The organism is Alsobacter sp. SYSU BS001988 (genome assembly GCF_054796215.1).
In genome coordinates, this window is sequence record NZ_JBTAMK010000004.1 from 162,971 (window position 1) to 218,423 (window position 55,453).

At 70.5% G+C, this 55,453-nt stretch carries 51 protein-coding genes and 1 tRNA gene (2 of these 52 cut by a window edge); 24 read left to right on the top strand and 28 right to left on the bottom strand.

What is annotated here, in order from left to right:
* Together ACYVO7_RS10320 and ACYVO7_RS10325 are read right to left on the bottom strand one after the other, a co-directional pair.
* A protein-coding gene (locus tag ACYVO7_RS10320; RefSeq protein ID WP_460449745.1) for an MBL fold metallo-hydrolase crosses the window boundary here: on the bottom strand, positions 1-452 show its beginning. Its footprint begins 514 nt before the window's first position; 452 of the gene's 966 nt are visible here — the first part of the coding sequence; it begins with the start codon at positions 450-452; the stop codon falls past the left edge of the window.
* Positions 453-612: 160 nt separating this feature from the next.
* A complete protein-coding gene (locus ACYVO7_RS10325) occupies positions 613-1,368 on the bottom strand; it encodes an SDR family oxidoreductase (protein WP_460449746.1) in 756 nt (251 codons plus the stop codon).
* Positions 1,369-1,552: 184 nt separating this feature from the next.
* Here ACYVO7_RS10325 and ACYVO7_RS10330 point away from each other — a divergent pair, with 184 nt between their 5' ends.
* The 7 genes from ACYVO7_RS10330 (at position 1,553) to ACYVO7_RS10360 (ending at position 6,007) form a co-directional block, all read left to right on the top strand.
* On the top strand, positions 1,553-1,930 hold the full coding sequence (locus ACYVO7_RS10330; RefSeq protein ID WP_460449747.1) for a hypothetical protein: 378 nt from the start codon (positions 1,553-1,555) through the stop codon (positions 1,928-1,930).
* Positions 1,931-1,968: 38 nt separating this feature from the next.
* Complete coding sequence (locus tag ACYVO7_RS10335) at positions 1,969-2,364, top strand: PRC-barrel domain-containing protein (protein WP_460449748.1); 396 nt, start codon at positions 1,969-1,971, stop codon at positions 2,362-2,364.
* Between the two features lie 223 nt (positions 2,365-2,587).
* Positions 2,588-3,250: a transglutaminase-like cysteine peptidase gene (locus tag ACYVO7_RS10340; RefSeq protein WP_460449749.1), complete on the top strand. Its 663-nt coding sequence runs from the start codon at positions 2,588-2,590 to the stop codon at positions 3,248-3,250.
* Positions 3,251-3,357: 107 nt separating this feature from the next.
* Complete coding sequence (locus tag ACYVO7_RS10345) at positions 3,358-4,116, top strand: heme ABC transporter permease (protein ID WP_460449750.1); 759 nt, start codon at positions 3,358-3,360, stop codon at positions 4,114-4,116.
* Positions 4,116-4,286, top strand: coding sequence for a heme exporter protein CcmD (gene ccmD, locus ACYVO7_RS10350; protein WP_460449751.1), 171 nt, complete (start codon positions 4,116-4,118; stop codon positions 4,284-4,286). The genes ACYVO7_RS10345 and ccmD overlap by 1 nt, the downstream gene beginning before the upstream one ends.
* 1 nt (position 4,287) lies before the next feature.
* Positions 4,288-4,917 carry a DsbE family thiol:disulfide interchange protein gene (locus ACYVO7_RS10355; RefSeq protein ID WP_460449752.1) on the top strand — a complete coding sequence of 210 codons (630 nt, stop codon included), beginning with the start codon at positions 4,288-4,290 and terminating at the stop codon, positions 4,915-4,917.
* Between the two features lie 31 nt (positions 4,918-4,948).
* Complete coding sequence (locus ACYVO7_RS10360) at positions 4,949-6,007, top strand: DUF2332 domain-containing protein (protein WP_460449753.1); 1,059 nt, start codon at positions 4,949-4,951, stop codon at positions 6,005-6,007.
* A gap of 92 nt (positions 6,008-6,099) precedes the next feature.
* Here the strand turns inward: ACYVO7_RS10360 and ACYVO7_RS10365 are convergent, their stop codons facing one another.
* From ACYVO7_RS10365 to tsaD, 3 genes are all read right to left on the bottom strand, one after another.
* Complete coding sequence (locus tag ACYVO7_RS10365; protein ID WP_460449969.1) at positions 6,100-6,663, bottom strand: septation protein A; 564 nt, start codon at positions 6,661-6,663, stop codon at positions 6,100-6,102.
* A 169-nt stretch (positions 6,664-6,832) separates the two neighbouring features.
* Entirely contained in the window at positions 6,833-7,840 is a 1,008-nt protein-coding gene (locus ACYVO7_RS10370) for an NAD(P)H-dependent glycerol-3-phosphate dehydrogenase (RefSeq protein WP_460449754.1), read from the bottom strand.
* Positions 7,837-8,874, bottom strand: coding sequence for a tRNA (adenosine(37)-N6)-threonylcarbamoyltransferase complex transferase subunit TsaD (gene tsaD / locus ACYVO7_RS10375; RefSeq protein WP_460449755.1), 1,038 nt, complete (start codon positions 8,872-8,874; stop codon positions 7,837-7,839). The genes ACYVO7_RS10370 and tsaD overlap by 4 nt, the downstream gene beginning before the upstream one ends.
* A 117-nt stretch (positions 8,875-8,991) precedes the next feature.
* Between tsaD and hemC the strand changes: the two genes are divergently transcribed.
* From hemC to ACYVO7_RS10405, 6 genes are all read left to right on the top strand, one after another.
* Entirely contained in the window at positions 8,992-9,936 is a 945-nt protein-coding gene (hemC, locus tag ACYVO7_RS10380; protein WP_460449756.1) for a hydroxymethylbilane synthase, read from the top strand.
* Positions 9,937-9,961: 25 nt separating this feature from the next.
* Positions 9,962-12,139: a uroporphyrinogen-III synthase gene (locus tag ACYVO7_RS10385; protein ID WP_460449757.1), complete on the top strand. Its 2,178-nt coding sequence runs from the start codon at positions 9,962-9,964 to the stop codon at positions 12,137-12,139.
* Complete coding sequence (locus tag ACYVO7_RS10390) at positions 12,136-14,193, top strand: heme biosynthesis HemY N-terminal domain-containing protein (protein ID WP_460449758.1); 2,058 nt, start codon at positions 12,136-12,138, stop codon at positions 14,191-14,193. Before ACYVO7_RS10385 ends, ACYVO7_RS10390 begins: the two co-directional genes overlap by 4 nt.
* A 63-nt stretch (positions 14,194-14,256) precedes the next feature.
* Positions 14,257-14,332: transfer RNA gene (locus ACYVO7_RS10395), tRNA-Thr, on the top strand.
* Between the two features lie 419 nt (positions 14,333-14,751).
* Entirely contained in the window at positions 14,752-15,192 is a 441-nt protein-coding gene (locus ACYVO7_RS10400; RefSeq protein ID WP_460449759.1) for a hypothetical protein, read from the top strand.
* A 142-nt stretch (positions 15,193-15,334) separates the two neighbouring features.
* A complete protein-coding gene (locus ACYVO7_RS10405) occupies positions 15,335-16,222 on the top strand; it encodes a PhzF family phenazine biosynthesis protein (protein ID WP_460449760.1) in 888 nt (295 codons plus the stop codon).
* A gap of 42 nt (positions 16,223-16,264) precedes the next feature.
* Here ACYVO7_RS10405 and ACYVO7_RS10410 read toward each other — a convergent pair whose 3' ends face one another.
* Genes ACYVO7_RS10410 through ACYVO7_RS10430 form a run of 5 tightly spaced genes read right to left on the bottom strand, consistent with a single transcriptional unit; the run spans position 16,265 to position 21,071 of the window.
* Entirely contained in the window at positions 16,265-17,467 is a 1,203-nt protein-coding gene (locus tag ACYVO7_RS10410) for a M20 aminoacylase family protein (protein ID WP_460449761.1), read from the bottom strand.
* Complete coding sequence (locus ACYVO7_RS10415) at positions 17,464-18,258, bottom strand: amino acid ABC transporter ATP-binding protein (RefSeq protein ID WP_460449762.1); 795 nt, start codon at positions 18,256-18,258, stop codon at positions 17,464-17,466. The genes ACYVO7_RS10410 and ACYVO7_RS10415 overlap by 4 nt, the downstream gene beginning before the upstream one ends.
* Positions 18,255-19,163, bottom strand: coding sequence for an amino acid ABC transporter permease (locus ACYVO7_RS10420; protein WP_460449763.1), 909 nt, complete (start codon positions 19,161-19,163; stop codon positions 18,255-18,257). Before ACYVO7_RS10420 ends, ACYVO7_RS10415 begins: the two co-directional genes overlap by 4 nt.
* 22 nt (positions 19,164-19,185) lie before the next feature.
* Entirely contained in the window at positions 19,186-20,055 is an 870-nt protein-coding gene (locus ACYVO7_RS10425) for an ABC transporter substrate-binding protein (protein WP_460449764.1), read from the bottom strand.
* A gap of 59 nt (positions 20,056-20,114) precedes the next feature.
* Positions 20,115-21,071, bottom strand: coding sequence for a substrate-binding domain-containing protein (locus ACYVO7_RS10430; RefSeq protein ID WP_460449765.1), 957 nt, complete (start codon positions 21,069-21,071; stop codon positions 20,115-20,117).
* Between the two features lie 103 nt (positions 21,072-21,174).
* Between ACYVO7_RS10430 and ACYVO7_RS10435 the strand changes: the two genes are divergently transcribed.
* On the top strand, positions 21,175-22,560 hold the full coding sequence (locus ACYVO7_RS10435) for an aminotransferase-like domain-containing protein (RefSeq protein WP_460449766.1): 1,386 nt from the start codon (positions 21,175-21,177) through the stop codon (positions 22,558-22,560).
* A 52-nt stretch (positions 22,561-22,612) separates the two neighbouring features.
* Here ACYVO7_RS10435 and ACYVO7_RS10440 read toward each other — a convergent pair whose 3' ends face one another.
* From ACYVO7_RS10440 to ACYVO7_RS10455, 4 genes are all read right to left on the bottom strand, one after another.
* On the bottom strand, positions 22,613-25,009 hold the full coding sequence (locus tag ACYVO7_RS10440; RefSeq protein ID WP_460449767.1) for a HEAT repeat domain-containing protein: 2,397 nt from the start codon (positions 25,007-25,009) through the stop codon (positions 22,613-22,615).
* A gap of 45 nt (positions 25,010-25,054) precedes the next feature.
* Complete coding sequence (locus ACYVO7_RS10445) at positions 25,055-25,846, bottom strand: hypothetical protein (protein WP_460449768.1); 792 nt, start codon at positions 25,844-25,846, stop codon at positions 25,055-25,057.
* 163 nt (positions 25,847-26,009) lie between these two features.
* Positions 26,010-26,486: a DUF992 domain-containing protein gene (locus tag ACYVO7_RS10450; RefSeq protein WP_460449769.1), complete on the bottom strand. Its 477-nt coding sequence runs from the start codon at positions 26,484-26,486 to the stop codon at positions 26,010-26,012.
* Positions 26,487-26,521: 35 nt separating this feature from the next.
* Positions 26,522-27,508 carry an HAD family hydrolase gene (locus ACYVO7_RS10455; RefSeq protein ID WP_460449770.1) on the bottom strand — a complete coding sequence of 329 codons (987 nt, stop codon included), beginning with the start codon at positions 27,506-27,508 and terminating at the stop codon, positions 26,522-26,524.
* A 206-nt stretch (positions 27,509-27,714) separates the two neighbouring features.
* Between ACYVO7_RS10455 and ACYVO7_RS10460 the strand changes: the two genes are divergently transcribed.
* Positions 27,715-29,358: an arylsulfatase gene (locus ACYVO7_RS10460; RefSeq protein WP_460449970.1), complete on the top strand. Its 1,644-nt coding sequence runs from the start codon at positions 27,715-27,717 to the stop codon at positions 29,356-29,358.
* Positions 29,359-29,430: 72 nt separating this feature from the next.
* On the opposite strand, the gene ACYVO7_RS10465 is transcribed toward ACYVO7_RS10460, so the two are convergent.
* Positions 29,431-31,980: an arylsulfatase gene (locus ACYVO7_RS10465; protein WP_460449771.1), complete on the bottom strand. Its 2,550-nt coding sequence runs from the start codon at positions 31,978-31,980 to the stop codon at positions 29,431-29,433.
* Positions 31,981-32,571: 591 nt separating this feature from the next.
* Here ACYVO7_RS10465 and ACYVO7_RS10470 point away from each other — a divergent pair.
* Together ACYVO7_RS10470 and ACYVO7_RS10475 are read left to right on the top strand one after the other, a co-directional pair.
* Positions 32,572-33,726, top strand: coding sequence for a TAXI family TRAP transporter solute-binding subunit (locus tag ACYVO7_RS10470; RefSeq protein ID WP_460449772.1), 1,155 nt, complete (start codon positions 32,572-32,574; stop codon positions 33,724-33,726).
* Between the two features lie 61 nt (positions 33,727-33,787).
* Positions 33,788-34,462 carry a response regulator transcription factor gene (locus ACYVO7_RS10475; protein ID WP_460449773.1) on the top strand — a complete coding sequence of 225 codons (675 nt, stop codon included), beginning with the start codon at positions 33,788-33,790 and terminating at the stop codon, positions 34,460-34,462.
* Here the strand turns inward: ACYVO7_RS10475 and ACYVO7_RS10480 are convergent.
* The 3 genes from ACYVO7_RS10480 to ACYVO7_RS10490 all read right to left on the bottom strand — a co-directional run bounded on the left by ACYVO7_RS10480 (position 34,459) and on the right by ACYVO7_RS10490 (position 38,236).
* Positions 34,459-35,796 (bottom strand): HlyD family type I secretion periplasmic adaptor subunit, encoded by a 1,338-nt coding sequence (locus ACYVO7_RS10480; protein WP_460449971.1) that lies wholly within the window; start codon positions 35,794-35,796, stop codon positions 34,459-34,461. The genes ACYVO7_RS10475 and ACYVO7_RS10480 overlap by 4 nt on opposite strands.
* Positions 35,797-35,804: 8 nt before the next feature.
* Positions 35,805-37,655, bottom strand: a complete 1,851-nt coding sequence (locus ACYVO7_RS10485) for a type I secretion system permease/ATPase (protein WP_460449774.1) — start codon at positions 37,653-37,655, stop codon at positions 35,805-35,807.
* A 74-nt stretch (positions 37,656-37,729) separates the two neighbouring features.
* Entirely contained in the window at positions 37,730-38,236 is a 507-nt protein-coding gene (locus tag ACYVO7_RS10490) for a hypothetical protein (RefSeq protein ID WP_460449775.1), read from the bottom strand.
* Positions 38,237-38,587: 351 nt separating this feature from the next.
* On the opposite strand from ACYVO7_RS10490, the gene ACYVO7_RS10495 reads away from it, so the two are divergent.
* The 3 genes from ACYVO7_RS10495 to ACYVO7_RS10505 all read left to right on the top strand — a co-directional run bounded on the left by ACYVO7_RS10495 (position 38,588) and on the right by ACYVO7_RS10505 (position 40,126).
* Positions 38,588-39,445 (top strand): hypothetical protein, encoded by an 858-nt coding sequence (locus tag ACYVO7_RS10495; protein ID WP_460449776.1) that lies wholly within the window; start codon positions 38,588-38,590, stop codon positions 39,443-39,445.
* A 111-nt stretch (positions 39,446-39,556) separates the two neighbouring features.
* The gene (locus ACYVO7_RS10500) at positions 39,557-39,751 is read left to right on the top strand and encodes a hypothetical protein (RefSeq protein ID WP_460449777.1); all 195 of its coding nucleotides are present in this window, start codon (positions 39,557-39,559) and stop codon (positions 39,749-39,751) included.
* A gap of 72 nt (positions 39,752-39,823) precedes the next feature.
* Positions 39,824-40,126, top strand: a complete 303-nt coding sequence (locus ACYVO7_RS10505; RefSeq protein WP_460449778.1) for a SemiSWEET family sugar transporter — start codon at positions 39,824-39,826, stop codon at positions 40,124-40,126.
* Between the two features lie 20 nt (positions 40,127-40,146).
* Here ACYVO7_RS10505 and ACYVO7_RS10510 read toward each other — a convergent pair whose 3' ends face one another.
* Positions 40,147-40,362: a hypothetical protein gene (locus ACYVO7_RS10510; RefSeq protein WP_460449779.1), complete on the bottom strand. Its 216-nt coding sequence runs from the start codon at positions 40,360-40,362 to the stop codon at positions 40,147-40,149.
* Between the two features lie 271 nt (positions 40,363-40,633).
* Between ACYVO7_RS10510 and ACYVO7_RS10515 the strand changes: the two genes are divergently transcribed.
* On the top strand, positions 40,634-40,843 hold the full coding sequence (locus ACYVO7_RS10515; RefSeq protein ID WP_460449780.1) for a hypothetical protein: 210 nt from the start codon (positions 40,634-40,636) through the stop codon (positions 40,841-40,843).
* Positions 40,844-40,849: 6 nt separating this feature from the next.
* On the opposite strand, the gene ACYVO7_RS10520 is transcribed toward ACYVO7_RS10515, so the two are convergent.
* The 7 genes from ACYVO7_RS10520 to ACYVO7_RS10550 form a co-directional block, all read right to left on the bottom strand.
* Positions 40,850-42,052 (bottom strand): mandelate racemase/muconate lactonizing enzyme family protein, encoded by a 1,203-nt coding sequence (locus ACYVO7_RS10520; protein ID WP_460449781.1) that lies wholly within the window; start codon positions 42,050-42,052, stop codon positions 40,850-40,852.
* Positions 42,053-42,085: 33 nt separating this feature from the next.
* The gene (locus ACYVO7_RS10525) at positions 42,086-43,309 is read right to left on the bottom strand and encodes a mandelate racemase/muconate lactonizing enzyme family protein (RefSeq protein ID WP_460449782.1); all 1,224 of its coding nucleotides are present in this window, start codon (positions 43,307-43,309) and stop codon (positions 42,086-42,088) included.
* Positions 43,310-43,523: 214 nt separating this feature from the next.
* Positions 43,524-45,251, bottom strand: a complete 1,728-nt coding sequence (locus tag ACYVO7_RS10530) for an ABC transporter ATP-binding protein (RefSeq protein ID WP_460449783.1) — start codon at positions 45,249-45,251, stop codon at positions 43,524-43,526.
* Positions 45,248-46,375 (bottom strand): ABC transporter permease, encoded by a 1,128-nt coding sequence (locus tag ACYVO7_RS10535; RefSeq protein ID WP_460449784.1) that lies wholly within the window; start codon positions 46,373-46,375, stop codon positions 45,248-45,250. The genes ACYVO7_RS10530 and ACYVO7_RS10535 overlap by 4 nt, the downstream gene beginning before the upstream one ends.
* Before the next feature lie 4 nt (positions 46,376-46,379).
* On the bottom strand, positions 46,380-47,366 hold the full coding sequence (locus ACYVO7_RS10540) for an ABC transporter permease (RefSeq protein WP_460449785.1): 987 nt from the start codon (positions 47,364-47,366) through the stop codon (positions 46,380-46,382).
* A gap of 151 nt (positions 47,367-47,517) precedes the next feature.
* On the bottom strand, positions 47,518-49,473 hold the full coding sequence (locus tag ACYVO7_RS10545) for an ABC transporter substrate-binding protein (RefSeq protein WP_460449786.1): 1,956 nt from the start codon (positions 49,471-49,473) through the stop codon (positions 47,518-47,520).
* A gap of 69 nt (positions 49,474-49,542) precedes the next feature.
* Positions 49,543-50,397, bottom strand: a complete 855-nt coding sequence (locus ACYVO7_RS10550) for an aldose 1-epimerase (protein WP_460449787.1) — start codon at positions 50,395-50,397, stop codon at positions 49,543-49,545.
* 195 nt (positions 50,398-50,592) lie between these two features.
* Here ACYVO7_RS10550 and ACYVO7_RS10555 point away from each other — a divergent pair, with 195 nt between their 5' ends.
* Positions 50,593-51,861, top strand: coding sequence for a glucarate dehydratase family protein (locus ACYVO7_RS10555; protein WP_460449788.1), 1,269 nt, complete (start codon positions 50,593-50,595; stop codon positions 51,859-51,861).
* A gap of 25 nt (positions 51,862-51,886) precedes the next feature.
* Here the strand turns inward: ACYVO7_RS10555 and ACYVO7_RS10560 are convergent, their stop codons facing one another.
* Positions 51,887-52,195 (bottom strand): hypothetical protein, encoded by a 309-nt coding sequence (locus ACYVO7_RS10560; protein ID WP_406855516.1) that lies wholly within the window; start codon positions 52,193-52,195, stop codon positions 51,887-51,889.
* A gap of 496 nt (positions 52,196-52,691) precedes the next feature.
* Here ACYVO7_RS10560 and ACYVO7_RS10565 point away from each other — a divergent pair, with 496 nt between their 5' ends.
* Complete coding sequence (locus ACYVO7_RS10565; RefSeq protein WP_460449789.1) at positions 52,692-52,847, top strand: hypothetical protein; 156 nt, start codon at positions 52,692-52,694, stop codon at positions 52,845-52,847.
* Here the strand turns inward: ACYVO7_RS10565 and ACYVO7_RS10570 are convergent.
* On the bottom strand, positions 52,837-54,624 hold the full coding sequence (locus ACYVO7_RS10570; protein ID WP_460449790.1) for a glucan ABC transporter ATP-binding protein/ permease: 1,788 nt from the start codon (positions 54,622-54,624) through the stop codon (positions 52,837-52,839). The genes ACYVO7_RS10565 and ACYVO7_RS10570 overlap by 11 nt on opposite strands.
* A 177-nt stretch (positions 54,625-54,801) precedes the next feature.
* Between ACYVO7_RS10570 and ACYVO7_RS10575 the strand changes: the two genes are divergently transcribed.
* Positions 54,802-55,453, top strand: the 5' portion of a protein-coding gene (locus tag ACYVO7_RS10575) for a motility protein A (protein WP_460449791.1). 116 nt of this gene lie beyond the right edge of the window; the window shows 652 of its 768 coding nt (coding positions 1-652); it begins with the start codon at positions 54,802-54,804; the stop codon falls past the right edge of the window.

Sequence of the window (55,453 nt, forward strand, 5' to 3'; positions counted from 1 at the left end):
CGGACGCCGTTGATGTGGTCGCCATGGAAATGGCTGATCACGACGGTGTCGATCGCCGCGGGATCGATGCCGGCGGCCTTCATGTTGGCGATCATCATGCCGTTGGTCGGCCCGCCGAAGCCGCCGAGGCCGGTGTCGAACAGGATCAGCTTGGAGCCCGTGTTGACGACCAGCACCGTAAAGGTGATCGGCAGCTCCTCGGGCGACATATAGGCCTGCTTGAGGGCGTCCTGGACGTCCGGCAGCTTGGCGTTGCGCACGAAGCCTTCGGTCAGCTTCAGGCGATTGATTCCGTCATGGATCGCGGTGATCTCGTAGTCGCCGACCTTGTAGCGGTAGGCGCCGGCGGTCTGCTGGCCGAGCTTGGGGGCGGCGGCCCGGGCGGAGGGCGCGACGGCGGCGGCGGCGAGGCCGGCGCCGGCGGCCATGAATGTGCGGCGGTCGATCGACATGCTGGGGACGTCTCCTCGTCTCGTCGCGGCCGGAGGCGGCCGCGACACGCGTCAAGTTAGGGCGCGCGGCCGAAACTTAACGGTCGAGAGGACGATGAACGTTCAACTTCACGTGAGAGGGTCGTCGCCGGACGGCGGGCGGCTCCCCGCCGGACCAGCCTCAGCCCCGTCCCACGAACGGCATCTTGGTCGCCATCACGGTCATGTTCAGCACATTCGCGTCGAGCGGCAGGTTGGCCATGTAGACCACCGCGCGGGCGACGTGATCGGCGTCGATGCGCGGCTCGGGCGCCATGGTCCCGTTCGCCTGCATGACGCCGCCCGTCATCCGCTCGGTCATGTCGGTGGCGGCGTTGCCGATGTCGATCTGCCCCACCGCGATGTCGTATTTGCGCCCGTCGAGCGCCGCCGACCGGGTCAGGCCCAGCACGCCGTGCTTGGTCGCCGTGTAGGGGGCGGAGTTGGGCCGCGGCGCATAGGCCGAGACCGAGCCGTTGTTGATGATGCGCCCGCCCCGGGGGTTCTGGTCCTTCATCACCCGGAAGGCGTTCTGGATGCCCAGGAACACGCCCGTCAGATTGGCGTCCACCACCATGCGCCACTGCTCGAAGCTGAGCTCCTCGAGCGGGATCGCCGGCGCGCCCGTGCCGGCGTTGTTGAACACGACGTCGACGCGGCCGAAAGCCTCGACCGTGGCGTCGAACAGCGCCCGCACGGAGTCCGGATCGGCCACGTCGGCAGGCTGGACGAGGGTGCGCGCGCCGGCGGGAGCCATCGCGGCCGACGCCTCGAGCGGCTCGCGGCGGCGGCCCGCCAGGACGACCGCATAGCCGTCCTTGAGAAGCGCGAGCGCCGTCGCGCGGCCGACCCCGGTCCCCGCCCCCGTCACGATGGCGACTTTGCTGCCTGCGCTCATGCCCGATCTCCCGATGCTCTTTCTTGCGATGCGCGCTCCCCGCGCAGCCGGCACATTGGCCGGGGCCTCGGCGGCGGGCAACCGCTTTGTCGCGGTCCGGCCGCCCGACCGCGAGCGCGGCCGGGAACCGCGCATGCGCTGATCGGTTGACTCGCCACAAGGACAACATCAGCAGGAGAATCGCATGCTTTCGAGACGGATCTCGACGTTCCGAAGCCTGGGCTTCGCCGTCCTGGCGTCCCTCGCATGCGCCGCCGCGACCGGCGCCCTCGCGCAGGCGCAGGTCAAGGACCCGAACATGCCGGATCCGAAGACCACCGTCCCGGAGAAGATCGACCCCCCGCTGAACCAGAGCCAGTCCGGCTCCGGCGCGGACACGACCGGGACGATCCGCGGCCGAACCCTCAGCGATCAGCTGAACAAGTCCGACGGCGTGATCAAGCCGCCGCCCGGCACGGATCCGGGCATCGCCGCGCCCGCGCCCGTTCCCAATCCCGGAACGACGCCGGTCATTCCGCCTCCCGGCTCGCCGGGCGGAAACCCCTCGGTCGATCCGAAGTGACCGGCGGCCTGGCGAGCGAACCGAGGCAGGAGGATGTCATGAGCGACGCGCATCCAGGCCCGACGCATCAGCGCGGGCTGCCCATCAACGAAACCGAGCGCCTGATCGGCTCCGACAAGGTCGAGGGCACGAGCGTGTATGACCGGCAGGGCAACAGCCTGGGGTCGGTCTACAACTTCATGGTCGACAAGGTGACCGGCAAGGTCGCCTACGCGGTCATGTCCTTCGGCGGCTTCCTCGGCATGGGAGAGCGCTACCATCCGATCCCGTGGAAGAAGCTCGACTACGACACCCGCATGGGCGGCTATGTGGTGGACACCACCAAGGAGGAGTTGGAGCGCGCCCCGAGCTATACGGCCGCCGAGACGCCCTGGAAGGACCCCGACTACGGACGCAGCGTCTACGACTTCTACCGCATCCCGTTCTACATGTGACCGGACCGGCGCCGGCGGACCCCACAGGGCTTCGCCGGCCGCCCTCGGCCAGCAGGGTTAACGAGCCCTCGCCGCAACCGCACAAACGCAACTCTTCAGATCTCGATTCAGAATACCATCCGACCGGATCATTCGGACAGTAATGGCCGGCTGATTCAAATTTGACGCATTTCCATCAGCGATCGATTGCAAGAGCCGGACAAGGATCATCCCGAACAAAGGGATGGTCATGTCTTTCTGGTCATTACTCCGCCGCACGCCTATACATGCCGCCGCCGCAGCCGTTCTTGCCCTTGCAGGCCTGGGTCAGACCGGGGCGGCCAGCGCCGGCGAGCGCCTGGCTTCGCTGCCCAACCCCGTGCCGCCCGCCAACGCCGCAGGCGCGGCCCGGCCCATCGCGGCCTGGCAGGAATTCTGCGCCAAGCGCCCGGCCGAATGCGCCATCGATGCGTCCGAGCCGGAGCGCGTCGCCCTGACGCCCACGGCGTGGAAGACGATCGTCGAGATCAACGCCCGGGTGAACCGGGTCGTGAAGCCGCTCACCGACATGGAGCACTGGGGCGTCGTCGACCGCTGGGACTTCGCCGAGGACGGCTATGGCGACTGCGAGGACTACCAGCTCCTGAAGCGCCGGCTGCTCGTCTCGGCCGGCTTCTCGCGCCGCGCCATGCCGATGACGGTGGTGCTGGACGAGAACAACGAGGGGCACGCGGTGCTGATGATCCGCACCGACCGGGGCGACTTCGTGCTCGACAACAAGCGCGACGACGTCCTGAGCTGGCAGGCCACCGGCTACGTCTTCGTCAAGCGCGAGAGCCAGCTGGAGACCGCGTGGGTCAGCCTGAACCACGTCTCCGGCGTGACCTCGACGGCCTCGCGGCGCTGACCGGGACCGCGCGGACGAGCTCCGCGCGGCGGGAGGGCGGAACGGGCGCGCCGCATGCGGGTTTCGTCGCATTGCGGCCCGGGTCTCCTGCCAGTAGAAGCAGAACCATGCTGCGCTACGCCAACCCGACCCTGTTCCTGGAGCTCGCCCGGAAGCTGATCCCCGGGTTCGCGACGCTGGGCGCCGTGCTGATCGCCGCCGCGCTCGCGCTGGTCGCGGCCTCGCCGGCCGACTACCAGCAGGGCGAGACGGTCAAGATCATGTATGTGCACGTGCCGGCCGCCTGGCTCGGGATGGCGTGCTACAGCCTGATGGCGCTCTCCGCCATCGGCACGCTCGTCTGGCGCCACCCGCTGGCCGACGTCTCGCAGAAGGCCGCCGCGCCGCTGGGCGCCGCCTTCACGCTGCTGTGCCTCGTCACCGGCTCGCTGTGGGGCAAGCCGATGTGGGGGACCTGGTGGGTGTGGGACGCCCGGCTGACCTCCGTGCTCGTGCTGTTCCTGATGTATTGCGGCGTCGTGGCGCTGTGGAACGCCATCGAGGATCCGGCCCGGGCCGCGCGCGCCGTCGCGGTGCTGACCCTCGTGGGCTTCATCAACATCCCGATCGTGAAGTTCTCCGTCGACTGGTGGAACACGCTGCACCAGCCGGCCAGCGTGCTGCGCATGGGCGGCTCGACCATCGACGCCAGCATGCTCTGGCCGCTGCTGGTGATGGCGGCCGGGTTCACCTGCGTCTTCGCCGCCCTCCACATGGCCGGGATGCGCAACGAGATTCTGCGCCGCCGCGTGCGGACGCTAGGGCTCCTGGCCGCCCAGCGCGAGCCGGACATCGGCGGCGCCGCGCCGGCCCTGGAGCATCCCTGATGGCCGCGCCTCACACCGGCTTCATCGTCGTCTCCTACGCGGCCGCCGCGGCGGTGTTCCTGGCTTTGGGGCTGCGCGCCTATCTGCAGCACCGGGCGCTGCGCGCCCAACTCGCCCGGCTGGAGGAGCGCGGCGCGCGCCGCCGGTCCGCCACGGCTTCGGGAGCCTAGGATGTCGCTCCAGCCCGAGACGCTCCCGTCGCCGTCGGAGCCGCAGGCCGACGCGCCCCGCCCGACCATGCGGCGCTGGGCCGTGCTGGCGCCGCTGGCGCTGTTCGCCGGGCTGGCCTTCCTGTTCCTGACCCGCCTCGACGGATCCGACACGTCGCGGATCCCCTCCGCGCTGATCGGCAAGCCCGCGCCGGCTTTCTCGCTGCCCCCGCTCGAGGGCCTCATGCGCGACGGACAGCCCGTCCCCGGCCTGTCGACCGCCGATCTCAAGGGCGGCGGCGTCACGCTGGTGAATGTCTGGGCCTCCTGGTGCGTGCCCTGCCGGGCCGAGCATCCCATGCTGGTCGAACTCGCCCGGACGCCCGGCGTGCGCCTGCTGGGCTTGAACTACAAGGACCAGGGCGAGAACGCCCGCCGGTTCCTCGGCGCGCTCGGCAACCCCTATGCGGCCGTCGGCGCCGACACGGCCGGGCGCGCCGCCATCGACTGGGGCGTCTACGGCGTCCCCGAGACCTTCGTGATCGCCCCGGACGGGACCATCGCCTACAAGCAGATCGGCCCGATCACGCCCGAGGCCATCGCCGGCCCGCTGGGCGAGGCGATCCGCAAGGCGGGCGCCGGCAAGTCCTGAGGCCGGCCGTCCGGCGAGCGCGGAGACCGCCATGGGGGAACAGACGATCCGTTCCAGCTTCGAGCGCCAGGCGGGGGCCTGCAGCGACCTCGGCTCCCCCTTCACGGCCGCCCTCTGCCGGCTGATGGCCGAGCGACTCGACCGGGGCAGCGCCTTCGGACGCCGCATCCTGGACTGGCCGGGACCGCCGGGCGCCGACGCCCTTCCGTTGCGCGCCGCCGGCGCGCTGCACGCCTTGGCGCGCCGCGGCTGCGAGCCGCTCGCCCGCCTGTACCCGCCAGCCCCGTTTCCCGGCCCTGACGCGCTCTGGGCCGGCGTTCAGGACGCGCTGGCGTCCCACGACCGGGAGCTCGCGGATTTCCTGGACAGCCCGCCCCAGACCAATGAGGTCGCCCGGTCCGGCGTGCTGCTCGGCGGCTTCCTGGTCCTCGCCCGGGAGACGCGAGCGCCGCTGGACGTCCTCGAGATCGGGGCCAGCGCCGGCCTGAACATGGGCTTCGACGGCTACGCCTATGAGTTGGGCCAAGCCGGGAGCCATGCGCCGGCGGGCGCCGGGGAGGACGCGCCGGTGCGGTTGGCCTGCGACTGGCGCGGCCTTCGCCTTCCGCCGCTCGACGCGCCCCTGCGGGTCCGCTCCCGCGCCGCATGCGACCAGAATCCGCTCGATCCAGCCGATCCGGCGGCCCGCGAGCGCCTCCTCGCCTATGTGTGGCCGGACCAGGCGCAGCGCCTCGCGCGTCTTGAGGCCGCGCTGGACGCCGCGGCGGCCGCGCCCTGGCGCGTCGAGAAGGCGGACGCCGCCGACTGGGTCGAACGGCGCCTCGCCGAGCCCCGCGAGCCGGGCGGATGTCGGGTCCTCTACCACTCCATCGTGTGGCAGTACCTGCCCCCGGCCGTCCAGGCGCGGATCCAGAACGCCATGGAGGAGGCCGGCGCCTCGGCTTCGAGCGAAGAGCCGCTGGCCTGGCTCCGGCTGGAGGCGGACGGCGACCCGCGCTCGGCGGGGCTGCGCCTGACGCTCTGGCCCGGCGGCGAGACGCGCCTGCTGGCGCGCGGGGACTTTCACGGCCGCTGGGCGGAGTGGCTGTAGAGCACGCTGCGAAAAGGTGGAAACCGGCTTTTCGCGCAAAAGCGTGCGACCACCAGGAAACGAGAGCATGCTCTCGGCGACGGGCGCCCGCCTCACTCCGCCGTCTTGGCCTCCTTCACCTCGTGGCGCAGGATCAGCGGCGTCTGCGACAGGGCGAAGGCCAGCGTCAGCGGCATGATGCCGAACACCTTGAAGTTCACCCAAAAGTCCGTCGTCTGCGTGCGCCAGACGATCTCGTTGATGGCCGCCAGCGCGAAGAAGAAGAGGCCCCACCGGAAGGTGAGCTTGCGCCATCCGGCGTCGTCGAGCTGGAACACCGTGTCGAGGACGACCGGCAGCAGGGGCCGGCCGAAGGCGAGGCCGCCCAGAAGCACGACGCCGAACAGCGAGTTCACGATGGTGGGCTTCAGCTTGATGAAGTGATCGTCCTGCAGCCAGAGCGTCAGCCCGCCGAAGACCAGCACCACCACGGCCGTCACCATCGGCATGATCGGCAAGTGGCGCGTCAGCGCGTAGGAGACCGCCAGCGAGACCAGCACCGCGGCCATGAACACGCCCGTCGCGATGAAAATGCCCGCCCGCTGGTTCGCCAGGAAGAAGATCACCAGCGGCCCCATCTCCAGCGCCAGCTTGAGGATGGGGTTGAGCTTGCGCATGCGCTTGCCTTCCAGCAGGCCAGGATCGTCGTTCGCCTGCGGGGTCGGAATGGGCTGCTCGGTCATGGTCTCGCTTTGCGTCGGGCAGGGACGGCGCCAGGCCGGGGCGGGGCCGCGCCGGGGCTTTTCGCGCCGACTTCTATCAGATCCTGCGGCGCCCGCGCCATCCTCACGCCTCGGCCTTCACCGGGCGCGTCATCAGCGCCTCGATGGCCTCGTCGATCCCGAGGTCGCCGGACAGCACCCGGTCCACGGCCGTCGCGATCGGCATCTCCACGCCGCGCGCCTGCGCCATGCCCACCAGCGCCCGCGCGGTGAACACGCCTTCGGCGAGCTTGCCGGCGCCCGCCTGGCCCGCCGCCATGCCGGCGCCGAGATCGAAGCCATGGGCGAAGTTGCGCGACTTCGCCGACCCGCAGGTCAGGATGAGGTCGCCCAGGCCCGACAGGCCCATCAGGGTCTCGGGCCTCCCCCCATAGGCCCTGGCGAAGCGCGACAGCTCGGCGAAGCCCCGCGCCGTCAGGGCGGCCTTGGCGCTCTCGCCCAGGCGCCGCCCGGCCACGATGCCGGCCGCGATGGCGAGCACGTTCTTGGCCGCGCCGCCGATCTCGACGCCCCTCATGTCGGTCCCGTGATAGACCCGGAACGTCGACGACGAGAGCGCCTTGGCCAGCGCCTCGGCGGCAGGCTCCAGCGGGGCGGCCAGGACGACGGCGGTCGGCAGGCCGCGCGCCACGTCCTCGGCGAAGCTGGGGCCGGACAGCACCGCCGGCATGGCGCCGCGCAGCAGGTCGGCCACGATCTCGGTCATGAACAGTCCGGTCGCGCGCTCGATGCCCTTGGCGCAGACCACCACCGGGACGCCCTGCTTGAGGACGAGCGCCAGCGCCTCCACGACCGACCGCAGCGCCTGGGCCGGAACGGCCAGCAGCACGGCGCGCGCCGCGCCCATCTCGGCCAGGTCCGCGGTGGGCTCGACCGTGGGGGCCAGCGGCGCGCCCGGCAGGCGCCGGGCGTTCTGGCGCGACGCCCGCATGGCCGCCGCGTCGTCCGGATTGCGCGCCCAGAGCAGCACCCGCCGGCCCTGCGCGGCGGCCGCGTTGGCGAGCGCGGTGCCCCATGCGCCGGCCCCCACCACCCCGATGGGGTCGAAAAGCGGCGGCGCGGCGGCGCTCACGCTCCGGCCTCCGCCAGGGGCCAGCGCGCCTTCGGGGCGACGCCCAGCCCGTCGATCATGCCCTTGCGGAACCGCTCCAGGCCGGCCCAGGCGATCATCGCGCCATTGTCGGTGCACAGCTCCATCGGCGGCGCGGCGAGCCGCAGCCCGGCTTCGTTGGCGAGGCGCTGCAGCGCCCGCCGGACCGCCTGGTTCGCGGCCACGCCGCCGGCCACGACCAGGGCGTTGGGCTTGCCGGCGCGTTCGCCGAAGAGCCGCAGCGCGACGCGGGTGCGGTCCACCACGACGTCGACGACCGCCGCCTGGAACGACGCGCAGAGATCCGCCACGTCGGTCGCGGTCAGCGGCGCGATGCGCTCGGCCTCGATGCGCACGGCGGTCTTCAGCCCCGAGAGCGAGAAATCGGCCGTCGGCCGCCCGGCGAGGGGCCGGGGCAGCGCGAAGCGCTCGGGATCGCCGCGCTCGGCCTCCCTCTCCACCTGCGGGCCGCCCGGATAGGGCAGGCCGAGCAGCTTGGCGGTCTTGTCGAAGGCCTCCCCGATGGAGTCGTCCATCGTGGTTCCGAGCCGCACATAGTCGCCCACGCCCCTGACCGCGAGCAGCTGCGTGTGGCCGCCCGAGACCAGCAGCAGCAGATACGGGAAGGCCACCTTGTCGGTCAGCCGCGCCGAGAGCGCGTGGGCCTCCAGATGGTTGACGGCGATCAGCGGCTTGCGGGCCACCAGCGCCAGCGCCTTGGCGGTCGTGAGCCCCACGATGACGCCGCCGATGAGGCCCGGCCCCGCGGCCGCCGCGACGGCGTCGACCTCGGACAGGCGCAGCCCGGCGCGCTCCAGCGCCCGCGCCACGATCCGGTCCAGCACCTCCACATGGGCCCGCGCCGCGATCTCGGGCACGACGCCCCCATAGGGCGCGTGCTCGGCGATCTGGCTCAGCACCTCGTTGGACAGGATTTCGGCGTCCCCGTCCTGGGTGGACCGCACCACGGCCGCGGCCGTCTCGTCGCAGGTGGTCTCGATGCCGAGAACGCGCATGTCGGGGTCCTTCGCCGGTTCCGGATCCGTGGAGGGCGCTGACTTTCGCGTCCCCGCACGACACCCTATAGTCCGCGCGGTCCGTGAAGGAAACGGCGGCTCACCGGAGACAATACGTTGGCGCAAGGCGATGTTCGGCTGCGGATCGGAACGCGTGGAAGCCCTCTGGCGCTCTGGCAGGCGCGCGAGGTGCGCGCCCGCATCCTGGCCGCCCATGGCTGGCCCGAAGAGGCGGTGGAGCTCGTCGTCATCAAGACGTCGGGCGACATGATCCAGGACCGCGCCCTGGCGCAGGCCGGCGGCAAGGGACTGTTCACCAAGGAGATCGACGCCGCCATGCTGGCCGGCGAGATCCATCTCGCGGTGCATTCCGCCAAGGACCTGCCGACCTTCTTTCCCGAGGGCGTCACGATCGCCGGCTACCTGCCGCGCGAGGACGTGCGCGACGCGCTGATCAGCGCCGGCGCCCGCTCCATCGAGGACCTGCCTCGCAACGCCGTCGTGGGCACCGCCAGCCTGCGGCGCGGGGCGCTGGTGAAGCGCCTGCGGCCCGACGTGAGCACGACGCTGCTGCGCGGCAATGTGGAGACGCGCCTGCGCAAGACCCAGGAGGGCGAGATCCACGCCACCCTGCTGGCCCTCGCGGGGCTGAAGCGCCTCGGCCTCGCCGACCGGGCCGCCGCCGTGCTCGACCTCGACGCCTTTCCGCCCGCCGTCGGGCAAGGCGCGATCGCGGTGACGGCCCGGGGCGGCGACGCCGCGGCGCTGGAGGCCTTCGCGGCCGTGAGCTGCGCCGAGACGGCCGTCGCCCTTTCCGCCGAGCGCGCCTTCCTGGCCGTGCTGGACGGGTCCTGCAAGACGCCCATCGCCGGCCACGCGGTCGTGGAGGGCGGGATGGTGCGCTTCCGCGGCATGCTGCTGCGGGAGGACGGCTCGGAGACCTTCGAGGCCGCCCGCGTGGGAGCCGTCGCCGACGCGGCGGGCCTCGGCGCGGAGGCCGCGCACGACATCATCGGGCGCGCCCCGGCCGACATCCTCGCCCGCGACGCCGGCCCGCGCTGATCCGCCCGCATCCCCAGGCACCGGCATGCACGTTCTCCTGACGCGCCCCGAACCCGACGCCCGGCGCACCGCCGAGCGGCTGGCCGCGGCCGGGCACCAGGCGACGCTCGCGCCCGTGATCTCCATCACGCCGACCGGGACGCCGCTGGCCGACCTCGACGTCGACGCCCTCGTGGCGACCTCCGCCAACGCCAGGCTGGCCTTCCCGGAGGGGCCGCCGGCGGCGCTGCGGGAGCTCCCCGTCTATGTGGTCGGCGACCGGACGGCCGACGCCATGGCGGCGCTCGGCTTTGTGGACCTGCGCGCCGGCGCGGGCGACGCCGCCTCGCTCGCCGCCCTGATCCGCGAGCGCCAGCCCGCCGGGGGGCGGCTGCTCTACGTCGCCGGGACCGACCGCAAGCCGACCCTGGAGTCGGCGCTCTGGCGGGCCGGCTTCGACCTCGTCGTCCACGAGGCCTACCGGGCCGAGGCCGTCCAGGACCTGCCGGCCGCCGCCGGGGAGGCCCTGCGCGAGGGACGCGTCGACGCCGTGCTGCATTTCTCCCGGCGCAGCGCCGAGATCCTGTTCGCCCTGGCGCATCACGACAGGCTGGACGACGCCCTGCGCGGCGTGGATCATCTGTGCCTGTCGGCCGATGTGGCGCGCGCGCCCCGCGCGGCCGGCATGCCCCGGGTGCGGGAGGCGGACGCTCCCACCGAGGCCGGCGTGCTGGCCCTGCTCGCGGACCGTCCGCCGGACGGAGGCGGAACCGGTGGGGCCCTTCCGGCGTCCTCGCCTGCGGATGGTGGCGGCTCCGCCGTCGAGGCTGTAAGCATGGATGACAGCGCCGCCGACGAAGCGGGCTCAGCCGAGCGGAGAACCATGACGGGCGATCGGGACACCCCCAGGGCGGATGGGCGCCGAAAAGGCGCTTCGCGGCGGGAGCCGCAGGTCATCGACCTCACCGCCCAGCAGGCCGCCGAGACGCCGTCCGGCGCCGCCGGACCCCTGCCGCCCGAGCCCGCGGCGTCCGCGCCGAATCCCGCGGAGTCGCCGCCGCCGGAGCCCACCCCCGTCGAGACCGCCGGGACGGCCGAGCCCGCCCCCGAGGCGATTCGCGCCGCGGGCGAGGGCGAGCCTCTCGACCCGACCCTGGCGGACGCCTCCGCGCGCGAGGAGGCCGAAATCGTCACGCCCAAGCCCGACGAGACGGAGGCGCCGCCGCGTCCCGTGGGTCCGAGCGTGCCCCCGGTCGGGCCGTCGCGCGCCGAGCCCCCGGCCCGGTCCGGCGCGGGCGGCGTCGGCTTCGTCGTCCCGGCCGCGGCGGGCCTCGTCGGCGGCCTGGCGGGCGCGGGCTTCGTGGCGCTCGCCCTGATGCTGTGGGGCGGCGCCGGAGACATCAACGACCGGCTCACCAATCTGGAGACCGGCGTCGGCGAGAAGGCGACGCGGCGCACCGTCGAAGCGCTCGAAAAGCGCGTGGCCGCCACGGAGGCCGACGCCAAGGCGGCCCGCTCCGATCTCGACGCCGCCCTGAAGCGGCTCCCGCCCGACCCGGCCGCGGCCCTCGCGCAGGTGACCGAGCGGCTGGACAAGGTGGAGACCGGCGTCGGCGCGCTGGAGGCCCGCCCGGCCCCCGCCGCGCCTCCGCCGCCCGCCCCGCCTCCGCCCGCGCCGGCGCTGGGCGCCCGCGAGAGCGCCGTCATGTCGGTCGCCTGGCTGACGCGCGACGCGCTGAACCGCGGCGCCCCCTTCGCCCGCGAGCTCGACGCCCTAAAGGCCGCGAAGGTCGACCCGGCCGCCCTGGCGCCCCTGGAGCCCTTCGCCCAGAAGGGGGCGCCGACGGTGGCCTCCCTCTCGGCCCAGTTCACGCCCCTGGCCGAACGCATCGCCAACCCGCCCGAGCCGCCTGCGCAGGGCGGCGTCCTGGAGCGCATGCAGGCGCGCATCGGCGGCCTCTACAAGGTGAGGCCGCTCGGCGAGGCGCAAGGCGACTCCCCCGCCGCCGTCGCGGCGCGCGCCGACCTCTCGCTCAAGCGCGGCGCGCTGGCCGACGCCGTCGCCGAGCTCGACAGGCTCCCCGCCGACGTCAAGCCGACGGTCGCCTCCTTCCTTGACGCCGCCAAGGCCCGCCTCGCCGCGGGCCGGGCGGCCGACGCCCTGGTGACCGCGTCGGTCGACCAGGTTCTCGCGGCCACGCAGTCCGGAGGCGCGGCCCGATGATCCGCACGCTCGTTTTCATCGCCATCCTGATCGCGCTCGCCTTCGGGGGGGCATGGCTGGTCGAACAGCCCGGCCAGGTCGTCGTCACGCTGCCGCGCTACGGCCAGGTCTCCACGACGCTGGTCGGCGCCGCGGCCGCCGTGCTGGGCTTCGTGATCGCGATCCTGGCGCTGTGGACCGTGCTGCGCTTCCTGCTGCGGCTCCCCTCCATCCTGAGCTTCACCGCGCGGGCGCGCAAACGCGCCCGCGGCTTCACGGCCGTCTCGCGCGGGATGATCGCGGTCGGCGCGGGAGATCCGCGCTCGGCCAAGCGCTACGCGGCCGACGCCGCCAAGCTGCTCGGCAAGGAGCCGCTGGCGCTGCTGCTGAAGGCCCAGGCCGCCCAGATGGCGGGCGACCGGACCCAGGCCGAAGGCGCGTTCCGCCAGATGCTGGACGAACCGGAGACGCGCGTGCTCGGCCTGCGCGGCCTTTTCGTGGAGGCCCGCCGCAAGGGCGATTCGGCCGCCGCCAAGGCCTATGCGGCCGAGGCCGCGCGGCTGTCGCCGTCCGTCGCCTGGGCGGGCGAGGCGCTGCTCGAGTTCCAATGCGCCGAGCAGGACTGGTCCGGCGCCATCGCGACCCTCGATCGCGGCGCGCGCGGCCTCGACAAGGCCGTGGTGAAGCGCCAGCGCGCCGTCCTCCTCACGGCCGACGCCCTGGCGCGGGCCGAACGCGAGCCCGAAGCCGCCCTCCTGCGGGCCCAGCAGGCCGTCAAGCTGGCGCCGGGGCTCGTGCCGGCCGCCACGCTCGCCGCCCGCCTGCACGCCCGCAGGGGCGAGCTCCGCCGCGCCTCGAAGGTCGTGGAGGCCGCCTGGGCCCAGGCGCCCCACCCCGATCTCGCCGCCGCCTACCTGAATGTCCGGCCGGGCGATTCGGCCCGCGACCGCCTCAACCGCGCCGAGAAGCTGCTGGCGCTCCGCCCCCACGAGGCGGAGGGCCGCATCGCGGTCGCCGAGGCGGCGCTGGGCGCCCGCGACTTCAGGCGCGCGCGCGCCGTCATCGCGCCCCTGCTGGAGGGGCGGCCCAGCACGCGCGTATGCCTGCTCATGGCCGACCTGGAGGAGGCCGACACCAGCTCCGCCGGCGCGGTCCGGGAGTGGCTGTCGCGCGCGTCGCGGGCGCCCCGCGACCCCGCCTGGATCGCCGACGGCGTCATCGCCGACCGCTGGTCGCCGGTGTCGCCCGTCACCGGGCGCCTCGACGCCTTCGTGTGGGGCGCGCCGGTGGAGCAGATCCAGGCGCCGGCCGCAGACGAGCCGCCGGAGACGATTCGCCCGCGGCCCGAGCTCGCCCCGCCGCCCTCCTCGGACGACGTCATCGCCGACGTCGACGAGGCCCCCGCGCCGGTGCTGACCGAAGCGCCTTCGCAAGCCGACGCGTCCGCCACCACCGAGGCCGCCCCGGCCGAAACGGCGGCGGCTGGCGACGAGCCGCCCCGGGAGGCCGCCGCGACGCCGGCCGGTCCCGACAGCGCCTTGGCGCCGGCCGCGGCGCCGGACCGGAACGTCGCGGCCCAGCCCTGGCCCGCGCCGTCCTCGTCCTCCGCCGACCGCACCGGCGCGCCGGCGACGGCGTCCGAGGTCCTCCCCGCGCCGGCCCCCGACCCGCGGCCCGAGCGCCGCCGTTTCGCCCCGATGAGCTTCGCCGAGCGGATCGGCCGGAACGGCGGGGCCGAGCCGGCTCCGCCGCCGGCAGAGACCCAGCCCGAACCCGCCGCCCCGGACCGCGCCGGGCCAGCCCCGGAGGCGCCGGCCGGCGGTCCCGCGCCCGCGGGCGGGCCGGCTGCGCTGGCCGGCCCCCTGCCGTCCGCGCCTCGGCCGGCCTCGCCCGGCGAGCCTTCCGCGCCGACCTCGTCGGCCGCCCTCATGGCGGCCGGCCCCGTCCCCGAAGCCCGTCCCCGTCGCGGCTCCCGGCCGTCCGAAGTGGTCTTCCCGCTCGCGTCGGCCCCGGACGACCCCGGCCCGGACCTGGGCGACGCCGCCGCGCGCGGCCGCGGCGGCTTCCTGCAATAAGGCGCCCGGATCGGCCGGCGCCGCTTGCCAAGCCGCCCCGATCCGTCTATGACCTCGCCCGTCGCCGCAATAGCTCAGCTGGTAGAGCACCTCATTCGTAATGAGGGGGTCGGGGGTTCGAATCCCTCTTGCGGCACCATCGCCCTTCACATGGGGCGAGAGGGGTTGATGGCGCCGATGAGCGGCGATCCATACGATCCCGCAGCATCGCACCCCCCTCCTCGACGATCCGAACGGCGCCCTTCATCGATTCGCGCCGCTCACGAGGGCTCGCGAAAGCCGCTCGGCGCCTTGCATGCTCGACGAACCCAGAGGTCCCGTCGCAAGCCGGCGAAGGCCGTCCGCCGGGCCCGAGGCGCGAGCGGGCGAACTGGCGCGTCGAGGCTGCGGCCGCGGAGGGGCGGCAGGCCAGGACCGGGCAAGTCTTCGCCATCGGCTTTGGCCGAGTCGCGCCGCGTCGTGCGCTCCTGGCCATGTGTAGTCCTGGGCGCCTAGGCGATCAGGTCCGGGCGAGTGATACAATGCGGCTTGCGTTCCCACTGCTGTTGGGAGGGCGTGATGAGACCGTCTCCGCTCACTTTGCTCGCTTGCTGCATTGCGACGTCGCCGTGCTGGGCGAACGAGCGGGTCTTTACCTTTCGCATGATCGATCTCTACGCCGTGAACGACCAGCGAGGCGCCGAGCACCTGGTCGGCGTCGCGATCGGCGACGGCGGCCGTCTGGTCCAGAGGGACCATCTGGTCCACCAGCTCCCGGACGGCCGTTACGCGGGCACATGCACCTATGTCTTCGACGACGGCTCGACCGTGACCTCCGAGTTCACGCTTGTCCAAGACGGCTTGGACTACAGCGGGGACTACAAGGTCCTCTCAGGCACGGGCGCGCTCGCCGGCGGCCAGGGCGTTGGGCGCCTCAGGACTATGAAGGGCTTCGAAGGGGCCTCGAGCTCCACCGGAGTGTACGAGGTGCAGTTCAAGGTCGCTGCGCCAGGGCTGTGACCCCTTGGCGCGCACGGCCGCGCTCAGTCCGACATCGCCGCCGCGCAAGGCATCAGCGCTGCTGATGCGTGGCATCTCGCTGCTGCGTTGGACCTGGGCCGCAGACGCTGGCACGACTGTGGTTCCACGTGGGGACCCCGCGATGCCGCGCTTTGCGTACGAGACCGTCGACGTTTTCACCGACCGCCCCTTCGGCGGCAATCCGCTCGCGGTCTTCACCGACGCGCGCGGGATGACGGACGCGCAGATGCAGGCCCTGGCCGCGGAGATGAACTACAGCGAGACCACCTTCGTGCTGCCCGCCGACGACCCGGCCCACGATGCTCGCGTCCGGATCTTTCATCGGACGGCCGAGATGCCGTTCGCGGGCCACCCCAATGTGGGGACCGCGTGGGTCCTGGCGCGCCAGGGCCGCGACCGGGGCGGCGCTCTCCGTTTCGAGCAGATGGCGGGGCTGGTGGAGATCGGGATCGAACGCGATCCGACCGGCCGGGTGACCGGCGCCGTGATCGCCGCGCCCCAGCCTCTGTCGCGGGGACTGGAGTTCACAGGCGAGGAGATCGCTCCCTGCGTCGGGTTGGAGGCCGCCGACGTCGTCACGGCCGCGCACCGGCCCGTGCAGGCCTCGGTGGGCGTGGCCTTTGTCCTGGCGCAGGTCGCGCCCGCCGCCCTGGCCAGGGCCACGCCGGACCTGGCGGCCTTCCGCGCGCTTGCGGCCAGGCGCCCCGGTCTCGCCGGCCGGCTTTCGCTGTTCCTCTATGTTCGCGACGGCGCCGCCATCAGGGCCCGCATGTTCGCCCCGCTTGCGGGGACCTGGGAGGATCCGGCCACCGGCAGCGCCAGCGCCACGCTGGGGGCGCTGCTGCTGTCGCTGGACGGCGGCGACGAGGCCGCCTTTCAGATCACGCAGGGCGTGGAGATGGGCCGCCCCAGCCAGCTGCGGGTTTGGGCGCGCCGAGCCCAGGACGGGCTGCGCGCCCGCGTCGGCGGCTCATGCGCGCCGATGTTTCAAGGCGAGGCGGTCCTCTGACCTCCAGCGCTCTCCCCACACGCCAGTTCCGGGCGCCCAGCCTCAGGGCGCCCGCGCCCGATCCTCGGCGAGAAAGCGCTCGGCGAGCCGCGCCCACAGGGCGGCGCCGGTGACGAGGCTGCCGTCGGCGAAGTCGTAGCCGGCGCTGTGCAGGATCGGCGAGCGTTCGCCGTTGCCGAGGCGCAGGAAGCTGCCGGGCCTATGCTGCAGGTAGTAGGCGAAGTCCTCGCTGCCCGGCAACATGGGGCATAAGTGAACGTTGTCGGCGCCGACCAGCTCCCGCGCCACCTCGGTCGCGAAGGCCGTCTCGGCCTCGCTGTTCACGACGACCGGATAGCCATGCTCCCACTCGATGTCGACCGCGGCGCCATGGGCCGCGGCCGTGTTGGCGGCGATCGCCCTGATGCGGGCTTCGAGGAGGCTCCGCGTTCCCGGGGTGAACGAGCGGACGCTGAGCCCGAGCTCGGCCGCCTCGGGAATGACGTTGGTCGCCGTTCCCCCATGGATCGTGCCGACGGTGACCACGGCGGCCTCGTTCGGATCGACATTGCGCGCCACGACCGTCTGCAAGGCCATCACCGTGGCGGCCGCCGCGACGACCGGGTCGACCGTGAGGTGCGGCCGCGAGGCGTGGCCGCCTTTCCCCCGGATGCGGAGGAAGACAGTGTCGCTCGCCGCCATCATGGGCCCGGACCGGGTCAGGATCGCGCCCTCTGGCGCGCCCGGGTGGTTGTGCAGGCCGAAGATCGCGTCGCAGGGAAAGCGCTCGAACAACCCGTCGGCGATCATCGCCTGAGCGCCGGAATTCTTGCCGGCCTCCTCCGCGGCCTGGAACACCAGGACGACGGTTCCGCGGAAGCGGCGGGTGCGGGCGAGGTGCTCGGCGGCTCCGAGCAGGACGGTGGTGTGCCCGTCATGCCCGCAGGCGTGCATCTTGCCGGGGTTCTTGCTGGCGTAAGGCAGCCCGGTGGCTTCGGTGATCGGCAGGGCGTCCATGTCGGCCCGGATGGCGACGCTGCGGCCGCCCTCTCCCTGGCGCAGCACGCCGACGACCCCATGGCCGCCGATGTTCCGCGTCACCTCGTAGCCCCAGCTTTCCAGCTTTTCGGCGACGAAGGCGGAGGTCCGCACTTCCTCGAAGGACAGCTCGGGGTCGGCGTGCAGGCGCCGGCGGAGGTCCGTGAGCTCGGCCTCCCGGGGAGCGAGATCCGAAACGGTGGAGTACTGGTTCGATCCAAGCGTCATGACAGTTCCGAAATCCGGTGGTCTCGCACGAAGCGGCTGAGGAATGCGCGGGTGCGCGGATGCGACGGGGCGCTCAGGATCTCGCCGGGCGGGCCCTGCTCGACGATGACGCCGCCGTCCATGAACACGACGCGGTCGGCCGCCTCGCGGGCGAAGCCGATCTCGTGGGTGACGACGATCATGGTGAGGCCCTGCCCGGCGAGCTCGCGCATGGTCGCCAGAACCTCGCCGACGAGCTCGGGGTCGAGCGCGGACGTCGGCTCGTCGAACAGCATCAGCGTGGGCCGAATGGCGAGGGCCCGGGCGATCGCGACCCGCTGCTGCTGACCGCCCGAGAGCTGACGCGGATAGGCGCTTTCCTTGTCGGACAACCCCACGCGGGCCAGCAGCTCCCGCCCGCGCCGCATCGCCTCCCCGGGCTCCTGGCGGTGCACCCCGATGGGCGCCTCGACCACGTTCTGCAGCGCCGTCATGTGGCCGTAGAGATTAAACTGCTGGAACACCATCCCGATCTTGCGGCGCTGGACCGCGATCTGGCGTTCCGGAAGACGCGTCAGCCGCTCGCCGTCGAGGCGGTAGCCGATCTGCTCGCCGTCGACCTCGATCGACCCCTGGTCGATGGTCTCCAGGTGATTGATGCAGCGAAGGAAGGTGGATTTGCCCGACCCTGAGGGGCCGAGGATGACGACGACCTCGCCGGGCGCGACGTCGAGATCGATCCCCTTCAGGACCTCGTTCGAACCGAAGGCTTTGTGGACGTCGCGGGCGCGTACGACAGGCTGCATGGTCATGACGCCGCGCGTCGGGCGGTCGTGACGGCGCGATCTCCGCGGTTGTAGTGGCGTTCGATGAAGCCCTGCATGACGTTCAGGACCGACGTCACCAGCAGGTACCAGAACACCGCGACCAGCAGCATGGGGATGACCTCGAAGGTGCGGTTGTAGATCGACTGGACCGAGTACAGCAGATCCGCCATGGCGATGACGCTGACGAGCGACGTCGCCTTGATCATGCTGATGAGCTGGTTGCCGGTGGGTGGGACGATCGCCTTCATGGCCTGGGGAATGACGATGCGCCGGAGGATGCGGGCGCGCGTCATCCCGAAGGCCTGGGCGGTCTCCGTCTGCCCCCGGTCGACCGACAACAGGCCGCCGCGGATGATCTCGGCCATCAGGGCCGCCTCGTTGAGCGACAGCCCGATGATCGCCGCCGTCAGCGGCGTGATCAGGCTGTTGGTGTCCCACGTGGCCAGCGTCGGCCCGAAGGGCACGACGATCGAGATCGTCGGGAACAGGATCGACAGATTGTACCAGAAGATCAGCTGCACCAGCAGCGGGGCGCCCCGGAAGAACCAGATGAACAGCCCGGCGAGCGACGAGGCCAAGCGGCCGCCCGAGACGCGGGCCACCGCGATCAGCAGGCCGAACCCGGTGCCCAGCGTCATCGCGACGGCGGTGAGGCCCAGCGACACGGACAGTCCCTTGAGGACGGTGGGATCCAGGAAGTACTGGGCGACCACCGGCCAGCCGAAATTCGGGTTGATCGCGCAAATGTAGAGGAAGCCGCCCAGGATGGCGGTGGCCAGGACCCATGCCGCCGCCCGCCCGAGCGGCAGGGGAGCATGCGCCCGCCGGACGTCACGAAGCGCGTCGGCCGGCATGCGGGCTGGCGAGGCTTGTGCGGTCGACGACGACATGGCGGGCTCCCCGGCTCTCGGCTTACTGGCCCTGGTTGATCCCGGCCTGCTTCACCATGTTGTTCTCGAGGCCCCATTTGTTCATCACGGCCGCGTAATCGCCGTTGGCGATCAGGATGTTGAAGGCGTCCCGCAGGACCTCGGCCAGAGGCGAGCCCTTGGCCACCACGGCGCCCTGGTAGATATCCTTGAACCCGTTGGCGAGCCCGACGCCGGAAAGCTCGAGCTGGCCGTTCGCCTGCTTGACGAAATAGGTCAGCGGAGCCTGGGAGGAAAAGAACGCGTCCGCGCGCTTGGAGCGGACAGCCATGATGGACGCGGGCTGGTCGGTGTAGGACTGCACTTCGACGGCGGGTTTGCCGAGTCCGGCGCACTTCTCCGAGAATTCCTTGACGACCTTTTCGGCCGACCCGCCCGCCATGACGGAGATCCGGGCGCCGCAGGTCGTCTCGAGCGAGACGATCTTCTTCGGGTTGCCCTTGTCGACGGCGAAGACGACGTATTCGCGCGCCCAGTCGACGAAGTCGTTGGACTTCTGCCGGTCGGGGTAGTCTCCGACAGGGCCGATGGCGAGTTGATAACGGCCGGAGTTGACGCCGCTCAGCAGTGCAGGAAGCCCGGCCACGGAGGCGTGTTCGATGGTGATTCCGAGCAGGCGCCCGATCGCGTCGGAAATGTCCTTCGTGGCGCCTGTGAGTTCGCTGCCGGTGACGATCTCGTAGGGCGGGAAGGAGCCGTTGTTGACGGCCGTCATCTTGCCGGCCTTGCGGATCTCTTCCGGAAGCCGGGCCCTCAGATTCTCGTCGACTTTCTGCGCCGGCGCGGTCTGGGCGAGCGCCGCGGGGGCGGCCAAGGCGACCAGCGCGGCCACGACGATTGCTTTCACGGTCATCGGCGTTCTCCTTCGGCGAATAGGGGGGAGCGGCGGCTGATCCTGTATTGGCTCCGCCTTCAGGGTTTCAGGCCTGGAAAGAGCGTCTCGACTCCGACGGGCTTCGGCAGGATGCCCTGCTGGTGCAGTTCAACGCCGAAATCGGCGATCATGCGCGCGTTCTGCTCCAGACCGCTGTCGTTCCAGTCGGGAGCCAGCGAGCGCCCGGCGAAGAGCAGCTCCTCGAGGACGAAGGGCGAGGTCTCGGCGTATTTCCGCCGCTTCGCCGTCCAGACCCGCTGGCTTTCGTCGACGAGGCGCGACAGTTCGTCGGCGATCCAGGGATTCTCGCGCAGGACCGCCGTCTTGACGCCGAGCAGGTGATGCGCCGGCACGTAGCCGACGTCATCGTAATAGGCGCACTCGGCGCCCCGGAAGTCGCGGAGCAGCTGCCGGAAACCCGACCCGCGGGCGAAGAAGCCGTCGGGCATGAATGGCGTGAAGACGGCGTCCAGATCGCCGTTCGCCAGCATCTCCATCATCGGGCGTTCCGCCGGATCGGCCTCGATCAGGCCCGGGCGGCCGAAGCCGTCGAGCCGGTCGACGATCGGATGCTGCGCGGTGAGGCGCCCGGCGATCCAGAACGCATCCTCGACCCCGACGCCTTCGCGTCGCAAGGCCGCGCGCGTCCAGGTGTTGCCGCTGTCGCGCCAACCCGTCACGCCGATGCGCTTGCCCTTGAGCTCGGACAGGCTTTCGAGCGGGCTCGCCTCGCGGGTGATGACGCAGCGATGGCGGAAGCCGCGCATGATGAAGCAGGGGACGCCGACATAGTTCGCCTCCCCCTGCGTCATGGCCGACGCATGGCGGCTGAACGACAGCTCGGCCGCGTCGAATTCGTCGGTGGTCGCGAAGTTCGCAAGCAGCGTCCCCACCCGGGTGATCCGCAGCTCGAGCCGGTCCGACACGACGTCTCGCAGCAAGAGCGGCGTCAGGTAGTCCCAATCGCGCGTGGCGATCCGCAATGTGACGGTCAAACCCGAACCCTCGTCATCAAGTCCGGACGAACCTAGCGGACGCGGTCATGGGCGCGCAAAAGTTATTGTGTTACTGAACATTCATTTCGGCGGGCGGGCAGCGATGGAAAAGACGTTCGACGCACGCTGGTTCGTGAGCCGCCTCGGCAACCCCACGCGACGCGGCATCGCGCAGGAGACGGCGGCCCTCGTGCGGACCGGCGCGCTGCCGGTCGGCGCCAAGCTGCCCACGGTGCGCGACCTGGCCTACGAGCTGCGCGTCAGTCCGGCGACCGTGTCGCAGGCCTGGGCGGATCTGCGCCGGCACAAGATCATCAGCGGCCGGGGACGCAACGGCTCTTGGGTCATCAGCGACAGTTTCACGCCTCGCCCTGAGCGGCTGATGAGCGGCGGACTCACGCCTCGGCCGGGCCTCGTCGACCTGGCCCGGGCGGTCCCGGATCCTGCGCTCCTGCCCGATTTGTCGGAGGCGCTGGCCTTCGGCGCCCGGGCCGAGGGATTGAACAGCTACGCCCGCGTCCGCATCCTTCCCGTCCTGGAGCGCGCCGTGCGAGCGTCATGGCCCTATGACGCCGCCGCCTTCCTGGCGACGGACGGGGGCTACAGCGCCATCTACACGCTGCTGCACGCCCTCGTTCCGCCGGGAGCCCCGGTCGCGGTCGAGGATCCGACGGGCCTGCGCATCCTCGACATCCTGGAGGACATGAACGTCCCGATCGTGCCCGTGGCCTGCGACCGCCTGGGGCCTCGGCCCGACGCCCTGGCCGAGGCGCTCGAGCGGCGCCCCGCGATGTTCATCTTCCAGCCGCGCGTGCACGCGGTCACCGGAAACCTGCTGTCGGCGCGCCGCCTGGACGAACTCGGCCGCCTGCTCCAGCGCAGCGACACGCTGGTGGTCGAGAACGACGGCATCGGCGATGTCGCGGACGCGCCGCGGATGTCGCTGGGAGGCAGGATGCCTGACCGCGTCATCCACGTCCTGTCCTACTCGAAGGCGCTCGGTCCCGACCTGCGCCTGGCGGTCATGTCGTCGTCCGCGGTCGTGGCCGAACAGATCCAGACCTTCCGCGGCTTCAGCGCAGGCTGGACGAGCCGGATCCTGCAGGCCGCCACGGCCTGGCTGCTCGACGACCCGGCGACCGCCGTCCGCGTCGCTCACGCCAGAAGCGCGTACCAGGCCCGGCGGGAGAAGCTCGCGGCCGAGTTCCGGAGCCTCGGCGTCGTGGTCGAGCCCGGACATGGCCTGTCGTTCCTGGTCCCGGTCGCCCCGGGACACGATGCGGCGTCGCTGCTTCTGGGCCAGGGGATCGCCGTCGCGCCGGGGCGAAATTTCTCGTTAGCGCCGCTCGACTTCATACGGGTCGCGGCCAGTTGCGTGCCGGAGAGCCAGGCGGCTGAAACCGCGCGGATCATCGCGCGCGCCCTGACGCCTGGAGCATTGGTCCCCTCGCCGGTCGTGACGCCGCCCAGGCTCGACCTGCCGGAGTAAGTGCGATCCCGCCTCGCCGGCGACGCGACGCGACTGGCGCTCGCGGTGGCGCTCAGGGCGCCGAAGGGCGCGCCAGGGCGGAGGCCAGGCGGGCGATTTCGGGGTCGTCGGGGCGCATTGATGCGAGGCGGGGCGCCAGGGCGGCGGCGGCGGCCCGGTCGCCGCGCCTGAGCGCGTCCGCCAGGACGGCGGACAGCAGGTCCACGTCCCAGGGATGGTCCGCCAAGGCTTTCGTCAGCAGCTCCCGTCCCTGCTGCGCCCGGCCGACGGACGTCAGCGCGACCGCATGCACATAGGCGAAGCGCGCGTCGTCCGGCTGCAGCGCGGTCGCGCGGGCGAACATGTCCAGGGCCTCGGGATAGCGCTTCTGGCGCACCAGCGACAGACCGAGCGCATGCGCGACGCCGGCCGAATCGGGCGATGCGCGGAGCGCGCTCCGCAAGGTCTGCTCGGCCTGCGCCTCGCGGCCCGAAACCCTGTAAAGATCGGCCAGGTTCACCGCCAGCTCGGCCGCCGAGGCGTCGTTGGTCAGCCCTTCCAGAAGCTCGCGCTCGGCCTCCGCGGCCCGGCCCCGCTGCTGCAGGAAGGCCGCCAGGGCGGAGCGGTGCTCGGACCGGTCGGCGTTCAGGCGATGCGACGCCTCGAATTCGGCGAAGGCCTTGTCCAGGGCGGCCTGTTCGGCCGGCGATGCGGAGCCCGGCGGGGCGCCGGCCAGGAGCCGGGCGGCCTCCACCCGGACGGCGAGCGCCGGGTCCGCCGCAAGCGGCAGGAGCATGCGCCACAGCTGGTCCGCGGGCCCGCGGGCGAGGCTTCGCATCGCCGCGATGCGCGCCAGAGGCGCGGGATCCGCGAGCCCCTTGCGGGCGGCGGCCTGGGCGGCGACGCTCGGGAAGCGGCCGAGTTCGTCCTGGGCCGTGGCCCGGGCGACCGCCGGGACGGCGGGGTCGACTGCGAGACGGATCAGGGCGTCGCGGGCGCCCGGATCTCCCCGGCGCGCGAGCGCGAAAGGCTCGCCCCAGGTCTGCAGCCCCTTGCGGTTGGGACCGCGCCAGCTCTTCACCGCATCAGCGGCCCATTGGGCCGAACGGTCCGCGTGGCAGGCGCCGCAGGCGTTGGGCGCGCCGGTCCGGTCGGACAGGTCCGGTCTCGGCGTGCGGAAGCCATGGTCGTGCCGGCGGTCCACGACCATGTAGGTCCGGGCAGGCATGTGGCAGGACACGCAGTCGGGCGCGTTCGGGCCGGGCGGATGGCCGGTATGGGACCGGGCGGCGAACCGCTCCGGCTGATGGCACTGTCCGCACACGGCCGCCCCCGCCGCCTTCAGGGCGCCGCTGTGGGGATCGTGGCAATCGCCGCAGACCACGCCCTTGGCGTACATGAGGCTCTGCTTGAACGCGTGGTCGTTGAAGACCTCGTCGCGCATCTGCCCGTCCGCCTCGAACAGCCCCTCCGAGAGCAGCACGGGCATGTGGGTGTCTTCCAGCGGCCGGCCGGGACGCCAGTCTTCCGAGAGCAGGCCCCGTCGCGAATGGCAGCGTGCGCAGGTCTCCACCTCGTCGCCGGCCGGCCGCGGCGCGCCGTGGGCCGGGCTTCCGGTCGCCGGATCGGGCGTCCAGTCCGGCTGGGGGCGCCGCGCCGCTGCGGCGGCGAAGCCCTTGAGCGGGTCGGGCGCGGTCGCGCCGGCGGCGGCCCAGGCGACATGCCCGGCGCCCGCGCCATGGCAGGCCTCGCAGCCCACGCTGATTTCCGAATAGGTGGTCCTGTAGGCGTTCCTGGCGGGGTCGTAGCCCTTGCGGAACGCCGTCGAGTGGCATTCGCCGCACATCAGGTTCCAGGTCTGGAGCGCCCGGGTCCAGTGCAACGGATCGGACGGCGGCGCCGGCTGGTGGCCGTAGACGTGGAACCAGCGCTGTCCCCCGCTCTCGCGCGGCCGGGCGTCCCAGGCCCAGGGCAGCGCCTGGAGGCGGCCGCCCGGGAACTCGACCAGATATTGCTGCAACGGGTCGACGCCGAAGGCGTAGCGCACCTCGTAGCTGGCGAGCGCGCCGTCCTGGCCCTCGGTCTCCACCATGAAGCGGTCGCCGTCGCGGAAGAACCGGCCATGCGCGCCGTGGTTCTCGACCCGCGCGCCGGAGAAGTCTCCCTTCACGGTGGCCGGCCCGGCGGGCGCCATGGCGGCGGCGTGCTGCGAGCCGGCCCAGGCCTTGGCCTCCCGTTCATGGCACGAGGCGCAGCGCTGCGACCCGACATGATCGGCCGGCGCGTCGGGCGTCAGGACGCCGGCCCATGACGACGGCGCGGGGGAGGGAGGGGCGGCGGACGTCCATGCCGAAAAGGACGCCAGGGCCGCGAAGGCCGCGAGCGAAGCCAGGACGGCTCCCAGGAGGCCCGCGAAGGGTCGCGGCCCCGCCGGCCGGCGATCCGGACGTCCCTCGTCGACAGGTCCCACCCGGGAAGCCCTCTCTGCGCGACCCGCGACGGGGCCGCGCGGCTTTCAGAAATGCACGCTGAGGCCGGTGAACACCCCGTGCAGCGTGGTGCGGTAGACGAAGCCGCTCTTCTCGTAGTCGGTGTACAGGGCGCGGTAGCCCAGCGAGGTGGACAGCGTCTCCGTCCATTTATAGCCCACGGCCAGGAAGCCCTGGCTGGTGATCCGCGACCCGACGCCGAAGCCGCCGATGTCCGCGATGGCGTTGACGTACCAGTGCTTGTCGAAGGCGTAGGTGGCCGAGAGGCCGACCAGCGGGTCGACCCACTCCTTGGACCCCGAGGCGGACAGGTCGAGCGCCGGGATCACGCCGGAATGGCGGAAGTCGGCGCTCAGCCGCTGCGCCCTGGCGCCGGCGAGCACGCGGACATCGAGGTCGGGCGAGCCGATCGGGACCCGGTAGCCGACATAGCCGGCCAGCAGGCCGAGGGTCTGCTCATAGTCGAGCTGGCCGCCGAAGCGGTTCGTCCGGTTCGCCCCGAGCTTCGACCACACGACGTCGCCGAGGAACATCCAGGTGTCGTTCCGGGCCTGGAACGCGCCCATGAAGACGCCCTCGAGATGGTCGAGGATCTGGTCGAACCCGACATTCACCCCGATCGGACGCCGGTAGCGCAGGCCCACGTCGCCATCCAGCGCGGTGGCCCATCCATAGAGGGTGGCCTGGAAGGCCCAGGACGGAAGCGGCGCGGCCGGCGCCGGAGCCGGTCCGACGCGGGACGGGAGGTCCGCCCCCAGCGCCGCCCCGCTCGCCGCCAGTCCCGCAGCCAGGCACGCGCCCAGTAACCGCATCTTCATGTCGAGCCCCCGCTCTGCTGCACCCCGGATCCGGAGTGTGCAGCTCAATTACACAACCGGAAAGCGTACATTCCTGCTGGCGCGGCCCACGGACGTCATTCTTCCGGACTGTCGAGCGGGGGCCACAGACGCCGAGCGTCGTCCCGATCAGGACCCCTTCGCATCACGGCGCGGCGGCCAGCGTCACCTGGGTCACGCCGCCGGCGATGTTCAGGCCCGTCATGCCCTCCACCGAGAGAGGCTGCAGGGAGAACGCCCGTCCGGTTCCGCCGACCAGCAGGTTGGCGCCCACGCCGACGCCGGCGGCGGCCTGCACGCCGACGCCCGCATAGGAGCCCGCCAGAGCGCCTGTCGGGAGTCCCCGCTCGGCCGCGATCACGCCCCAGATGAGATGGCCCGCCGCCACCTCGCCGATCGCGACCCCGTAATCGGTGATCTGCCCGGTATAGGCGTCGGCCGGGCCGCCGTTGTCCGGCCTGAACACGCATTGCAGGCGCTGCTTCTGCATGAGGATCATCCCGACGCCGGCCGAGACGTCGCAGGACAGCGTCCCGATCTTCGATCCCGACTGGGCCCAGGCGGGGGCCGCAAGGGCCAGCCCCGCGCCGATCGCGGCGATCCTGACGAACGGTTTCAACACAGCGCATTCTCCTGTCTGGCGAGAGGCGGGGCCGGTCATGGCTTCTCGGCGAAGATCCTGGCCCAGTCGTCCTTCATGCTGACGACCGCCCAGCCATTGGCCTTGGCCGCGTCCAGAGCCTTGTCGAGCCGTCCGAAGGGCGAGGCGCGGTCATAGGCGTATTCGCGCTCGCCGTCGTCGTGATGGATGATGACGCCGAGCCCGCGGCGGCCGCTCATGGTCGCCCATTGCAGCATCTGGAGATCGCCGTCCGAGTTGCCGAAGGCCGCGATGGGACGCGCGCCGACGGCGGCGTTGATGCCGACGGGCTTGCCCGGGCCGTCGTCGATGAAGTTGACCTCGGGCAGGCGGAACAGTTCGGGACGACCGTCCCGCATCTCGAACCGGGTCTTGATGCTGGAGCCCACCACCTGCTGGGGCGGCGCGCCGTAGACGCGGTCCGTCCACGGCCGCATGAACTCCACGCCGCCGCCGGACACGATATAGACCCTGAAGCCGTTGCTCCTCAGATAGGCCATCGCCTCCAGCATCGGCTGGTAGGCCAGATCGGTGTAGGGGCGCTGGAAGCGGGGATGCCGGGCCTTGGCCAGCCACTCCTGCACGATCGTGGCGAACTGGTCGTTCGTCATCCCGGCGTGGGTCGCGCCCATGATCTGAGCCAGTCCGCGTTCGCCGGCGGCTCCGAGCGCCTTGAGGTCTCCCTGAAGGACAGCCTTGAAGGGCTGCCTGGTCTTCCACTCGGGATGCATCGGGGCGAGGGCCTTCACGCGATCGAGCGCGAACGCCAGCTGCGTGTACATCGGCTGCTCGGGCCACAGCGTTCCGTCATTGTCGAAGGTCGCAATGCGGTCGGCTGGCGCGACGAAATCCGGCGACCCGGGCGTGGTCACGGCCGTGACGAAGGAGACGATCGCGGCCTTGGCCGGGCTCTCCTTCCAGGTCCCGAGGGCGTCCGGACCTTGCGCGACCGCAGGCCCGGCCGCCGCCAGGGCGATCAGAATTACCAAGAGCTTCTTTAGCATAGAACAAATGTCCCCCGAGCGCACATATCGTCGGCAAAGGTGACGCGGTCTACTTTAAGTCAGTGTTTTTACATTCCGTCATCACAACATTCTATGATGTACGTCAGTTTCTTGACGACCTCATGAGGCGATGATGCCGGACGGCTCGCGAATGAGCCTTTGGCCTACGCTGGAGGAAGTCCATGGATCAAACTCTCTTGAGCTCGATGGTCGGGGCAGCCGCGGGGGCGGCCATGCTGGCCATTCCTGGCGGAGCGATCGCCCAGCAGAACCAGCAGAAGCCCAACATCCTCTTGATCGTGTCGGACGACACCGGATATGGGGATCTTGGACCCTATGGCGGCGGCGAAGGCCGCGGCATGCCCACCCCGAGCATCGACCGGCTCGCCAACGAGGGCATGACGTTCTTCTCGTTCTACGCCCAGCCGAGCTGCACGCCCGGCCGCGCCGCCATGCAGACCGGGCGCATCCCCAACCGCAGCGGCATGACCACCGTGGCCTTCCAGGGCGAGGGCGGCGGCCTGCCGGCGGCGGAGTGGACTCTGGCCTCCGTGCTGAAGCAGGGCGGCTACAAGACCTACTTCACCGGCAAGTGGCACCTCGGCGAGGCGGACTACGCGCTGCCGACCGCCCAGGGCTACGACGTGATGAAGCATGCGGGGCTCTACCACCTGAACGCCTACACGTATGGCGACCCGACCTGGTTCCCGGACATGGATCCGGAGCTGCGGGCCATGTTCAACCGCGTGACGAAGGGCTCGCTTTCGGGCAGGGCCGGCGAGAAGCCGGTCGAGGACTTCAAGATCAACGGCCAGTACGTCGATACGCCTGTCGTCGACGGCAAGCCGGGCGTGGTCGGCATTCCGTTCTTCGACGGCTATGTGGAGAAGGCCGCGATCGAGTTCCTCGACGACGCGTCCAAGACGCCGAACCAGCCGTTCTACATCAACGTGAACTTCATGAAGGTTCACCAGCCGAACCTGCCGGCGCCGGAGTTCGAGCACAAGTCGATGTCCAAGACGAAATACGCCGACAGCGTGGTGGAGCTCGACACCCGCATCGGCCGGATCATGGAGAAGCTGCGCGCCACCGGCTTGGACAGGAATACGCTGGTCTTCTACACCACCGACAACGGCGCCTGGCAGGACGTGTATCCGGACGCGGGCTACACTCCGTTCCGCGGCACCAAGGGCACCGTGCGCGAGGGCGGCAACCGCGTGCCGGCCATCGCCGTGTGGCCCGGCAAGATCAAGCCGCAGGCCAAGATCCATGACATCGTCGGCGGCCTCGACCTGATGGCCACCTTCGCCACCGCCGCCGGCCTCAAGCTGCCCGAGAACGACCGCGAGGGCCAGCCCATCATCTTCGACAGCTACGACATGACGCCTGTGCTCACCGGCGCCGGCAAGTCCGCCCGCAACAACTGGTTCTACTTCACCGAGAACGAGCTGACCCCCGGGGCCGCGCGCGTCGGTCACTACAAGGCCGTGTTCAACCTGCGCGGCGACGACGGCGCCTCGACCGGCGGCATGGCGGTCGACACCAATCTTGGATGGAAGGGCGCGGAGAAATACGTCGCGATCGTCCCGCAGGTCTTCGACATCTGGCAGGATCCGCAGGAGCGCTACGACATCTTCATGAACAACTATACCGAGCGCACCTGGACGATGGTGCCCATCAGCGCCGAGATCAAGAAGCTGATGGAGACCTACATCAAGCACCCGCCGCGCAAGCTCCAGAGCATGGGCTATGACGGACCCATCGAGATCTCGAAATACGAGAAGTTCCAGTGGGTGCGCGAGCAGCTCGCCAAGGAGGGCGTGCGCCTTCCGATGCCCACCGGCAACTGATTCAGCCTGAACGGAACCGAGGGACCGAAGGGGCTGGCGACAGCCCCTTCTTTCGTGGCCCTGCCGCCGCCGCTACTGCGGGGCGGGCTGCATGTGGCGGATCGGACGGCCGTCGACGGCGACCGCCTCGTTCGCCTCGAGCTTCTGGATGTCCGCCTGCGACAGCGTGGGCCGAACGACCTTGACGGTGAGCTTTTCGAGCTTGGCGGTGAGGGTGAAAGGCGGCCGGTAGTCGGCGTCGTTCACGCCGGTCAAGGTGTCGGAGCCGATGTCGAAGCTCTCGTCCCACTGCAGGATCATCGGCAATGTCCGCGGCATCTGCTGGGAGGCCACCACCTTGCCGTCGACCTTGAGCACGCCCGTGCCGGACCGGCCCAGCCCGCTCATATTGTTGTAGGCGAGCGTGCCGGCGCCGAGGCCGTCATAGTGGAAGTCGAACTCGACGACGTGCTTGCCGGGCGCGAGCGCATCCGGGCCTTCCCACTTGACCCGCTTCAGGTCGATGAGGTTCCACAGGAACACCGGCTTGCCCTTGAGGAGATAGAAGCCGTAGCCGGCGAAACGCCCGCCCGAGGTGAGGATCATGCCCTCCGCGCCGCCCTGCGGCACGTCGATCGCCGCCGTGATCGTGTAGGACGCGTTGAGGAGCGACGGCGAGTCGCCCTGGGGCAGCCCGACCATCGGTCGCGTGTAGGTGAACTCGGAGCGCCCGGCCGTGATGTTGGGGCGCGGCGCGACGATGCGGGCCGCCACCGAAGCGTCCATCGGGAAGACCTGGTGCGTCTTCGCCTGGGCGATGAACATCTCCTTCATCTGCTTGACCTTGTCGGGATGGGCGGCGGCGACGTTCCGGGACTGGCTGAAGTCCGTGTTGAGGTCGTAGAGCTCCAGCACCTGGTTGTTGAGGGGGTCGGGATTGGCGGCTCCGAACGCCTCCCACGGCGCCCGGTTCACCTGCGTGCTGAGCAGCCATCCTTCATGATAGAGGGCCCATTGCCCCATCATCTCGAAATACTGCGTCTTGTGGCGTGACGGCTCCTTCGCGTTCGCCCGGTCGAACGTGTAGGCGAGGCCGGTCCCCTCGATCGGCGCCTGCTTGATGCCGTCCACCATGTCGGGCGCCGGGATGCCGGACGCCTCCAGGATGGTGGGGACGATGTCGACGACGTGGGTGAACTGCTCGCGCAGGCCGCCCTTGTCCTTGATGCGCGCCGGCCAGGAGATCGCCATGTTCTGGCGAATGCCGCCGAGCCTCGAGGCGTTCTGCTTGAACCAGGTGAAGGGCGTGTCGAAGGCCCAGGACCAACCGGCCGACATGTGGTTGTAGGTCTGCTCCGTCCCCCAGACGTCATACCACTTCATCTGCTCCTCGACGGGCATCTGGTTGACGCCGTTGAAGAACGCGACCTCGTTGGGCGTGCCCAGCGGGCCGCCTTCGGCGCTCGTCCCGTTGTCGCCGTTGATGTAGATGATGAGCGTGTTGTCGAGCTTGCCCATGTCCTGGATGGCCTGCACCACCCGCCCGATCTCGTGGTCGTTGTAGGCGGCATAGGCCGCGAACACCTCGGCCTGCCGGACGAAGAGCTTCTTTTCGAGGTCCGTCAGGTCGTCCCAGTTCTTCAGGATGCTGGTGGGCCACGGCTCCAGCTGCGTGTCCTGCGGGATGACGCCGAGCGACTTCTGTCGGGCGAAGATCGTGTCGCGGAGCTTGTTCCAGCCCTCGTCGAAGAGGTGCAGCTGGCGGATCTTGTCGACCCACTCCTGGGTCGGGTGGTGGGGCGCATGCGTGGCGCCCGGGGCGTATTTCATGAAGAACGGCTTGTCGGGGACGGTCTGGTTGAGGCGGTTCAGATAGTCGATGGCGTCGTCCGCCATCCCGGTGACCAGGTTCCAGCCGGGCTTGCCCTCGAAGGGGTAGATCTGGGTCGTGTTGCGGAACAGGTTCGGCTGCCACTGGTTGGCGTCGCCGCCCACGAAGCCGTAGAAATATTCGAAGCCCATGCCGGTCGGCCACAGGTCGAAGGGTCCGATCGCGCTGGCCTCGAAGGCCGGCGTGTTGTGGTCCTTGCCGAACCATGACGTGGCGTAGCCGTTCTCGAGCAGGATGCGCCCGATCGTGGCCTTGTCCTTGCCGATGATGCTGTTGTAGCCGGGGAAGCCGGTGGACTGCTCCGAGATCACGCCGAAGCCGACGGAGTGATGGTTCCTGCCCGTGATCAGCGCCGCGCGGGTCGGCGAGCACAAGGCGGTCGAATGGATGTTGTTGTAGCGCAGGCCGTCCTGGGCGATGCGGTCCAGCGTCGGCGTGGGGATGACGCCCCCGAAGGCGCTGGGCACGCCGAACCCGGCGTCGTCCGTGATGATCAGCAGCACGTTCGGCGCGCCTTGCGGCGGGACGATCCGCGGCGCCCACCAGGGCTTGGAGGTCAGCGCGTCGTCGGTGATGACGCCGCCGAATTGGGGATCGGGCGCCGGGAGCTGCCGTCCGTCGATCACGACCGTCGCGCCCGGCGACCCTGGCGCGCCCTGGACCTGCTGCGCCGCCGCCGGGGTGACGCAAGCCGCGGCGCCGAGCGCCGCGAGCCCCACGGCCCAATCGCCGATCCGTGCGTTCCGCCTCATGATGAACCTCCCTCGAGAGCGCCGTCCGGCCCGGGATCGCCCGGCGTGAACGCGCCGGCGCGCCCGGTCAACCGATCGGAACGGAACCGCAGACGACTTGCGGTTTAGCAGCCGAGGCTAGCATCGAGCCCCGGCGCGCTTCTTGATCGCGATCATTTTCCCGCCACGTTCGAGCTGCCTGCGTGGTCAGGACACGGCGGCCGACACCAGGCCTTCGCCTTACTCAGGCCATCTTTTCGCCTTGTTTGCCTCCGTTTCGATGCAATCCCAAGAAAGACATGCCTGATTGAGCAATAGGGTACAGTCGAGCTCTGTCGATCTCGCGGCGTTGCTTCGGGGAAGAGGGGCCGGCGACTTTCCGATCGCGGGATCACATCGCCGCAAGACAGCAATTTGATTCGGTTTAACTCAAACTTTACGGAAACCGTTCGATTTTACAGGAACAGGCGTGGCCCGCCTGCCGAGTTCTGCCCAGAAGGACAGCGCTTCAGCTCTCCCGCCTGGAAGGCGACGCTCCGCCCGGCGGCTCACTCGCACAAGGCTGCGGGACGCCGCCCGAACGCACGATCCGCAGCGCTTGGAGGACGTGGCTTGACACTCCTGACGTTCGTGACGCGCCGGCAATCCACCGCATTCGCGATCGCGCTGGGCGTCGCGGCCGCGAGCTGCACCCGCAGCCCGCCCCCGGCGGCCTGGCCCCTGCCGCCCCGCCGGCCCGAGACGCCGCATCCGAACCGGCCGCGGGTCGCCGCAGCCGCGGGGGTCGGCGAGAGGCCTGCGGCGATGGCGCAGGCCGAGCCGCCGCCCCGCCCGGCGATCGAGGCCGCGCCCGCTTCGCCGCGGGCCTTCGGCATCGCCTCGCGCGAGCAGAGCGGCAGCTTCTGGCGGCTGGTCGCGGACCTGGACGAGGTCCTCGCCCGGGACGCCCTGCAGGTGAAGCCGATGACGACGAGAGGTCCCGTCCAGGCCCTGCGGGAGCTGCTCCGCAACCCCGGCGTGGACGCCGCCGTGGTGCAGGTCGACGCCCTGCAGGCGTTCCGCGGTTCGCTGCGGGACCGCCTCAGCCAGGACCGGCTCAGATATGTCGCGAGGCTCTATGACGAGGACGCGCATCTCGTGGCGAGGCGGGAGATCGGCGACGTGCGCCAGCTTTCCGGCAAGAAGGTCGATGTCTTCGCGCGGGGCAGCGGGAGCCATGTCACCGGCGCATCCGTGTTCCGGCGGCTGGGGATCGCGCCGGTCTGGACCTTCCATGGCGAGCTCTCGGCCTCGAGGCTGCTGGCCGCCGGCAAGGCGGACGCCGTGTTCATCGTCGCGCAGCGCCCCTCGATGCCCGTCCTGGAGTTGCCCGACAGCGTCGGCCGCCTCCTTGCGATCGACTGGCGCGACGGCTTCGAGGAGGCCTATCGCCGGGCCGCGCTGACCAGCGACGACTATCCGAACCTGCTGGCGCCGTCGGAGCGCATCGACACGGTGGCGGTGAGCACCGTCCTGGCCATGTGCGACTGGCCCTTGCAATCGCCCGGATACGGCCGGGCCGCGCAATTCCTGTCGGCCTTCTATGGCCGCCTCGGCGACCTGCGGGGTCCCGGCCGCCATTTCGACTGGGGTCCGGTCGACGCCGGCGCGGGCGCCGGCGGCTGGACCCGGCTCACATTGGCGGAGCTGCTCGATCCGCGATCGGGAACCGGACCGGAGGGCCGGCCCGCGCCGCCCGCCGGAGCCGGGCGCCCGACCGTTCCGTGAGCGGCGGCGCCCCGGCGCCGATCCGCCGCTAAGAACCGAACCGGCCACTGGAGGGGATGGGATGGACGACTTTGGAGAGCGAAGTTCGGCGGAGGACCTTCCGGTCGTGCTGGTGGTCGAGCGCAATATGCTGCTGCGGACCTGCCTGGCGCGGCTCCTGCGGCAGCAGCTCACCCGCTACGACATCCAGGAAGCGTGCTCGGCCGAGGATTTCGCCGACCTGGCCGGAAAGGACGTCAGGCTCGTGACCCTCGACATCGAGGACCGGCGCGCGGCCGACCTCTCGGTCCGACGCGAGATCGAGCAGGCGCGAGACCACTTTCCGCAGGCCGCCATCGCGGTGTTCAGCAACCACGACGACGGCGCGTCCGTGCAGGCGCTCATGCAATGCGGGGTCCGCGGCTTCCTGCCCACCTTCATCCCGTTCGACGTGGCGGTGGCGGCGCTGCGCCTCGTCCTGGCCGGAGGCGCCTATTGCCCGGCGCCGCCGCCGCTCGACGCGCCCGCGTCTCCCGACCACCTCGCCGACCACTCCCCGGCGCGGCTGACGCCCCGCGAGAAGGCCGTGCTGGCCCTCATGGAGCTGGGCCATCCCAACAAGATCATCGCCGCAAAGCTCGAACTGGCCGAAAACACGGTGAAGATGCACGTGCAGCACATCATGCGGAAGCTCGGGGCCAAGACGCGCACCGAGGCCGTCTTCGTCTGCAACAATCGCCGGGTCCCGCTGTCCTAGTCTTCCCGGAAGGCGGTGTGGAAGCTGTCCAGGAGAGGCTGCAGCGCGTAGAGCGCCACGGTGCTGCGGCCCGTGTGGACGAAGACGCGCGCCGGCATCCCCGGCGCCATGGCGCTGACCGCGGAGGCGTCTGCGCCGCTCTCGTCGACCGCGATCCTGGCCGAGTAGTAGGGCTGGTCCGTCCGCTTGTCCAAGAGCCGGTCGGCCGAGATCGTCACGACCTTGCCTTTCAGCGGCCGGACCTTCTTCGGGTTGAACGGCAGCAGCGTGATCTCCGCCTCTGCGCCCTCATGGACGACGTCGATGTCCTCGGGCCGCAGGCGCGCCATCACGACGAGGCGATCCTGGCGGGGCACGAGATCGAGGACCGGGGCGCCGGCCGCGATCACGCCGCCCGGAGTGTGCACGCGCAGGTCCGTCACCACCCCCGCCTCCGGCGCCCTGACCTCGTTGCGCGAGAGCTGTTCGGCCGTGGCGTGGATGGCGTCGCCCAGCGTGAGGATCTGGTTCTGCGTCTCGCGCAATGACTGGACCACCTCGTTCTGGTGATCGTTCGTCAGCTTGACCAGCGTGGCCTTCGCCTCACTGATCACCTGGTGCGCCCGGGAGATCTGCGATGCGAGCTCGCCCTGGCGCCCGTCGATCTCGGCGGCCTCTCTCTGGAGCGACAGCAGCCGGGGCCGCCGCTCGAGGCCCTTGTCCACCAGCGCGGACACCGCCGAGGTCTCCTGGCGGGCGATCTCGGCGCGTTTGGCCGCCGCGGCGGCCTGCGCCGCGAGCCCGGTGATCTCCTTCTCCACCTGGGCGATGCGCTCCTGGATCACCGCGCGCTGGGACTGCAGCACGTCCCGCCGGGCCTCGAAGATCTCGCGATGGCCCTGGATCACGGTGGCCAGGGTCCCGCCGCCGCCCGCGGCGCCCTGGAGGTCGGGCGGCAAGGCGATGGCGTCGCGTCCGTCCCGCTCGGCGAGGAGCCGGGCCTCGCGGGCGACGGCGTCCCAATACTGGCCTTCGAGGCTGGCCAGCCGCGAGCGGGTGCGGGTGGAGTCCATGCGGAGCAGGGACTGGCCGGCCCGGACTCTGTCGCCGTCCTTCACCAGGATCTCCTGGATGACGCCGCCTTCGAGATGCTGGATCGTCTTGCGGCTCGTCTCCGCCTCCAGGACCCCCGAGGCGACGGCCGCGCTCTCCAGCGGGGCGAAGATCGACCAGGTTCCGAGCCCGAGCACGAAGCCGAAGGTCAGGACATTGCCGGCGATCGCCACTTCGCGCAGCTGCGGCCCTTCGCATTGCGCCGCGCGCAGCCGCGCCGCCAGGCCTTCCAGACGTCGCATGAGCTGCTTCACGACGGTGATCCTTTCTCTCCGATGTCTTCGCCGCCCCAGCCGGGCCTGGCCCTGCGCAGGCCGCCCGGCCGGCGGGGCAAGGCGTCGTGACTCTCCCCTGGGGTCCGGGCGACGCGGCGGCCGACGGGCTGGGGGCTCAGATAGTGGTCGGAGACTTCCCGGGTCGGGCCATAGGCGCTGACCGCACCGTGGTTGAGGATCAGGATCTTGTCCGTGACGGCGAGAAGGCCGGTGCGATGGGTCGTCACCACCACCATCCCGTTCGCCGCCTTGATCCTGGCGATCGCCTCCGCGAGGATCCGCTCGCCGACGCAGTCCAGGCAGGCGTTCGGCTCGTCCAGCACGACCAGCCTCGGGCGCCCGAAAAAGGCGCGCGCCAGCCCCAGGCGCTGGCGGTGGCCGCGCAGCAGGATGAGGCCGCCATGGACGGCGTCGGTGTCGTAGCCGTCCGGCAGCCGAGCGATTGTCTCATGCAGGCCGACCAGCCGGGCCGCCTCGACCACGTCGTCGAGATCCGGGTCGTCCTGGCCGCTGATGACCTGCCTGAGGGATCCGCCGACGAGGTCGACCTCCTGCGGGAGGTATCCGACGCAGCGCGCGCCGTCCGCCGCCGGCAGGCATGACGGGTCGGGGTCCTCCAGGAGGATCTGGCCATGGTCCGGCGCGTGCACCCCCGCGACCAGCTGGCTCAGCATGGACTTGCCGGACCCCGACAGCCCGATCACGCCCAAGCACTCGCCCGGCGCGAGGTCGAACGAGACGTCTCTCAGCACGCTCCGGGCGGCGCCGGGCGGCGCGAACCGGACGTTCTCGACCAGCAGGCGCCCCTTCGCGTCCCCCGGCTCCCTCAGCGAGAGATGCAGGTCCGTGGAGCGCGAGGCCGCCGTCCCGACGCTCCAGGCCAGGACGTCGGCGATGCGCCGATAGGACGCCAGCGCCGCGTCCAGCGCCTTCCAGCTCGTGGCCAGACCCTGGAGCGGCGCGAGGCAGCGGCCGAAAAGCAGGCTGGACGCGAAGATGATGGCGGGGCTCCGGTCTTCATGCAGGACCAGCCCCGCCGCGACCGCCATCACGGCGATCTGCGCCACGCCCCGGAAGGGCGTGGTCAGCAGCAGCATGATCTCGGCGCGGCGGCGCGCGTCCTCGCGGTCCTGCGCCGCGCTCGCGGCCTCGTCCATCGCCAGCCGCGCGGCGAGCCGCGCCGTTCCGGCGGCGCGCAGCGCGGAAAGCTGCGGCGCGGCGGCCGCGAGGCGGGCGGCGGCCCGGGCGTATCCCTCGGCCGCGCGCGCCGCCGAATCCCCGGCGACCGTCTCGCCGGCCAGGGCCGCGCCGAAGACGACGACCGCGCTCAGCGCCCCGATCGCGCCCAGCAGGGGATGGACCAGGAAGAGAAGGATCAGGAACAGCGGCGCCCAGACCACGTCGAACAGGAGGGGGCAGGCGCCCGAGCCGAGGAACTGGCGCAGCATCCCGGCGTCGCGGTAGGCCGCCGCGGCCCGGCCGGCGAGCCGCGGGTCGCCGGAATCCAGCGTCGCCGCCAGGAGGGGCGGCCGCAGGCGGTCCTCCAGCCAGCCCCCGATCCGGCCGAGCGCGATCCTGCGCAGCGCGTCCAGCAGCGAGCCCACCATCACCGCGAAGGCGACGATCAGGGCCAGCATCACGAGCGTGTCCATGCTGCGGCTGGACAGCACCCTGTCATAGATCTGGAGCAGGAAGAGCGGCGGGGCGAGAAGCAGCAGATTGTGGCCGCAGCTATACGCGAAGGCGAGCCCCAGCGCGGGGCCGGCTCGCCGCCAGGCCTCGTGGAGGGGATGGGTCCGGATCTGCGAAATCGACGTCCTGCGCATGGCGACCGCCCCCAGGGTCCGGCGAGGCTGTTCGGCCGGCGGGACCAGGCCGCCGGCCGGCCGTCATCGCCCTTTCAGGCCAGCGGCACGTCGTGCCCGAAGTCGAACCCGGGATAGGACTCCGAGTGCACGAGCGCGAAGCTCACGTCGCCGCCGCCCGCGTAGTTGTGGTCGCCGCCGTCGCCGCCGATGCCGGCCTTCTGGACGGAGCTCTGGTCGAACTTGACCCAGTTCTCCTGCGTGGCGTCCGTATTGGCCGTGACCTTCGACGTGTCATGCCCGCTGCTGGACTTCTGCGAGCCGTTGGAGGTCGCGTCGGCTCTGGCGTGGTCCTTGCCCGAGCTGTGGACCTTGGCCCCGCCGGCGTCCCAGTCGGCCTTCTGCGAGACGTGGTCGCCCGTCTTCACGGTCACGTCCGCCCCATAGGCCTTGTTCACGGGGTCGAACGACGCCGTTTGCGTGTTGGACAGGTCGCCCTTGTTGTACCCGTCGCCGCCATTGCCGGCGCTGTTGCCGCCGGTGCTGATGGACTTGAACGCGATGACGTCTGAGGCGCTGGAGAATGGGGATACGCTCTTCATTGCAGGCTCCTCACTGATGTTGACAGCGACCCTGGGAGGGAAGCCGTGCGGTGGACTCTGCGCGCCGGGCGGTTGCTGGAGCTAGACGGCTATACGGGCGTCGCCTGATGGGGTGTGTTGCGCCGGCGTCCGCCGCTGCGGCGCGGAGCGCGCGACGCGGCCCGTTCGCGGGAGCCCGGCTGGCGCGGCGAGCGGCCAGCGCCTCGCGGGCGGGAGGCGGGGCTCCGCCGCCCCCCTTCGAAGGGATGTCATCGTCTCCGGCGGGCGGGCCACCCGAATTCCAGACTGGGGATTCGCCCGGCAGCCAGCGACAATGAACGCCGCGCACAGCTGCGGGCGGGAGCCAGGACCATGGTCAGAATCATGAGCACGACGGGCGCGAACGGCGCCGGAAATGGCGGCGACGGCGCGTTCTGGGGCTCCCTCACGCATTCGGCCACCGCCGTCTTCGCGCCCGTCAACATCGCGGTGGCGGGCGTCGGCGCCCACGCGCTGGCGCGGCAGGACAACAGCGTCGCATTCCAGCAGGGGGCCGTGCAGAAGGCCGGGATCGGCGGCCATGGCGGGTCCGGCGACGCCGCCTTCGGGGGCGGACAATCCTTCGTCGCCATGGAGGGGCGGCATTATGTGGATGGCGTCAAGGCGCATCACTACCCTTTCGGGCCTGATGCGGGCTTCGCCACCGGGGGCAACGAGGCCGGCGTCGGCGGGACGGGCTCCTTCTACGGCGTGATCACGCACCAGACCTTCGCGGTCTACAGCCCGATCAACATCGCCATCTCGGCCGCCGGGTCCGCCGCCACGGCGGTGCAGACCAACGACGTCGCCTTCCACCAGGGCGCCGTCCAGATCGCCGGCGTCGGAGGCGACGGCGGAAACGGCGACACGGCCGCCGGCGGCGACATCCTGTCCCATGGCGCCGGCGCCCTCGGTTCCGGCGCGGTCTCGACCGGCGGCAACCACGCCGGCGGCGGCGGAGACGGCTCCGCGTTCGGATCGCTGTTCGACATGGACGTGGCCGTCTACGCGCCCATCAACATCGCGATTTCAGGCGTCCACGCGTCGGCCACGGCCCTCCAGTTCAACGACGTCCTCTTCGACCAGGGATCGATCCAGATCGCCGGGATCGGCGGAGACGGCGGCCACGGGAACTCCTCGTTCGGCGGCCATCTCCTGCAGCTCCTGGAGGACTTCCACATCCTGGCGTGACCGGCCGGAAGCCGCTCCGGTCGGCGTTGTGCGGCGGCGCACGTCCGATCGGGCGCGTCTGGACGAAGCTCGCGCCGACGCTCTCCCTCATGGGCGTCAGGGAGAAAGACGATGCTTGACCAGCTCATCAGCGCCAGCGAGGCCCTTCGCGGCCACGATCTCCTGGCCCTCATGCCGGCGGGCTGCCGCTGCCCCGAATGCGGCGAGACCAGGATGGTCGCCTCCCCGGCGCCCCTGCGCTGCGCCGCCTGCTCCGCCGAGATGACGCTCCTCGACGACTCGGAGCCCGCTCCGCCCCAGGCGTGAGTTCCGGCCCGCGGGCGCCGGACAGGGGCCCGCCTTTGAAGAACCTCCCCGGGCGCGCGGGGTTGAGCCCGCATGTCCGCTTCCGACTATGTCGGCTACGTCGCCGCCCTCTGCTCCACCTCCGCCTATGCTCCGCAGGTCCTCAAGGCCTGGCGGACGCGCCGGACCAAGGACATCTCGCTGAAGGCGTTCTCGGCGCTCGTGACCGGCCAGTGCCTTTGGCTGACCTACGGCTTCCTCAAGAGCGAGTGGCCGCTGGTGGCGTCCAACGTCGTGACGCTCTGCTTCACCGGAACGATCCTGTACCTGAAATGGTGCGAGCCGCCGGATTGCGCTCCGGCGAGCGAACGGTCCGCCCCGATGCCCGGCGAGTGAGCGCGCGGCCGGGGGCGCGGTCAGTCGTTCTTGTGACGCTCGACGCATTGGTCGATGAAGGCCTGGCGCTTCTTGGCCCAGGCGCGCGCCGCCTTGTTGTAGCCCAGGCTCCTCGGCTCGGACTGCTGGAGCTCCGGGTTCTGCGAGGCCCTCTGGATGCACTTCTCCAGCCGGGGCCGGGCGGAAGCCGAAAGCGGGGCGATCGCCAAAGCCGCGGCAAGCAGGACCCTGATCATTGCGTCACTCTCCCGGGCCGCGGTGAATGGCCGTCCCGAACCGGCGCCCTTCCCTGAAACGCACGGGACCGCGAACGGATGCGCTCCCCCGGGACTGGCCCGGATCACGATCGCAGGCCAGGATGGGCCTGAGCAGGCGGGGCTGGACAAGCCCGGTTCGCTGCGGGAAGAACGCGGCTCGCCCTCAGGATCGCCCGATGCCCATGACCGCCGTTCAGCCCGCCACCGCCAGCCGTCGGGAGCCCCGCGAGGCCGCGGCGAGGGCCGGCGCATGAGCCGCCGCGCGCCCGGCGGCCCTGTCCGGCGCCGCAAGTTCAAGGTGCGGATGCCGGACGCGACAAGCCAGAGCCGCGAGGAGCCCGACGCGCCGCCGCAGCCGGCCGACGAGGCCGAGGACGAAGAGCGCGCCGCGAACTATCTCGAGGAAGAGGCGCAGCGGCCCTTCACGCCGGAGGTTTACCTGATCAAGCGGCCCCGCTGAGCAGCCTCAGACATAGCCTGTGGAGCCGTCCGGCCGCACCGGCACCTTGCGGGTCCAGTTGACGTAGTCCTCCGTGCCGAGGAGCTCCTCGTCCATCTCGACTCCCCAGCCGGGCCGGTCGGGCCGCAACTCCAGGTAGCCGTCCTTGGGCAGGTACGGATCTTTCACGTACCAGGCCCCCTGCAGCTTCTGCTCGCTGGTCGGCGCCTCGCCGCCGCCCGTGCCGAACACGTAGCCGGGCCCGTGCGGCAGCCGGTATTCGAGGATGCGGAAGTTCGGCTGCGCGGCGCAGAAATGCAGGTTCACGGCCGAGGCCAGCGGGCCCATGGGATTGTGCGGCGCGACCGTGACGTAGTGCGCCTCGGCGAGAGCGGCGATCTTGCGCATCTCGAGCAGGCCGCCGACCACGCAGATGTCGGGCTGGATGATGTCCGCCCCGCGCACCTGCAAGAGCCGCAGGAACTCGAAGCGGCTGTAGAGCGACTCGCCGGTCGCCAGCGTGCAGGTCAGCCCGCGCTTCAGCTCGCCCCAGGCCTCGAAGTTCTCCGGCCGGATCGGCTCCTCGAAGAACAGCGGGTCGTAGGGCGCCAGCGCGTTGCCGAGCTGGATGGCCTGCTGCGGCTCGAAGATCTTGGCGTGGGCGTCGAACGCGATCTCGTAGTCGGAGCGCACCGTCTCGCGCACCTGGCGGAAATACTCCGCGCTGGTGCGCACCACCTCGCCCCACCGGTTGCGGTGGATGTCGATGCGGTAGGGGCTGAGCTTGAAGGCCGTGATGCCCCAGCCTTCGTTCAGCGCGTCCAGCTGGTCCCGGGCGGCGTCGGGGTCCGGCGCCGTATACACGCCCGCATAGACGCGCACGCGGTCGCGCGCATTGCCGCCGAGCAGCATGTAGACGGGCACGCCCAGCGCCTTGGCGGAGATGTCCCAGAGGCAGTGGTCGATGGCCGAGATGGCCGCGAGCCCCAGCGCGCCCGGCGGGAAGCGGGCTTGCTGCATCAGCTTCATCACGATGTACTCGATCCGCCGCGGGTCGTCGCCGCGGATGAAGTCCATGAGGTAGTCGAGCAGCGGCAGCAGCGCCTTGTCGGGCCCGTGGTTGTAGCACTCGCCCCAGCCGGTCAGGCCGTCGTCGGTGTCGATGGCGATGACGACGCGCGGCCGGTCCTTGTCGCGCGACATGAAGGCGCGCAGGCGTTCGATCTTCATGGGGGGAAGTCCTCGTTTCTTGTTGTTCAGGGCTCAGTCGGGGCGGAAGTGCCGCCCGCGCCGGAGCCGCGTCTGCACATAGACGTGCTCGTCGAAGGTGCCGGGCGCGTAGGAGGTCGTGTCCTTGCCGATCGGCACCGACAGGTTCTGGCTGCTCGGGAACTGCGCCACGAAGTCCTCGTCGATGTCGACGCCGAGCCCGGGCGCGTCCGGGACGGTGAGGTAGCCATCCACCTGCTGCGGATGCGGAATCACCGTGCGGGCGCGGCCGTCCCAGTCGTCCTCGATCCGCTCCAGGATCAGCGCGTTCGGGATCGCGGCCATGACGTGCAGCGCGGCGTATTCGGCGACCGGGCCGAGCGAGCCCGAATGCGGCGCCATCATGATGTGATGGGCCTCCGCCATGGCGGCGATCTTCTTCATCTGCGTGACGCCGCCGGCCCGGCCCGTGTCCGGCTGCGCCACGTCCACGAGGTCGTGCTCGATCAGCTCGCGCAGGCCGAAGATGGTGGCGGCGCGCTCGCCGGCCGCCAGCGGCACATGGGCGGCGTCGCGGATGCGGCGATAGCCGTCGAGGTTCTCGGGCGCGATCGGGTCCTCGATCCACATCAGGTCATAGGGCTCCAGCGCCCGCGCCAGCCGGGCGGCGTCGCCGGGCGTCATCCAGGGCGGGCCGTGGAGGTCGATCATCAGGTCCATCTCGTCGCCGATCGCCTCGCGCAGCGTCGCGACCTTGCGGACGGGGTCCGAGACGCCGCCGCACTTGATGGCCGTGACGCCCCGCTCCTTCAGGCTCAGCGCGACCTCCGGCGTGTTGGCGTGGGCGTAGATGCGGATGCGGTCGCGGACCTTGCCGCCAAGCAGGTTCCACACCGGCACGCCGAGCGCCTTGCCCTTGATGTCCCACAGCGCCATGTCGACGCCCGTCATGGCCCCGGCCCCGACCGTCCCGGTCATGCCGTGGCCCATGATGGCGATCTGCATCTTCTGCCAGAGCCGCTCGATATGGGTCGGGTCCTCGCCCACCAGCAGCGCCCGCAGATCCCGCACGGCCGTCTCGATCACCCGCGGCCAGCCCGAGCACTCGCCGATGCCGGTGATCCCTTCGTCCGTATAGACCTTCACGAACAGCCAGTTGCGCGTGCCTGTCAGGTTGCCCGAGTAGCTCTGCGTGCCGAACGAGCCATCCGCCGCCCAGCTCTTCAGGCTCGGCGCGCCGGCATGCATCAGGAAGGTCTTCACGTCGGTGATCTTCACGGGAGGACTCCGCACATAAGTATCGCGCCCACACCACCATGCCCCTCATCCTGAGGAGCAGGCCCTCTTGGGCCTGCGTCTCGAAGGACGAGGGACTCCAGAGCGCACCATGGCTGAGCTAACTGGATCCCCTCGTCCTTCGAGACGCCATGCTGCGCATGGCTCCTCAGGATGAGGGGCGTTGGTGGATGCTGGAGCTTATGAGAAAGCGCCGTCACGCGATGTACCGGTGGCGCTTGTGCATGCTGCGCAGGCGCGGGTCGGGGCGCGGGATGGCGGAGAGGAGCGCCTGCGTGTAGGCGTGCTGGGGCGCGTCGCAGACCTGGTCGGTGGCGCCGGTCTCCACCACCCTCCCCTGGTACATCACCGAGACGCGGTCGCACATGTAGCGGATGACGCCGATGTCGTGGCTGATGAACACGTAGGAGAGCTGCAGCTCGTCCTGCAGCCGCATCATCAGGTCCAGCATCTGCGAGCGCAGCGACACGTCGAGCGCCGACGTGGCCTCGTCGGCCACGATCACGCGCGGGTTCAGCGAGATGGCGCGCGCGATGCCGATGCGCTGGCGCTGGCCGCCCGAGAAGGCGTGCGGGTAGCGCTCGCGCCAGGCCGGTTCGAGCCCCACCTGCTCCATCAGGGCCGAGACCCGGTCGTCGAGGTCCCTGCCCTGCGCGATCCCGTTCACCAGCAGCGGCTCGCCGATGATCTGCGCCACCGTCATGCGCGGGTTCAGCGACCCCACCGGGTCCTGGAAGATCATCCGGATCTCCCGCCGGCAGAGCTTCAGCGTCTCCTTGTCGGCCGTGACGAGGTCCACCACGGTTCCGTCCGCCTTCCGGTAGCGCATCGCGCCCGCGGTCGGCTGGTAGATGCGCAGCAGGCAGCGGCCCATCGTGGTCTTGCCCGAGCCGGACTCGCCCACGATGCCGAGCGTCTCGCCGGCCTTCACCTGCAGGGACACGTCGTCCACCGCCCGGATGGGCGCAGCGGCGGGGCCGAAATGCATTTTCAGATTGTCGATCTCGATCACCGAGGGCGCGTCCTCGGCGATGGGCGCGCGCTTGAGCCGGATCTCGGCCTTCTGCTCCAGCTTCAGCACCGAGCCGATCAGCATCTTGGTGTAGTCGTTTTGCGGCGCGTGGAAGATCTGGTCGACCGGCCCGGCCTCCATGACCTTGCCGTAGTGCATCACCAGCACCTCGTCGGCGATCTCGGCCACCACCCCCATGTCGTGGGTGATGAACATCACCGCCATGCCGTGCTGCTGCTGCAGGCGCTTGATGAGGTCGAGGATCTCGGCCTGCGTGGTGACGTCCAGCGCCGTGGTCGGCTCGTCGGCGATCAGCATGGATGGATTGCAAGCCAGCGCCATCGCGATCATGACGCGCTGGCGCATGCCGCCCGAGAACTCGAAGGTGTAGCGGTCCACCGCCTTGTCGGGGTTGGGGATCTCGACCTGCCGCAGAAGCTCCACGGTGCGCGCCCGCGCGTCCTTTTTCGACATCCGGAGGTGCAGCAACAGCACCTCCATGATCTGGTCGCCCACCGTATGGACGGGCGAGAGCGACGACATCGGCTCCTGGAAGATCATGGCGATCTCGGCGCCGCGCACGGCCCGGATCTCGCGCCCGCGCGGGTTCAGGTTGGCGAGGTCGACCGAGCTTCCGTCCGGCCGATGCAGCAACATGGAGCCGCCGACAATGCGGCCGGGCGAGTCCACGATTTGCAGGATGGACCGCGCCGTGACGCTCTTGCCGGAGCCGGATTCGCCGACCATGCACAGCGTCTTGCCGCGCTCGACCGTGAACGACACGCCGTCGACCGCCTTCACGACGCCGGTGCGGGTGGGGAAATGCGTCACGAGGTCCCGCACCTCGAGCACCGCCCGGGGTGGCGCGGAAGCCGCGTCCACGCGGCGGATGGTCAGGTCCACGACGGTCATTTGTTGTACGGATCCGCGGCGTCCCGCAGTCCGTCTCCCAGGAAGTTGAGGGCGATCACGGCGATCACGACCGCCACGCCGGGGGCGAACAGCCAGGGCGCGGTCGCGATGGAGCGGATGTTCTGCGCCTCGCGCAGCAGCACGCCCCACGAGATAGTCGGCGGCTGCAGGCCGAGGCCCAGGAAAGACAGCGAGGTCTCGGCCAGGATCATGGCCGGGATCGCGAGCGTGATCGACGCGATGATGTGGCTGGCGAAGCTCGGCAGCATGTGCCGGAAGATGATGCGCCCCTCCGAGGCGCCGTCGAGCCGCGCGGCCGTGACGAACTCCTCCGTGCGCAGGCTCAGGAAGCGGCCGCGCACCACGCGGGCGAGCTGGGCCCAGCCCGTGAGGCTGAGGATCACCGTGATCATGAAATAGTTGAGCGTCGCCGGCCAGTCCTGCGGCAAGGCCGCCGCCATGGCGAGCCAGATCGGGATCGTCGGCAGGGCCAGGATGAACTCAATGGTCCGCTGGATCACGAAGTCGATCCGCCCGCCATAGTAGCCCGAGATGCCGCCCAGGATGATGCCGAGCAGCAGCGACAGGAACACGCCCACGAGGCCCACCGACAGCGAGATCTGCGTGCCCTGCATGATGCGGCTCCACACGCACCGGCCGAGCCGGTCGGCGCCGAGCAGGAACAGCGGTTGCCGCGCCTCGGAGGAGACGAACAAATGCGTGCGCGCGCTGAACAGGCCGAGCACCGAATACTCGTACCCCTCGCCGAACATCGTCACGTAGATCTTGCGGTTCGTGTCCGGAACATGAACGGCCGCAAGCGTCTGCGGGTCGCGCTTCAACGTGGTCGGATGAAAGTAGGGTCTGAAGGACCAGCTCCCGTCCGCCGCCGTGTCGATGAAGTGCAGCCCCTGCGGCGGCTGGTAGGCGGCCCGCGCGTTTTGCTGCGACGGGTCGTTCACGGCGAAAAAGCCCGGCATCATGGCGATCAGGTAGAAGAACGCCGTCACCCACAGCCCGATCATCGCCAGCCGGTGGCGCTTGAACGCCCACCAGACCAGTTGCCATTGCGACGCGACCGCGACCTTGCGCTGATCGATGGCGGCGAATGTCACATCCGTCATGCGCCTACTCCAGCCGGATGCGCGGGTCGACCAGCGCGAGCAGGATGTCGCTGATCAGGGAGCCGATCAGCGTGAGCGTGCAGATCAGCAGGATGAAGGCGCCGGCCAGGTACATGTCCTGGCTCATGAGCGATTGCAGCAGCAGCGGCCCGGCGGTCGGCAGGCTGAGCACGATGGCGACGATGATCGAGCCCGACACGAGGTTGGGAAGCAGCCACGCGATGGTGGAGATGAACGGGTTGAGCGCGAGGCGCACCGGATACTTCATCAAGAGCCGGAACTCGGAGAGGCCCTTCGCCCGCGCCGTGGTCACATAGGCCTTGTTGAGCTCGTCCAGCATGTTGGCCCGCATCACCCGGATCAGGCTCGCGGTGCCGGACACCGCCAGGATGATCACCGGGATCCAGAGGTGGCCCATGAGGTCCCAGACCTTGGCGAGGCTCCAGGGCGCGTTCAGGTACTGCTCGGAAAAGAGCCCGCCGACCTCCTGCCCCCACTCCACGGCGGCGATGTACATGAGCACCAGCGCCAGCAAAAACGACGGGATGGCGAGCCCGAGAAACGAGAAGAACGTCGCGATGTAGTCGCCGATCGAGTACTTGCGCACGGCCGAGAAGATGCCGATCGGCAGGGCCAGCCCCCAGGTCGCCAGCAGGGTCGCGAAGGTCAGCACCAGGGTCAGCGCCATGCGCTCCCAGATCAGGTCGCCCACAGGCTGCTGCCACTCGAAGCTCAGCCCGAAGTCGCCGCGCAGCAGGATGCCGCTGATCCACTTCCAGTACTGGACGATCATCGGCTGATCGAGCCCGAACCGGGCCCGCAGGTCGGCGGCCGTGTTCTGGTCCACGACCTCGTTGGAGGCCGCCAGCGTGGCGATATAGGTCGTCACGTAGTCGCCGGGCGGCAGCTGGATGAGCACGAAGGCCATGAAGCTGATCACCACCAAGGAGGGGATCATCCACAGCACGCGCTTGGCGATGAATTTCAGCATGGGGGGCCCTTCGCTGGACCGATCAGATAACGCCGCCGTCATCCCCGGCCGGAGCGGCGAAGCCGCGGAGGGGAAGGGGATCCAGGGGTGAGCGCGGCGGCCCTGGATCCCCGTCCGGCGCTTCGCGCCGCCGGGGATGACGGAGAGGGTGTTACGTCGTGAAGTAGAACTGCTGCGGCAGGGCCGGGCCGGGGTTCGGCCAGGTCCAGGCGTTCGGGTACTTCTCCGGCACGTTCTTCAGGTTCGTCTTGCAGACGCCGAAGTTGTTGACGGCGAGGCACACGCCCATGGTCTCGAAGGCGTCGGCCGCCAGATCAAAGACCTGCTTCATGATCTCGCCGCGCTTCTTCAGGTCGGACGTCGCGCGGGCGTCGTCGAACAGCTTCATGCGCTGCTTCTGGCTCTCGGGCGGCTCCTGCCCATCCTTGCCGCCGGACACGTACCAGAGCGTCCACGGCACGGCGTAGCGCGATCCCTGCGGGTGCTGGGCGAAGTAGTCGCGCGGGTCGAGCATGGGATCGAGCCCGCCCGGCCCCGGCCACACGGCGGCGTCATGGTCGTTGTTGTCGCCGCGCGTATAGTAGAGCGCGCGCTCGATGGTGTTGACCTTCATGTCGACGCCGATGTCGGCCCAGTGCCGCTTCACCAGCTCCAGCACGTCCACGAGGTCGGGATAAAGCGTCGGGATCACGTCGACCGCGAAGAACACCTTCTGGCCGTCGGGGCGCAGGCGCATGCCCTGCGCGTCCTTCTTGTTGTAGCCGAGCTTGTCCAGCATGGCGTTCGCCTTGGCCTTGTCGAACTCGGTGTGCTGGCGCGCGAGCTTCTCGTTGTACCAGGGGTGTCCCGGCCGCGGCCCGGCCTGATAGGGCTCGGACTGGCCGAGATAGACGATGTCGATGATCTCCTTGCGGTCCATGCCGAGCGAGAGCGCCTGCCGGAACTCCTTGGCGCCCAGCATCTCCCGCATCTTCGGGTCCTTGTGGGTGAGGTTGAAGTAGATCTGGCACTGCTGCGACGAGGAGGCGACGAGCTCGATCAGCCGGTAGCCGCCCTTCTTCATGTTCTGCGACAGGGTCGGCTTGTTCTGCAGCGTGTCGATGTGCCGGTCCTGGATGTCGAGCCGGCCCGACACGGCGTCCAGCATCAGCGACTCCACGTCCTGCGAGATCGAGAACGAGATCCGGTCGATATAGGGGAGCTGGTTCCCCTCCGTGTCGACCTGCCAGAAGAAGGGATTGCGTTCCATGGTGACGCGCGTGGCGCCGCCCGTGTAGGGCTCCTTCACGACCCAGGGGTCGATGGTCGGCTTGTCCGGGTTGCCCCAGCGCGACGGGATCTCGATGTCGCCGCACTTGATGCGGAACAACGCGCCCCAGTCCGACACGTTGGCCTGCTTCACGAGGTCGGCCACGGCCGGGTTGTACTTGGGGTGGAACTGGCCGCAATAGTGCTTGGGGAACAGCGTCGGATGCTGGCCGAGCGGCGTCGCCATCAGGTCCAGGAACAGCGCGTAGGGGCTCGCGAAGGTGAACTTCACGGTCGTCTCGTCGACCTTCGTGGCCGTGCCCGCCTTGCCGGCGATCACGAGCGGGCTCGGGACCGACTTGTAGAGCTCGGAGTTCTTGGCGCAGTCCTCGACGGCGAAGACGATGTCGTCGGCCGTGAAGGGCTTGCCGTCCGACCACTTCATGCCCTTGCGCAGGAAGAAGGTGAACTCGGTGGAGTCGGCGTTCACCTCCCAGCGCTCCGCCACATTGGGCAGCGGCTCGGTGAACTGCAGGTTCCAGCGCACGAGGCCCTGGTTGCCGACCATGCGCAGGATGCCGTTGTGGTCGGCGCTGCCGCGCAACCCGCGCCGCAACGAGCCGCCATAGACGCCGACCTTCTCGAACGGCGTCACGACCATGGGCTTCTCGGGCAGGCGCTGCGCCAGCGGGGCGAGCTTGCCCTCGGCGGCGAGCTTGGCCAGCGCCGGCGCTTCCTTGGCGGCGGCCTGCGCCCGCACGGCGCCCGGCAGCGCCGTCATGGCGGCCGCGCCCGCGAGGCCCTGGAGGACCGTGCGGCGCGCGAGCCGAGGCCCGGCTTCGTCCTTCGTGCTGGTCATGTCTCGTCTCCTCCCTGGGTCGGCGTCGTTGCGCCGTTTCGTCGATCTTGGGCCGAACGGGTCGGCTTGTCATGCCAGCGTAAGCGTCATGCTCCCGCTGATCGTCTCGCCCGGCCGGGCGGTCCGCATCCCTGTGGCCGGGACATTGAGCGCGGCCAGGTTGAAGGCGTCCGCGACATGGCTCACGGGCTCGATGCACGCATAGGCCCCGCCTGCGGGCGTGTGGAACACGAGCTGGTCCAGGGCGCCCGATCCGGCGATCAGGACCCGGCCGCCCTCCCGGCGCTCGATCTCGGCGCGCCCGTCCCAGCCCGACAGGTAGCGGGTGACGCCCTCCGGCCCATGCGGACGGTCAAACCGGACCTCCCCGGGCGGCAGCGGCGACAAGGCGGTGGCGCAGCCGGCGTCGTCCTGCGCCCATTCATGCGTCGCCGTGAACCGGATCCGGTCGCCCAGCGCGATCGCCAGGTAGGGATGCACCCCGAGACCGACCGGCATGGCGGACCCGGGGTCGTCATTGCGGATCGCGAGGTCGACCGTGAGCCCGTCCGGCGTGAGGCTCACCCTCTGGGTCGCCGTGAAGGCCCACGGCCAGGCGTCCGGCGCATGCGTGTAGGTCATCACGGCGGCGGCTGGGCCGGAGAGCGCCAGGCTCCAGGGCCGGAGCTGGGAGAAGCCATGCAGCGCGTGCGGCGCGCAGGCCGGGTGCGCGGGCAGGCGGATCTCCCGTCCTCCGAAGACGAAACGACCGTCGCGGATGCGGCTGGAGAAAGGGGCCAGCGGATAGCAGCCGGCCTTTGGCCAGACCTCGGGCGGGAAAGGCGCGTCCTCCATCGGAACCAGGATGTCGACAGGGCCGCTCCCGCTTTCGCGCCAGAACCCGGCGATGCGGCCGCCCTGCGCCGGCGCAAGCGCGACGCGCAACGCGCCCGCGGCCAGGACGGGCCGCCCTGCCGCCCCTTCGTCGTTCCCGCTCCCCGGCGCCTGTCGAGCTGTGGTCCCGCGCAACGCTTGATCCAGCCTTCAATCTTGATATTTCAGATTTGAACGGCGCTGTCAATCGCGGGAGTTGATGCGATTTGATGGCGCGGGCGGATCGGCTCTCAGGGGAGAAGGCGCATGGGCAAGGCGGATCATCGCATCGCGGACGTGAGGGTCACCCCGATCGCGTTCAGGGATCCGCCGCTCCTCAACGTGGCGGGCGTGCACGAGCCCTGGGCGCTGCGCAGCATCATCGAGGTCGAACTGGAGAACGGCCTCGTCGGGCTGGGCGAAAGCTATGGCGACCTCGCCACGCTGGCCGACCTGGAGCGCGTGCGCGCCGCGCTGGTCGGCCTCTCCCCTTTCGACCTGAACGGCCTGACCCGGGCCGTGTACGGCGCCGTGCCGCCGACCGGCGACCCGGGCGCCGTGTTCCCGCCCGCCGGCGACAAGGCCCGGGCGACGGCGGTCGGGGCTTTCGAGGTGGCGTTCCTGGATCTCCAGGGCCAGATCGCCGGCTTGCCCCTGCACGCGATCCTGGGCGGCGCCGTGCGCGACCGCGTGCCCTACAGCGCCTATCTGTTCTACAAATTCGCCCGGCACAGGGACGCGCCCGACCCCTCGGACGACTGGGGCGAGGTGCTGACGCCCGAGCAGATGGTCGGCGAGGCTCGGCGCATGGTCGACCAGTACGGCTTCGGCTCGATCAAGCTGAAGGCCGGCGTCTTCGAGCCGGACGCCGAGATCGACGCGCTCGAGGCGCTGCGCGCCGCGTTCCCCGGCCATCCGCTGCGCATCGACCCGAATGGCGGCTGGTCGGTCGAGACCACCCGCCGGCTCATGCCGCGGCTCGACGGACTGCTCGAATATTGCGAGGACCCGGTCAACAGCCTGCACGAGATGGGCGAGGTCGCCGCCTTCGCCCCGATGCCGCTGGCCACCAACATGTGCACCATCGCGTTCGGGCACATTCCCGAGACGATCCGCCTCAACGCCGTCCAGGTGATCCTGTCCGACCACCATTACTGGGGCGGGCTGCGGGCGACCCAGCACCTGGCCTGGATCGGCCGGGTCTTCGGCCTCGGGATCTCCATGCACTCCAACTCGCATCTGGCGGTCAGCCTCGCCGCGATGACGCATGTGGGCGTGACGATCCCCAACTTGGCCTACGCCTGCGACACCCACTATCCGTGGCAGTCCGACGAGGTCATCGAGGGCGGGAAGCTCGCCATCGCGGGCGGCGCCCTGGCGCCGCCGACGGGGCCGGGTCTCGGCGTCCGCCTCGACCGGGCGGCCCTGGCGCGCCTGCACCGAAACTATGTCGAATGCGGGCTGCGCAAGCGCGACGACGCGGCCGAGATGCGCAAATACGATCCCGCCTTCAACCCCGCCCGCCCCCGCTTCTGAGGCGGGGAAGGCCCGCCGGCGCCGATCAGCTCTCGCGGACCTCCACGAAGGCCGCCGGCTCGCAGGCCGCGATCATGGCGTCGATGACGTCCTGGTCGTCGCCGTCCTTGATCTTCGGGTAGTCGTCCGGCGCCAGATAGACCAGATAGCCGAGCACGTCGTTCAGCGCCGCGCTGGGATGCTCCTGGGCGTAGCTGCGCTGGCCCTCCACGGTCAGGTCGTCATAGCGGCGGACGGCGTCGAGGGGGCTCTCCTCGCGGGGCGGACCGTCGAGGTCGAGCGTGTCGGCCACGATCGAGCCCGTGACGTTGTCCAGGATGATGTAGCGGGGCACGTGCCTCTCCAAGTTGCTGGTGATGGTTATTGCACCTCAATACACCCGCGGGCGCAATCATCGCGCGGGATCGCGAAGATAACACCGGCCCGCGAGGGCGTCCGCGGACCTTGGGCGCGAGCGTGACGCTTGCTGAAAGGGGCGAATGCTGGCTAAGTGCCGGTGTGCGTCGCAAAGCCTGTCTCGGGCTGGCGAAGGTTCGGCTGACCGCTCTGGCGGGGCGTCTCGATCCCCGCCGGGCTTGCAGCAGGCCCATGTTGGCGGCGCACGTCATTGCGGGCTGCAGTCCTGGCCTTTTCGGCGGAAGGGGCTGCAGCGCTCCGAAGGGATGTTTCATCCCGACGTCCGCTGGCCCGGCGCGGTTTGGCGAAGCCCGACCGCCCGCCCGGCGACGCCGGAATTTGAGGTCGGCATGAATCAGGTCGAGCGCCTGCAGCACATTCAATCCCTATGCATCAGCGCAAGGCGGCTTGCGTCTTCCCAGCGAGAACCTCTGGTGGCGAGCTTCCTCGACATGCTCCTCCTGGAGCTGGGCGACCAGATCGCCCGGATCCCGGGCAGCCGCGTGCCCGCCGCCCCGCGCCGGCCACCCGCTCCTCCCGACTATCGGGGCGGCGCCGAAGATCCGGCGCCCGGCGGCCTCAGCCCGTGACGATGGCGTCCTGAGCCGGCCGGACCGGCTGGTCGATGAACTGCGCCTTGGCCAGCGTGGCGAAGCGGCCGCCCTTGGCCACCAGCTCGTCGAACGTGCCGGATTCGACGATCCGGGCCTGGTCGAAGACCAGGATGCGGTCGGCTGACCGGATCGTGGCGAGTCTGTGCGCGATCACGAAGGTCGTCCGCCCCGCCATGACCTCCTCCAGCGCCAGCTGAAGCTTCTGCTCGGTCGTCGCGTCGAGCGCGGAGGTCGCCTCGTCCAGGATCAGGATCGGCGGGTCCTTGAGGAGCGCCCTGGCGATGGAGATGCGCTGGCGTTCGCCGCCGGACAGCGACCGTCCGCGCTCGCCCACCATCGTGTCGACGCCGGCCGGCAGCCGCTTGATGAACTCGGACGCCTGGGCGCGCTCCAGCGCGAGCTGGATCTCCACGTCCGTCGCGTCGGGCTTGCCGACCTTCAGGTTCTCGTCGATCTCCCGCGCAAACAGCATGGGCTCCTGGAAGACGACGCCGATATTGCGCCGAAGCGAGGTCAGGGACACGTTCCGGATGTCGTGTCCGTCGATGGTGATCCGGCCCGATTGGGGGTCGAAGGCGCGGTGCAGCAGCGCCAGCGTGGTGGACTTGCCCGAGCCGGTCGCCCCGACCAGCGCGACGGTCTCACCCGGCCGCACCGAGAAGGACACGTCCGCCACGGCGGGACGCTTGCCGTCATACGAGAAGCTGACCGAATCGAACCGCACCTCGCCCACCGCCCGGCCGAGGTCCGGCGCGCCCGGCGCGTCCCGGACGGCCGGCGTCGTGTCCAGCACGTCGAAGAATTCGCGCAGCTTCGGCACCTGCAGGAACAGCGTGTTGATGAAGGTGACCACCTGCTCCATCTTGGCGATCAGCATGGTGGCGAGGCTCATGAAGGCCACGATCTGGCCGACCGTCGCAAGGCCCTTCAGGTTGAGATAGGTGCCGAGCAGGAAGATGCCGAGGATCGTCAGCGTGGCGGACGCCCGCGTCGCGACGGCAGCCACCGCCCACCAGGACAGCACCGGGATCTGCGCGCTCAGCAGCTGGTCGGTGAGGCTGCGCATCGCCCGCGTCTCGTGCTCGATGCGGGTGAAGCTCTGGATCACCGGCACGTTGCCGAGCGCGTCCGACGCATGCTCGGCCAGCGACGAGTTGTAGCGCTCCACCGAGCCCTGCATCGTCTCGGTCTTGCGCAGCACGCCCGCGGTGAGGAGCGTGAAGACGAGCAGGAGCAGCAGCAGCAGCCCGCCCAGGCGCCAGTTGATGAACAGGCTCAGCGGCAGCAGCACCACCAGCGTCACGAAGGACGCGAAATGCTCGCGGAAGAACGACAGCAGCAGCCCCTGCATGCCGCCGGCCCCGTCCAGCATCACCTTGAGGACGCGCCCCGAATGGGTCGCGGCGTGGAAGGAGAGCGGCAAGGTCAGCACATGCTCGAAGAAGTTGGCCATCACGGCGAGCCGCCGGCGATGCGCGATGCGGTCCGCGTGCAGCGCCACCAGCACCCCGCCCCCGATGGTGAACAGGCCGAACAGCACCCACACGGAGATCAGCGGCGCGAGCTCGCCCCAGCTCGGCGCCACCCCGGTGGCCTGCGCGTGGGACAGCAGGTCGATGATCCGGCCGAACAGCAGCGGCTCGGCGAACTGGGCGATGGCCAGCCCCACATTGGCGACCGCCAGGAGGACGCCCAGCCGCGCCTCGGGTCCGAGTTGCCGCAGCACGCGAAGATAGAGCCGAAAGGTGAGCATCAGGGGTCCCGGAGTCTTCCACGAGGGATCTTATTCCAGTCTGAACGCCCACATGACAACAACGGATCCGTGCTTGAGCGACGCTTAACCGTTCTTTCAGCCGATCAATTCTAGGGTGGTGCCCGTGTAGGGTGCAGAAGCGCCCGCCTGTAGCCCAGAACGTCGGGACCCCACGTCATGGATTTCGCAACCGCGGTCGGCCTCGCCCTGGGCATCGGGGTGGTCGTCTTGCTGATCGCCATGGGCGGCAGCTTCTCGCTGTATTACGATATCCACGCCGTGATCGTGATCGGCGGCGGCTGCACGGCCGCCACCATCATCCGTTTTCCGTTCTCGGCGATGCTGCACGGCTTCCCGATGGGGATCAAATTCGCCTTCACGATGCGCAGCATGCATCCGCGCGACCTCATCGACGAGATCACCAAGATCGCCGACACCGTCCGCAAGAGCGGCCCGATGGCGCTCGAGAACGTCCAGGTCGACGACGTCTTCCTGGCGCAGGGCATCCGGTTCCTGGCCGACGGCTACGACCGCGACTTCATCCGCGACACCATGGAGCGCGACCGCGACAACTTCCTGCAGCGTCTCGACGAGGGCCAGAAGATCTACCGCCACATCGGCGACGCCGCGCCGGCCTGGGGCATGATCGGCACGCTGGTCGGCATGGTGCAGATGTTCGCCAACATGGAGGACCCCTCCAAGCTCGGCCCCTTCATGGCGGTTTCGCTGCTGGCGACCCTCTATGGCGCGCTCGTCGGCAACCTGCTGTGCCTGCCGATCGCCGACAAGCTTCACCTGAAGCTGGAGGAGGAGGACATCTCCCGGACGC

What these genes read in the sequence shown, in the direction of transcription:
- ACYVO7_RS10515 (WP_460449780.1), top strand. Translation starts at nt 40,634, where the DNA reads ATGAGCCGCCGCGCGCCCGGCGGCCCTGTCCGGCGCCGCAAGTTCAAG.
- ACYVO7_RS10485 (WP_460449774.1), bottom strand. Translation starts at nt 37,655, where the DNA reads ATGCGCAGGACGTCGATTTCGCAGATCCGGACCCATCCCCTCCACGAG.
- ccmD (WP_460449751.1), top strand. Translation starts at nt 4,116, where the DNA reads ATGGCCGCGCCTCACACCGGCTTCATCGTCGTCTCCTACGCGGCCGCC.
- ACYVO7_RS10420 (WP_460449763.1), bottom strand. Translation starts at nt 19,163, where the DNA reads ATGTCGTCGTCGACCGCACAAGCCTCGCCAGCCCGCATGCCGGCCGAC.
- ACYVO7_RS10390 (WP_460449758.1), top strand. Translation starts at nt 12,136, where the DNA reads ATGATCCGCACGCTCGTTTTCATCGCCATCCTGATCGCGCTCGCCTTC.
- ACYVO7_RS10330 (WP_460449747.1), top strand. Translation starts at nt 1,553, where the DNA reads ATGCTTTCGAGACGGATCTCGACGTTCCGAAGCCTGGGCTTCGCCGTC.
- ACYVO7_RS10505 (WP_460449778.1), top strand. Translation starts at nt 39,824, where the DNA reads ATGTCCGCTTCCGACTATGTCGGCTACGTCGCCGCCCTCTGCTCCACC.
- ACYVO7_RS10355 (WP_460449752.1), top strand. Translation starts at nt 4,288, where the DNA reads ATGTCGCTCCAGCCCGAGACGCTCCCGTCGCCGTCGGAGCCGCAGGCC.
- ACYVO7_RS10335 (WP_460449748.1), top strand. Translation starts at nt 1,969, where the DNA reads ATGAGCGACGCGCATCCAGGCCCGACGCATCAGCGCGGGCTGCCCATC.
- ACYVO7_RS10345 (WP_460449750.1), top strand. Translation starts at nt 3,358, where the DNA reads ATGCTGCGCTACGCCAACCCGACCCTGTTCCTGGAGCTCGCCCGGAAG.
- ACYVO7_RS10520 (WP_460449781.1), bottom strand. Translation starts at nt 42,052, where the DNA reads ATGAAGATCGAACGCCTGCGCGCCTTCATGTCGCGCGACAAGGACCGG.
- ACYVO7_RS10465 (WP_460449771.1), bottom strand. Translation starts at nt 31,980, where the DNA reads ATGAGGCGGAACGCACGGATCGGCGATTGGGCCGTGGGGCTCGCGGCG.
- ACYVO7_RS10490 (WP_460449775.1), bottom strand. Translation starts at nt 38,236, where the DNA reads ATGAAGAGCGTATCCCCATTCTCCAGCGCCTCAGACGTCATCGCGTTC.
- ACYVO7_RS10360 (WP_460449753.1), top strand. Translation starts at nt 4,949, where the DNA reads ATGGGGGAACAGACGATCCGTTCCAGCTTCGAGCGCCAGGCGGGGGCC.
- ACYVO7_RS10365 (WP_460449969.1), bottom strand. Translation starts at nt 6,663, where the DNA reads ATGCGCAAGCTCAACCCCATCCTCAAGCTGGCGCTGGAGATGGGGCCG.
- ACYVO7_RS10340 (WP_460449749.1), top strand. Translation starts at nt 2,588, where the DNA reads ATGGTCATGTCTTTCTGGTCATTACTCCGCCGCACGCCTATACATGCC.
- ACYVO7_RS10535 (WP_460449784.1), bottom strand. Translation starts at nt 46,375, where the DNA reads ATGACGGATGTGACATTCGCCGCCATCGATCAGCGCAAGGTCGCGGTC.
- ACYVO7_RS10540 (WP_460449785.1), bottom strand. Translation starts at nt 47,366, where the DNA reads ATGCTGAAATTCATCGCCAAGCGCGTGCTGTGGATGATCCCCTCCTTG.
- ACYVO7_RS10545 (WP_460449786.1), bottom strand. Translation starts at nt 49,473, where the DNA reads ATGACCAGCACGAAGGACGAAGCCGGGCCTCGGCTCGCGCGCCGCACG.
- ACYVO7_RS10510 (WP_460449779.1), bottom strand. Translation starts at nt 40,362, where the DNA reads ATGATCAGGGTCCTGCTTGCCGCGGCTTTGGCGATCGCCCCGCTTTCG.
- ACYVO7_RS10475 (WP_460449773.1), top strand. Translation starts at nt 33,788, where the DNA reads ATGGACGACTTTGGAGAGCGAAGTTCGGCGGAGGACCTTCCGGTCGTG.
- ACYVO7_RS10455 (WP_460449770.1), bottom strand. Translation starts at nt 27,508, where the DNA reads ATGCTAAAGAAGCTCTTGGTAATTCTGATCGCCCTGGCGGCGGCCGGG.
- ACYVO7_RS10460 (WP_460449970.1), top strand. Translation starts at nt 27,715, where the DNA reads ATGGTCGGGGCAGCCGCGGGGGCGGCCATGCTGGCCATTCCTGGCGGA.
- tsaD (WP_460449755.1), bottom strand. Translation starts at nt 8,874, where the DNA reads ATGCGCGTTCTCGGCATCGAGACCACCTGCGACGAGACGGCCGCGGCC.
- ACYVO7_RS10555 (WP_460449788.1), top strand. Translation starts at nt 50,593, where the DNA reads ATGGGCAAGGCGGATCATCGCATCGCGGACGTGAGGGTCACCCCGATC.
- ACYVO7_RS10445 (WP_460449768.1), bottom strand. Translation starts at nt 25,846, where the DNA reads ATGAAGATGCGGTTACTGGGCGCGTGCCTGGCTGCGGGACTGGCGGCG.
- ACYVO7_RS10480 (WP_460449971.1), bottom strand. Translation starts at nt 35,796, where the DNA reads ATGCGACGTCTGGAAGGCCTGGCGGCGCGGCTGCGCGCGGCGCAATGC.
- ACYVO7_RS10410 (WP_460449761.1), bottom strand. Translation starts at nt 17,467, where the DNA reads ATGACGCTTGGATCGAACCAGTACTCCACCGTTTCGGATCTCGCTCCC.
- ACYVO7_RS10435 (WP_460449766.1), top strand. Translation starts at nt 21,175, where the DNA reads ATGGAAAAGACGTTCGACGCACGCTGGTTCGTGAGCCGCCTCGGCAAC.
- ACYVO7_RS10425 (WP_460449764.1), bottom strand. Translation starts at nt 20,055, where the DNA reads ATGACCGTGAAAGCAATCGTCGTGGCCGCGCTGGTCGCCTTGGCCGCC.
- ACYVO7_RS10415 (WP_460449762.1), bottom strand. Translation starts at nt 18,258, where the DNA reads ATGACCATGCAGCCTGTCGTACGCGCCCGCGACGTCCACAAAGCCTTC.
- ACYVO7_RS10500 (WP_460449777.1), top strand. Translation starts at nt 39,557, where the DNA reads ATGCTTGACCAGCTCATCAGCGCCAGCGAGGCCCTTCGCGGCCACGAT.
- ACYVO7_RS10325 (WP_460449746.1), bottom strand. Translation starts at nt 1,368, where the DNA reads ATGAGCGCAGGCAGCAAAGTCGCCATCGTGACGGGGGCGGGGACCGGG.
- ACYVO7_RS10385 (WP_460449757.1), top strand. Translation starts at nt 9,962, where the DNA reads ATGCACGTTCTCCTGACGCGCCCCGAACCCGACGCCCGGCGCACCGCC.
- ACYVO7_RS10530 (WP_460449783.1), bottom strand. Translation starts at nt 45,251, where the DNA reads ATGACCGTCGTGGACCTGACCATCCGCCGCGTGGACGCGGCTTCCGCG.
- ACYVO7_RS10570 (WP_460449790.1), bottom strand. Translation starts at nt 54,624, where the DNA reads ATGCTCACCTTTCGGCTCTATCTTCGCGTGCTGCGGCAACTCGGACCC.
- ACYVO7_RS10400 (WP_460449759.1), top strand. Translation starts at nt 14,752, where the DNA reads ATGAGACCGTCTCCGCTCACTTTGCTCGCTTGCTGCATTGCGACGTCG.
- ACYVO7_RS10405 (WP_460449760.1), top strand. Translation starts at nt 15,335, where the DNA reads ATGCCGCGCTTTGCGTACGAGACCGTCGACGTTTTCACCGACCGCCCC.
- ACYVO7_RS10495 (WP_460449776.1), top strand. Translation starts at nt 38,588, where the DNA reads ATGGTCAGAATCATGAGCACGACGGGCGCGAACGGCGCCGGAAATGGC.